The 45,549-nt window shown below is 57.5% G+C and carries 46 protein-coding genes and 4 pseudogenes; 29 read left to right on the forward strand and 21 right to left on the reverse strand.

Translation table 11 applies throughout. The features are described 5' to 3' along the window. Positions 1-114 precede the first annotated feature (114 nt). Both AC2FME_RS16825 and AC2FME_RS16830 read left to right on the forward strand, forming a co-directional pair. The gene (locus tag AC2FME_RS16825) at positions 115-444 is read left to right on the forward strand and encodes an alpha/beta hydrolase (protein WP_496801049.1); all 330 of its coding nucleotides are present in this window, start codon (positions 115-117) and stop codon (positions 442-444) included. A 99-nt stretch (positions 445-543) separates the two neighbouring features. Beyond that, positions 544-1,248, forward strand: a pseudogene (locus AC2FME_RS16830) (IS6 family transposase). A gap of 94 nt (positions 1,249-1,342) precedes the next feature. Here AC2FME_RS16830 and AC2FME_RS16835 read toward each other — a convergent pair. Further along, positions 1,343-2,563, reverse strand: a complete 1,221-nt coding sequence (locus tag AC2FME_RS16835; RefSeq protein WP_496801050.1) for an APC family permease — start codon at positions 2,561-2,563, stop codon at positions 1,343-1,345. Between the two features lie 437 nt (positions 2,564-3,000). Here AC2FME_RS16835 and AC2FME_RS16840 point away from each other — a divergent pair, with 437 nt between their 5' ends. Beyond that, positions 3,001-4,605: a Na/Pi cotransporter family protein gene (locus AC2FME_RS16840; RefSeq protein WP_496801051.1), complete on the forward strand. Its 1,605-nt coding sequence runs from the start codon at positions 3,001-3,003 to the stop codon at positions 4,603-4,605. A 160-nt stretch (positions 4,606-4,765) separates the two neighbouring features. After that, complete coding sequence (locus tag AC2FME_RS16845) at positions 4,766-5,173, forward strand: c-type cytochrome (RefSeq protein ID WP_496686986.1); 408 nt, start codon at positions 4,766-4,768, stop codon at positions 5,171-5,173. Here the strand turns inward: AC2FME_RS16845 and AC2FME_RS16850 are convergent, their stop codons facing one another. Next, positions 5,174-6,346 (reverse strand): cation:proton antiporter, encoded by a 1,173-nt coding sequence (locus AC2FME_RS16850; protein ID WP_496682584.1) that lies wholly within the window; start codon positions 6,344-6,346, stop codon positions 5,174-5,176. A 200-nt stretch (positions 6,347-6,546) separates the two neighbouring features. Between AC2FME_RS16850 and AC2FME_RS16855 the strand changes: the two genes are divergently transcribed. From AC2FME_RS16855 to AC2FME_RS16870, 4 genes are all read left to right on the forward strand, one after another. Then, positions 6,547-6,996, forward strand: coding sequence for a phasin family protein (locus tag AC2FME_RS16855; protein ID WP_496686988.1), 450 nt, complete (start codon positions 6,547-6,549; stop codon positions 6,994-6,996). Positions 6,997-7,053: 57 nt separating this feature from the next. Further along, positions 7,054-7,461: a universal stress protein gene (locus AC2FME_RS16860; protein WP_496742804.1), complete on the forward strand. Its 408-nt coding sequence runs from the start codon at positions 7,054-7,056 to the stop codon at positions 7,459-7,461. A gap of 53 nt (positions 7,462-7,514) precedes the next feature. Continuing rightward, a complete protein-coding gene (locus tag AC2FME_RS16865) occupies positions 7,515-8,228 on the forward strand; it encodes an IS6 family transposase (RefSeq protein WP_496801052.1) in 714 nt (237 codons plus the stop codon). 122 nt (positions 8,229-8,350) lie between these two features. Continuing rightward, positions 8,351-8,632 carry a LysR substrate-binding domain-containing protein gene (locus tag AC2FME_RS16870; RefSeq protein ID WP_496683526.1) on the forward strand — a complete coding sequence of 94 codons (282 nt, stop codon included), beginning with the start codon at positions 8,351-8,353 and terminating at the stop codon, positions 8,630-8,632. A 68-nt stretch (positions 8,633-8,700) separates the two neighbouring features. Here the strand turns inward: AC2FME_RS16870 and AC2FME_RS16875 are convergent, their stop codons facing one another. Next, on the reverse strand, positions 8,701-9,648 hold the full coding sequence (locus tag AC2FME_RS16875) for a LysR family transcriptional regulator (protein ID WP_496683520.1): 948 nt from the start codon (positions 9,646-9,648) through the stop codon (positions 8,701-8,703). A gap of 91 nt (positions 9,649-9,739) precedes the next feature. On the opposite strand from AC2FME_RS16875, the gene AC2FME_RS16880 reads away from it, so the two are divergent. The 14 genes and pseudogenes from AC2FME_RS16880 (at position 9,740) to AC2FME_RS16945 (ending at position 22,961) form a co-directional block, all read left to right on the forward strand. Further along, the gene (locus AC2FME_RS16880; protein WP_496683518.1) at positions 9,740-10,813 is read left to right on the forward strand and encodes a maleylacetate reductase; all 1,074 of its coding nucleotides are present in this window, start codon (positions 9,740-9,742) and stop codon (positions 10,811-10,813) included. 27 nt (positions 10,814-10,840) lie between these two features. Beyond that, entirely contained in the window at positions 10,841-12,115 is a 1,275-nt protein-coding gene (locus AC2FME_RS16885; RefSeq protein ID WP_496801053.1) for an ABC transporter substrate-binding protein, read from the forward strand. 58 nt (positions 12,116-12,173) lie between these two features. After that, positions 12,174-12,917: an ABC transporter ATP-binding protein gene (locus tag AC2FME_RS16890; protein ID WP_496683513.1), complete on the forward strand. Its 744-nt coding sequence runs from the start codon at positions 12,174-12,176 to the stop codon at positions 12,915-12,917. Further along, positions 12,917-13,711 carry an ABC transporter ATP-binding protein gene (locus AC2FME_RS16895; protein ID WP_496683511.1) on the forward strand — a complete coding sequence of 265 codons (795 nt, stop codon included), beginning with the start codon at positions 12,917-12,919 and terminating at the stop codon, positions 13,709-13,711. Before AC2FME_RS16890 ends, AC2FME_RS16895 begins: the two co-directional genes overlap by 1 nt. Further along, entirely contained in the window at positions 13,708-14,568 is an 861-nt protein-coding gene (locus tag AC2FME_RS16900; RefSeq protein WP_496683509.1) for a branched-chain amino acid ABC transporter permease, read from the forward strand. The genes AC2FME_RS16895 and AC2FME_RS16900 overlap by 4 nt, the downstream gene beginning before the upstream one ends. 2 nt (positions 14,569-14,570) lie before the next feature. After that, on the forward strand, positions 14,571-15,632 hold the full coding sequence (locus AC2FME_RS16905; RefSeq protein ID WP_496801054.1) for a branched-chain amino acid ABC transporter permease: 1,062 nt from the start codon (positions 14,571-14,573) through the stop codon (positions 15,630-15,632). Positions 15,633-15,635: 3 nt separating this feature from the next. Then, positions 15,636-17,393: an FAD-dependent oxidoreductase gene (locus AC2FME_RS16910; protein ID WP_496801055.1), complete on the forward strand. Its 1,758-nt coding sequence runs from the start codon at positions 15,636-15,638 to the stop codon at positions 17,391-17,393. Positions 17,394-17,406: 13 nt separating this feature from the next. Further along, positions 17,407-18,285 carry an intradiol ring-cleavage dioxygenase gene (locus AC2FME_RS16915; RefSeq protein WP_496801056.1) on the forward strand — a complete coding sequence of 293 codons (879 nt, stop codon included), beginning with the start codon at positions 17,407-17,409 and terminating at the stop codon, positions 18,283-18,285. Positions 18,286-18,288: 3 nt separating this feature from the next. Continuing rightward, positions 18,289-19,122, forward strand: a complete 834-nt coding sequence (locus tag AC2FME_RS16920) for a 3-oxoadipate:acetyl-CoA acetyltransferase (RefSeq protein ID WP_496683503.1) — start codon at positions 18,289-18,291, stop codon at positions 19,120-19,122. A gap of 114 nt (positions 19,123-19,236) precedes the next feature. Next, a pseudogene (locus AC2FME_RS16925) lies at positions 19,237-19,938 on the forward strand (IS6 family transposase); the annotation flags it as partial. 333 nt (positions 19,939-20,271) lie between these two features. Beyond that, complete coding sequence (locus tag AC2FME_RS16930) at positions 20,272-20,787, forward strand: DUF805 domain-containing protein (protein ID WP_496795821.1); 516 nt, start codon at positions 20,272-20,274, stop codon at positions 20,785-20,787. 72 nt (positions 20,788-20,859) lie between these two features. Then, positions 20,860-21,630, forward strand: a complete 771-nt coding sequence (locus tag AC2FME_RS16935; RefSeq protein WP_496801057.1) for a hypothetical protein — start codon at positions 20,860-20,862, stop codon at positions 21,628-21,630. Beyond that, a complete protein-coding gene (locus AC2FME_RS16940) occupies positions 21,614-22,150 on the forward strand; it encodes a hypothetical protein (RefSeq protein ID WP_496801058.1) in 537 nt (178 codons plus the stop codon). The genes AC2FME_RS16935 and AC2FME_RS16940 overlap by 17 nt, the downstream gene beginning before the upstream one ends. A 105-nt stretch (positions 22,151-22,255) precedes the next feature. Further along, positions 22,256-22,961: pseudogene (locus tag AC2FME_RS16945) on the forward strand (IS6 family transposase). A gap of 176 nt (positions 22,962-23,137) precedes the next feature. On the opposite strand, the gene AC2FME_RS16950 reads toward AC2FME_RS16945, so the two are convergent. From AC2FME_RS16950 to ectA, 4 genes are all read right to left on the reverse strand, one after another. Continuing rightward, complete coding sequence (locus AC2FME_RS16950) at positions 23,138-24,574, reverse strand: aspartate kinase (RefSeq protein WP_496801059.1); 1,437 nt, start codon at positions 24,572-24,574, stop codon at positions 23,138-23,140. 32 nt (positions 24,575-24,606) lie between these two features. Then, positions 24,607-24,999 (reverse strand): ectoine synthase, encoded by a 393-nt coding sequence (locus AC2FME_RS16955; protein ID WP_496683493.1) that lies wholly within the window; start codon positions 24,997-24,999, stop codon positions 24,607-24,609. Positions 25,000-25,003: 4 nt separating this feature from the next. Continuing rightward, positions 25,004-26,293 (reverse strand): diaminobutyrate--2-oxoglutarate transaminase, encoded by a 1,290-nt coding sequence (gene ectB / locus AC2FME_RS16960; protein WP_496801060.1) that lies wholly within the window; start codon positions 26,291-26,293, stop codon positions 25,004-25,006. A 63-nt stretch (positions 26,294-26,356) separates the two neighbouring features. Next, the gene (ectA, locus tag AC2FME_RS16965) at positions 26,357-26,887 is read right to left on the reverse strand and encodes a diaminobutyrate acetyltransferase (protein ID WP_496801061.1); all 531 of its coding nucleotides are present in this window, start codon (positions 26,885-26,887) and stop codon (positions 26,357-26,359) included. Positions 26,888-27,099: 212 nt separating this feature from the next. Between ectA and AC2FME_RS16970 the strand changes: the two genes are divergently transcribed. Further along, positions 27,100-27,576 (forward strand): MarR family winged helix-turn-helix transcriptional regulator, encoded by a 477-nt coding sequence (locus AC2FME_RS16970; RefSeq protein WP_496742701.1) that lies wholly within the window; start codon positions 27,100-27,102, stop codon positions 27,574-27,576. An 80-nt stretch (positions 27,577-27,656) separates the two neighbouring features. On the opposite strand, the gene argE is transcribed toward AC2FME_RS16970, so the two are convergent. The 3 genes from argE to AC2FME_RS16985 are packed head-to-tail and all read right to left on the reverse strand — an operon-like array spanning position 27,657 to position 31,395. Further along, positions 27,657-28,823, reverse strand: a complete 1,167-nt coding sequence (gene argE, locus AC2FME_RS16975; protein WP_496801062.1) for an acetylornithine deacetylase — start codon at positions 28,821-28,823, stop codon at positions 27,657-27,659. A 3-nt stretch (positions 28,824-28,826) separates the two neighbouring features. After that, the gene (locus AC2FME_RS16980; RefSeq protein ID WP_496801063.1) at positions 28,827-30,011 is read right to left on the reverse strand and encodes a M24 family metallopeptidase; all 1,185 of its coding nucleotides are present in this window, start codon (positions 30,009-30,011) and stop codon (positions 28,827-28,829) included. A 10-nt stretch (positions 30,012-30,021) separates the two neighbouring features. Then, complete coding sequence (locus AC2FME_RS16985) at positions 30,022-31,395, reverse strand: aminotransferase class III-fold pyridoxal phosphate-dependent enzyme (protein WP_490361958.1); 1,374 nt, start codon at positions 31,393-31,395, stop codon at positions 30,022-30,024. Between the two features lie 474 nt (positions 31,396-31,869). On the opposite strand from AC2FME_RS16985, the gene AC2FME_RS16990 reads away from it, so the two are divergent. The 3 genes from AC2FME_RS16990 to AC2FME_RS17000 are packed head-to-tail and all read left to right on the forward strand — an operon-like array spanning position 31,870 to position 32,755. After that, complete coding sequence (locus AC2FME_RS16990; protein ID WP_496801064.1) at positions 31,870-32,064, forward strand: hypothetical protein; 195 nt, start codon at positions 31,870-31,872, stop codon at positions 32,062-32,064. Next, a complete protein-coding gene (locus AC2FME_RS16995; protein WP_496801067.1) occupies positions 32,064-32,468 on the forward strand; it encodes a DUF2254 family protein in 405 nt (134 codons plus the stop codon). Before AC2FME_RS16990 ends, AC2FME_RS16995 begins: the two co-directional genes overlap by 1 nt. A gap of 44 nt (positions 32,469-32,512) precedes the next feature. After that, complete coding sequence (locus AC2FME_RS17000) at positions 32,513-32,755, forward strand: hypothetical protein (protein ID WP_496801065.1); 243 nt, start codon at positions 32,513-32,515, stop codon at positions 32,753-32,755. A 23-nt stretch (positions 32,756-32,778) separates the two neighbouring features. On the opposite strand, the gene AC2FME_RS17005 is transcribed toward AC2FME_RS17000, so the two are convergent. Both AC2FME_RS17005 and AC2FME_RS17010 read right to left on the reverse strand, forming a co-directional pair. After that, on the reverse strand, positions 32,779-33,063 hold the full coding sequence (locus AC2FME_RS17005; RefSeq protein WP_496683480.1) for a sll1863 family stress response protein: 285 nt from the start codon (positions 33,061-33,063) through the stop codon (positions 32,779-32,781). 44 nt (positions 33,064-33,107) lie between these two features. Then, positions 33,108-33,608 carry a Dps family protein gene (locus tag AC2FME_RS17010; RefSeq protein ID WP_496710960.1) on the reverse strand — a complete coding sequence of 167 codons (501 nt, stop codon included), beginning with the start codon at positions 33,606-33,608 and terminating at the stop codon, positions 33,108-33,110. 227 nt (positions 33,609-33,835) lie between these two features. Here AC2FME_RS17010 and AC2FME_RS17015 point away from each other — a divergent pair, with 227 nt between their 5' ends. After that, a complete protein-coding gene (locus tag AC2FME_RS17015; RefSeq protein ID WP_496683478.1) occupies positions 33,836-34,060 on the forward strand; it encodes a hypothetical protein in 225 nt (74 codons plus the stop codon). A gap of 200 nt (positions 34,061-34,260) precedes the next feature. Beyond that, a pseudogene (locus AC2FME_RS17020) lies at positions 34,261-34,923 on the forward strand (IS6 family transposase). Positions 34,924-35,135: 212 nt separating this feature from the next. Here AC2FME_RS17020 and AC2FME_RS17025 read toward each other — a convergent pair. The 9 genes from AC2FME_RS17025 to AC2FME_RS17065 all read right to left on the reverse strand — a co-directional run bounded on the left by AC2FME_RS17025 (position 35,136) and on the right by AC2FME_RS17065 (position 44,190). After that, a complete protein-coding gene (locus AC2FME_RS17025; RefSeq protein WP_496684409.1) occupies positions 35,136-35,585 on the reverse strand; it encodes an SRPBCC family protein in 450 nt (149 codons plus the stop codon). Positions 35,586-35,694: 109 nt separating this feature from the next. After that, positions 35,695-36,303 (reverse strand): nucleotidyltransferase family protein, encoded by a 609-nt coding sequence (locus AC2FME_RS17030; protein ID WP_496795832.1) that lies wholly within the window; start codon positions 36,301-36,303, stop codon positions 35,695-35,697. Beyond that, positions 36,296-37,078, reverse strand: a complete 783-nt coding sequence (locus AC2FME_RS17035) for an XdhC family protein (RefSeq protein WP_496686992.1) — start codon at positions 37,076-37,078, stop codon at positions 36,296-36,298. Before AC2FME_RS17035 ends, AC2FME_RS17030 begins: the two co-directional genes overlap by 8 nt. Next, on the reverse strand, positions 37,075-38,262 hold the full coding sequence (locus tag AC2FME_RS17040) for a vWA domain-containing protein (protein WP_496801066.1): 1,188 nt from the start codon (positions 38,260-38,262) through the stop codon (positions 37,075-37,077). The genes AC2FME_RS17035 and AC2FME_RS17040 overlap by 4 nt, the downstream gene beginning before the upstream one ends. After that, on the reverse strand, positions 38,259-39,134 hold the full coding sequence (locus tag AC2FME_RS17045; protein ID WP_496686994.1) for an AAA family ATPase: 876 nt from the start codon (positions 39,132-39,134) through the stop codon (positions 38,259-38,261). The genes AC2FME_RS17040 and AC2FME_RS17045 overlap by 4 nt, the downstream gene beginning before the upstream one ends. Positions 39,135-39,179: 45 nt before the next feature. Further along, positions 39,180-41,597 carry an aerobic carbon-monoxide dehydrogenase large subunit gene (locus tag AC2FME_RS17050; RefSeq protein ID WP_496684424.1) on the reverse strand — a complete coding sequence of 806 codons (2,418 nt, stop codon included), beginning with the start codon at positions 41,595-41,597 and terminating at the stop codon, positions 39,180-39,182. After that, positions 41,594-42,088, reverse strand: a complete 495-nt coding sequence (locus AC2FME_RS17055) for a 2Fe-2S iron-sulfur cluster-binding protein (protein WP_490361285.1) — start codon at positions 42,086-42,088, stop codon at positions 41,594-41,596. The genes AC2FME_RS17050 and AC2FME_RS17055 overlap by 4 nt, the downstream gene beginning before the upstream one ends. A 12-nt stretch (positions 42,089-42,100) precedes the next feature. Beyond that, positions 42,101-42,955 carry an FAD binding domain-containing protein gene (locus AC2FME_RS17060; protein ID WP_496684433.1) on the reverse strand — a complete coding sequence of 285 codons (855 nt, stop codon included), beginning with the start codon at positions 42,953-42,955 and terminating at the stop codon, positions 42,101-42,103. 107 nt (positions 42,956-43,062) lie between these two features. Next, positions 43,063-44,190, reverse strand: coding sequence for an MHYT domain-containing protein (locus tag AC2FME_RS17065; protein WP_496686996.1), 1,128 nt, complete (start codon positions 44,188-44,190; stop codon positions 43,063-43,065). Positions 44,191-44,668: 478 nt separating this feature from the next. Between AC2FME_RS17065 and AC2FME_RS17070 the strand changes: the two genes are divergently transcribed. Continuing rightward, positions 44,669-45,250: a hemerythrin domain-containing protein gene (locus tag AC2FME_RS17070; RefSeq protein WP_496686997.1), complete on the forward strand. Its 582-nt coding sequence runs from the start codon at positions 44,669-44,671 to the stop codon at positions 45,248-45,250. Positions 45,251-45,549 lie beyond the last annotated feature (299 nt).

The raw sequence follows: 45,549 nt of genomic DNA on the forward strand, positions 1-45,549 counted from the left end.
CGCACAGCGCTCTGGGCTACCGCCCACCGGCACCCGAAACCCTCGTCGCAATGGACCAGAGGCCGGCAATGCACTAACAATCAAACTGGACCACTCGGGTGGGGCTGATCAACTGTGCCAAACGAAGAGCGAAGAAAGTTCGTAATTCTGATGTCTAGAGACGACAAAGCTTTGCGGGTCGCACGTATGGTTGCCGGTAATCAACCACGTCTGGGAGCCGCAGATCCACAGTCCATTAGCCGGTTCGGATTGACAGTGATTGACTTGACTGAGATTGAAGACACCACGAGCATAAATCACTCGAAATTCGCCAATTCCCCAGAGATCGTCCAACTTCTTGGTCAACGGCTTGCGACAGGTGACGCGCTATCGACGGAGGAAAACGCCGGCGGCGTTTTCATTCAGAAGGTCGGTGGTGTGATAGATGTCTTTCAGCTTCCTTAATGACTGCAGGAAACTACCAATTTGGCGGCATTGTTATTTCTTTGACCTTGTCAGATAAACCGGCTTGAGACGGGGAGGGCGGTTTTGTGGCGTCCGGCCATGACCAAACGATCGCCGCTCCGCTATTTCAAGACCTCGCCCCAGATCATCCGGTTGGCGATGATGCTGTATGTTCGGTTCCCGCTGTCGCTCCGAAACGTGGAAGATTTGCTAGACGAGCGCGGCATCGACGTGAGCCACAAGGCCGTTCGGTTTTGGTGGCACAGGTTTGGTCCGATGTTCGCCGCCGAGATCAGAAAACGACGTATCGAGGGGATGAAGTCGAGCCGCTGGTGGTGGCATTTGGACGAGATGTTTGTGAAGATCAAGGGCGAGCGGTACTACCTTTGACGGGCTGTCGATCACGAAGCAGAAGTTCTGGAGAGCTTCGTCACGCAGAAGCGTGACAGGAAAGCCACGTTGAAATTTCTAAAAAAAGCAATGCAAAAGCACGGTCGCCCCGAAGTGATCGTGACTGATCGGCTCAGGTCGTTTGGCGCTGCTCCAAGAGAGATTGGTGCGGAGCAGCGTCTGGAAACGGGGCGCTTGTTGAGCAACCGCGCTGAGAATTCGCATCTGCCGTTTCGACGAAGAGAACGGGCGATGTTGCGTTTCAGGCGGATGCGCAGTTTAGAGAAATTCGCCGCCGTTCACGCCTCAGTTCTAAACTTGTTCAACTCAGAGCGCAGCCTGTCTTCTAGAACAAATTGCAATCTTAACAGCGCTGCCGCTCTCGCAGAGTGGCGCGGTCTCTGCGCCGAATAAAGTGCAGGCATCCTGCCCTTTGTGAGACTGGTTCGCACTAGTCTGCCAGCACCGCCATGGCAGCTCGTTGAGGCCTTTGGGTTGTTTTGTCTAGTTAGAGAAATCCAGATCCAAAAAGCAATGCACTGGTGATCACCCCCAGGAGCGGTACCACAAGAGGAACGCGAAAATGCTTGGGGGCCTCGTCCGGCTGCATCTTCAGCAGGATAAGCGAAATGTTGACGAGCACAAAGACGCCCAGAACGATCTGGGATGTGCGCTCTGCCAAAGTACCAATCGGTGTAGTTTGAGTCAGCAGAACGATGATCGCTACAACCAGCAAAGTAGCAACAACCGGTGTCTGCGTTGCCTTAGGGACTATCGCCAGAACCTTCGGCAAATGGTCACGGTCTGCTAGTCCGTAGATCACCCGCGAGGCCATAATCATCTGGATCAGTACTCCATTGACTGTCGCCACAATCGCGACCGAGGAAAAGCCCTGTTTAATCACCTCGGGGGCGTTTGAAAACACAAGCGCCAGGGGTGCTGCGGATGTCGAGAGAACATCGATCGGAACAACAAGTAGAACCGTCATTGAGGTTCCCAGATACAACACCGTCGCCAGAACGAGGGTTAGTAAAATCGCTTTTGGGATGGTGCGCACGGGGTCTTTGACCTCTTCCGCAACATTGGCCATGTCTTCGAAGCCAACAAATGCAAAGAAGGCTAGAAGTGATGCCGCGAAAATGCCTCTCCACGCGTCGAGTTCAAGTGGCGGAAGCATCGAACTGATCCCGTATCCCTGCGGATCCTGAACCGACATGCCCCAGCCAATCACAAAGAGAAGGCCTGCGATCTCGATGATCGTGATGACAGCCGCAACAAAGACAGATTCAGTGATCCCCCAAAGCGCGATTAGACCCATGATCAGAACGACGCTGATGGTCAAAACAGGAATCGCAAAACCGGTCAAAGCATGAAGGTATGATGCTGCGCCAATTGCAACGGCAGAAGCGGAGATAACGCCCGAGGCTGCCACCGCAAACCCAACGAAAACCGCCATCCATCTTTTCTGAAATCCCGCCTCAACATAGGCTGCTTCACCTGCGCTGACAGGAAATCGAGTTGCGAGTTCCGCATAGGAAAGCGCGGTGAGTGATACGACGAGCGCGGCTACAACGAACGACAACGCCGCAAACGGTCCGGCAATGTCTGCTGTTGCACCGACTAAAACGTAAATGCCCGCTCCGACCGTTACCCCAAGGCCATAAAGCGTGAGCAACGGGGTAGTAAGGGCCCGTCTGAGTTTCTGTTCGTTTGGATCACCAGAGTTCATAGGTGGTTTCCGCCAACTGCCCATTCCGAACGTCGTCAGTGGCGTCCTTCTCTTTTTATCTCGATTGGCGCAGCGGCTTAATCCTATGGTCAAAGCCGCACCGAATGCCTTGTGTCTCAACGTTTGGGCGCATTGGACGCCAATCGACTAACTGGGGGCTCGCCATCACTCTTGCCGAGCCCCCGTGGGTGGAACCTCCACTTCTTCAAAATTCCGTTCACCTTTGTGTTTTCTTGGGGACAGGACGGTGAACGTAGAATATGTTGAAACATTCGAATTTCACTATGCAATTCGTGTTGGTGCTTTGATCTATGTCAATCAACTCGCGGCGTCGGGTCTGCGAGGCTGAACGCAAACCAACTGACTTTTGTCGTCGGATTTAAAGGCAAAGCAAACATGCTAGGCGGTGTGAGACTTAGGGTGGAAAGCAATTCGTGATGTTCTGGAACCTGTTACCGGCCTTAGGCGGCATCGGCCTGTTCCTTGTCGGCATGCTGTTGATGACCGACGGTTTGAAGGCTTTGGCAGGGGCGAAATTGCGAGACATTTTGGGCCGGTTCACGTCGACACCGTTTACCGGGGCCGTAACAGGCGCGGTCACGACAGCTGCAATCCAGTCTTCCAGTGCGACCACCGTTGCGGCCGTCGGGTTTGTCGCGTCTGGTCTGCTCACATTTCCCCAAGCGCTTGGGATCATCTTTGGGGCCAATATCGGAACGACCATGACAGGTTGGCTCGTCGCGCTCTTGGGGTTCAGGCTAGACCTGGGACAAGTGATGTTGCCAGTTGTTTTTATTGGGGCTTTGCTGGCGCTTTCGGGAAGAAAAGTGGTTTCCGGCCTTGGGTTGGCGTTGGCCGGGTTCAGTTTGATTTTCATTGGGATCGAGCAGCTCAAGTCCGGGCTTGAGGCGTTTCGCGGCGTAGTTACTCCTGCCGATTTTCCGCCAGATACACTGCTAGGCAGGCTGAAGCTTGTATTGATCGGCGTCCTGATAACGATGGTGACGCAGTCTTCGAGCGCTGGCGTTGCGACAGCATTGGCTGCGTTGAGCGCTGGTGCTGTGAACTTCCCTCAAGCGGCGGCGCTCGTCATTGGAATGGACGTGGGGACAACTTTCACCGCTGTTCTAGCCACCTTTGGTGGGGGCACGATGGCTCGTCGAACCGGTTTTGCTCATGTGATCTACAACGTGATGACAGGAGTAATGGCATTTTTTTTGCTGGGGCCATTTACTTCGGTCTTTGTAAGCGGGGTGGGGGCAGGAAATTCTCTGACTGCGCTTGTCGCGTTCCATAGTTTCTTCAACGCCATAGGCGTGGCGCTGATCTTGCCCTTCGCCAAACCCTTTGCCAGATTTGTCGAGGCGCTCGTACCCGACCGAGGTGCTGAGTTAACGAGATCTCTGGATCCGCTTGTCCTTGGGACGCCGGAAATAGCTGTGGATGCAGCAAAAGCTGCAGTCGAACAAATTGTTAGGGCCGAAGTAGCGCACCTTCGGTTATGTATGGGGGCATCTGAGCCAAACGGAATCAACTTTGGGCGGGACAGCATTGAGACTGCTATTTCCGAAGCGCGCTCGTATCTAGATAAGATAGAACTGTCCAGCAGGTCCGACGTAGAGTTATCCAGCATCAAGGGTATGTACCATATCCTCGATCATCTCGATCGGTTGCTTTACCGGTGTAGCCAAGATGATCGGATAAGCGAGTTGCCGAAAGACCCGCGCTTGAAACGGCTTGCTTCAGTGGTGATTGCGGCGACTGATGGCTATTTGGAAATCGACAATCCAGCGCAGTGTGAAGTCACGCTGAATCGCGTTCGCCGTTTTCTGCGACGACAGAGGAAACTTCGCAGAGAGTTGCTCATCTCCGATGCTGCGACTGACACGCTGCCGGACGACGTGGTCTGGGCTCGTTTGGATGCCCTCAGATGGTTACATCGCGTGTCTTATCACCTTTGGCGAATTCGTTGGCATTTGAACGCATTGGAAGGAGTGCCGTCTGGGCGCGAGGGTGGTAAGGTCAATGACGAAGTGGCGTAGTTGGAGGTCTGCCTGGATTAGATTGGGCGTGTGCTCAAACGCTATTCGACTGAAACGCCAATGTTCGTGCTGGTGCGGACAACATGAGCAAGGTCAAAGACGTTCCTTAGCTATACTGTTTAATGAGATCTTCATTAGTGGCAGCGATTTGGAGGAGAATATGCAGGTTTATCGAGGGATTTTACTGGCACTGTTAGTCACCGGGCCTGCACTAGCACAGGAGGTCAGCGTCAGTGCGGGAAGTGATTTGTACCGGACGTATTGCTGGCAATGTCACGGTTTCGAAGCGACCGGAGACGGGCCAATGGCCGAAATGTTGGCTATTCGAACACCCGACCTTACCAAATTGGCGGGCGAAAACGACGGTGTGTTTCCGATAGTTCGCATAGCTGAACAGATTGATGGTCGTTCACAATTGCTCGCCCATGGGGGCGAAATGCCAATCTTTGGCGCGGTGTTTGAGACAGACCAAAAAATCGCGGTGGCTCTACCTAATGGGCAATCTATGATGGTAGGCCTGCCGTTGGCGAATTTGCTCGCCTTTCTTGAATCGATCCAGTCTGAATAGTCACTGACCAATCTGCTCATCCGCGTCAGCCGTTCGTCTGATTGACATGAGAGTCAACGGCGGCCCCAACACCTCGAAGGCCACAGTACTGGCTAGAGTAAAGGCCATGATCAACGCGGCCCAATGCGGAAATTGCTCTCCGGCTACAAGGGCCATTCCTACCGCGACACCGGCCTGTGGTAACAAGGCGGTACCGTACCAGCGGGTTTGACGGCGAGGCAGGCCGCCCAGTATTGCTCCGCAGTAACCTCCGACAAGTCGGGCCACGGCACGCAAGAATAGGAAAAGAGCACCAGCCCAGCCCATCAAGCCGAAGGCTTCAATTTCCAACGTGGCGCCAGCCAACAGGAAGAACAGAATCATGAACGGCCACTGAATGTGCTCGATCTCATGAAAAGCATGGTCGTGATGGCGGGCAAGATTCCCGATAACTGCGCCCGCAACCATGCCTGCTACCAAGAAGGAAACCTCCAGCCAAAGCGCGAGGCCCGCTGTAAGAAAGACTATGCCCACTGCTTCTGCCTGCGTTGGCTCCCCCGGTTTCAAGCGGCCGGTCAGGTAAGCGGATGGCACGCCTAGTGCGCAACCCAGCAAAATAGCCCCTCCGAAATCCCACATCGCTGTGGTCGTGACAGTGGCCCAACCGTCCGAATGACCGGCCAGAACCAAGGCGATGCTGAAAACAATCAGACCCCAAGCGTCATCAATTGCGACAACGCCCTTTAATGTCTCGGTGAAGCTGTTGGACACCCCAGATTGTTTGATCACGTCTGTCATGGCGGCCGGAGCTGTAGCCGTAGCAATCGCCGCCAACACTAACGCCAACCCGAAGGGTACGCCGATTGCGGTCAGTCCAGCAGGCACAATAACAAGGGTTGCAACCACGATTGAAATCGAAATCGTCAGAATGGCTCGGCCATGCCGTACCAGGTTCTCGTATGTCAAAGATCCTCCCAGAAGGAACGCGACCATCGTCAAGGCCACAATCGATATCTCGTCGAACCACATTGCGACGTCGAGTGGGATCAACCCCATTCCGGCGTTCCCGGCGATCAGACCGAGGAAAAGTAAGGTTGTAACACGAGGAAAATGCGTGGCCCGGCCAAGTTGGTCGGCCGCCAATCCGGCAAGGAAGAGGATACCAAGGGTAATCAGAAAGCCGGCAATGTGCATAGAAAACCAAGCGTTAAGTTCTTGTCTAGACTACTCTAACTCCAACACTGCCCTCTAGGAACCGATGTCGGAGAGAATGTGAGTGCCCTGTCGCGGTCTAAGCCGAGAGTTCTAAAGAAAAGCGTAATTGATCTGTATTAAGGCGAAAGCATGCCGCAGGTGGCACAATAGTTTATTCAGGAAATGAGGAGGAATTTTCGATGCCGAGAAAGAAATCTAGCACAAATAGCCCGACCTCGCTTGTGGATGTTTTCAAGCAAATGCAGCCGCCCATGTCTGGCAATCCGGCCTTCGGTGCCCAGATCGAACAGTTTTGGGACGCACAAGAAAAATTGCTCGAAGAAACAGAGGCCTTTGCACAGCATTGGTTCGAACGGCGTCATGAGGCGGTCCGGACGGCTCTAAAAGCTGCACGAAATGTGTCTTCCGCGAACCCGTCCGATCCCTCCAAAGCCCTTCAGAGCATGGCGGAGTGGCAGCGCCATTCGGCGGAGCGGTTGGTTGCTGACATTCAGGAATGGTTCGAAACCGTGTCGCGTTGTGCATCTTATGTCGCTGAAACCGAAGCTGAAGCCGTTGAGAAAACAGTTGATGAGGTTGTAGCCGCTACAAAGAGCGCGGGGAAATCGTCAAAGTCTGAGCCTGTTTAGGTTTCCTGCTGCCGAGGAACCAAACTGGAATCACCGGAGCAGTAGATAGGCGGTCAAATGTACAAGAATATCCTGATCCCGGTTGCTCTGGACCAAGAACACGACACACAAGCGTCGTTTGAAGCCGCGCGCCAATTGGCTGATGCGGACGCTGTATTCACCGTGATACACGTCCAAGAACCAATTCCGGCGTATGTAGCGTCTCAGATTCCCAGCGAAGTACTTGCCAATACGCGGCATGAAATCTTGGAAAACCTGCATCAAACTGCTTCTGAAATTCCAGGCGCGAAGGTTCGGCTCATCTCTGGTCACGCGGGTAGGGCTATTGTCGACTGCGCAAATGAGAGCGACGCGGATTGCATCGTCTTGGCTTCGCACAAGCCTGGTTTTGAGGACGTTTTCTTAGGTTCCACTGCGAACAGAGTCGTGCATCACGCCAGGTGCTCGGTTCATGTAATTCGTTGAGCGGTCTTGTCAGAAGAACTTTGCTTGAGTGGGGCGGGGGTGCTGCGTAGCTATTGCCCAGGTCCAGACCTGCCTCCTTCAAATACTTTAAAACCAGTCCCGAGATCATCTGCCTTGCAGTGATGCTGTACATTCGTTTCCCGCTCTCGCTTCGGAATGTCGAAGATTTGTTGCACGAGCGAGGCATCGACGTGAGCCACGAAACTGTCCGGTATTGGTGGAACAGGTTTGGCCCAAAGTTTGCTGCTGAGATCGGAAGAAAGCGTGTTCAGCAATTGAGAGCCTACACCAAATGGAAGTGGCACGTGGACGAGGTTTTCGTGAAGGTGAATGGCAAGAGAAACTACCTCTGGCGGGCCGTTGATCGTGAGGGCGAAGTGCTGGAAGCAATCGTTACCAAACGCCGAAACAAGGCTGCAGCACTGAAATTCCTCAAGAAATTGATGAAGCGGCACGGTTGCGCCGAGGAGGTCGTCACAGATCGATGCGCTTCCTACAAGGCTGCGTTCAGAGAAATGGGCGCACTCGAAAAACAACAGACGGGCAGGTGGATTAACAACCGCGTCGAGAATTCACACCTTCCTTTTCGACGGCGTGAACGCGCCATGCAACGTTTCAGGCGCATGCGAAGTTTACAGAAGTTCGACGCCGTCCATCTCTCCGTCTACAACCACTGCAACCAAGAAAGATCGCTCACCAGCAGAGACTCCTTCAAGCTGAACTGGGCCGCTGCTCTTAGCGAGTGGCGTGAACTTAGTTCCGGATAGGTTCGCGGTTTCCGTGGCAAACTGAGACTGGTTCGCATTCGTCTGACAGCACCACCTGATGATCTCAATCACGAAATTTGCCTGTCCTATGGTGAGGAGGAGTCTCCGGTGACCCTCCCCCACTGAAGCGCCCATTCACCGCTGGTCGATCGATTCACACGAATAACGGCGATCTACTTTATCAATTTGTGCGCTCAGGAGCAGGTATTGTGATGTTGCCGGAATTTCATGTGGCACATGAGATCGCGTCAGGAGACGTTGTCTCGGTTCTGGAAGATTGGTCCCTGCCGCCTCTGTGGTTGTCCTTGTTTTATCCACCCTACGAGGCTTTGCCGCCACTGGTTGCGACGTTCACAGACTTCTTCGAGGCTTTCCTTCAGGATCACGAAGGGTTTGTGTTCTGACCCTTGAAGATCTGCCGAGTTGTGCTTGATCTCACACTTGGCATAGCCAGAATGCCCCGAACGGTCAGTCATCGCCAAAGCTGTTCTTGCCTCTGTTGGCTGATACGCCTCGAAAGGTTCTCGAACTGAGAGATGACAAATGCTTTGAACCGATTTGCAGCGGGATTGTTATTCGTCTCCTCTTTCGACAAGACACCAAGCATGCGGTCCGGGTGGCCGATCTCGAGTTTGAGTGCCGAAATCTGATTTTGCCCTGCCATCTCAAAGACAACGGAGTAGGGCAAAACCGTCAGGCTATCGGATCCGGCAAGAATGCTGACGACGGAAGCCAAAGAACCGCCAGAGAAGTTAATCTTGAAGTCTTTTGCGCCGATCTTTGACAGCGCGCGCTGCAAGTCGCGATAAAGTGGGCTGTCGGTAGGCGGCGCGATCCAAGAGTACCGCGAGATATCGGACAGGGTCACGGACTTCTTTCGAAGCAGCGGGTGGCCATTGCGACAGGCGATCACGTTTTGGCCCGGCAAGATGGGCTGAAAACGGAGGTTTTCTGGAACTTGTTGTTTTTGCAGCGGAACGATCGCAAGGTCGAGTGTTTCATTCCGCAACCGGTCAATGAGCGCGTCGGCGTAGCCATAGCTCTGCTCAAGGAACACATCTGGCATGTGTTGTTGAAAGCGGGCAATGATGGTGGCGATCACCCCATCCATGAAGACAGGTGTCCCGGCGACGCGGACAAACCCCGCATGCCCTGTTCGAAAACGATCAATGTCTTTCCCCGCCGCGCGAGTTGCTTCCAGGACTACACGTCCATGGGACGCGAGAGAGTGTCCCAGATCTGTAGGCTGCAGCGGTCTACGACCAGGCTGAAACAGCGGCGCGCCAATACGGCTTTCCAGTTGCGAGAGCGTGCGGGACACCGATGGCTGCGACTTGCCAAGCGCCTCCGCACCTTCGGTAAGTCCACCATTGTCGACAATGGATGCAAGTATCTCAAGATGGCGCGGGTCAATTTTCATAACTTGAAGATATATAGCCTGCACGAGATTCAATCAAATTCGAAAAATACTTCTGCTAATCCGGACTCGTCAGGATGACGGGGGAGCGGACATGTCGTTTTTTCAACGTGAGTTTGTTGCAAACAGTGCGGCGGTTCGCGTCAGCTTTGGGCCGGGTGTTCGCCGTGAGGTTGGAGCTGAGATCGCACGCCTTGGTGCAAAGCGCGCCTTGGTCCTGTCGACGCCGCACCAAGCAGATACGGCGTTGGCTTTTGCCAAGGAAGTAGGTCCGCGCGCAGCAGGCGTGTTTACGGGAGCCGCGATGCACACACCGGTGACCGTGACCGAGGATGCGATCAAACACGTGCAGGAGATCGATGCAGACTGCCTTGTGGCTATTGGCGGGGGGTCTACAACCGGACTTTCCAAAGCGATCGCGTATCGAACTGATCTGCCGCAGATCATCGTTCCCACGACCTATGCGGGATCGGAGGCGACGCCGATCCTAGGGCAAACAGAGAACAGCCTGAAGACCACTCTCAAAGATCCCAAAGTGCAGCCAGAAGTGATCCTATACGATGCCGAACTTGTGGCATCTTTGCCCGTTCCCATGACGGTGACCAGTGCGCTCAACGCCATCGCTCACGCAGCTGAGGGTCTTTACGCGGAAGACCGCAACCCAGTGTCCAGCGCATTGGCTGTTGAAGGCATGCGCGCCTTTGCGGCGGCACTTCCGAAAGTTATCGCGTCACCAGACGACCTCGATGCCCGAGGTGAAACACTTTATGGCGCATGGCTTTGCGGCACCGTTTTGGGGCAGGTCGGCATGGCGCTCCACCACAAGCTTTGTCATACGCTCGGCGGGACCTTCGATTTGCCGCATGCTGAAACCCACGCGATTATTTTGCCCCACGCGATCGCTTTCAATGCCGCCGCCGTGCCCGAGTTGCTGGCTCCTGTCGCAGAGATCTTTGATGCCGACGGGCCGGGAGAAGCCCTGAATATCTTCTCTGAAAAGATGGGCGCGCCGCGGCGTTTGTCCGACTTAGGTCTGGTGGAAGCAGACTTGGACAAAGCTGCCGAACTCGCCACGAAGAACGCTTACTGGAACCCGGCAGAGATCACACGAGGCGGAATTCGCGCGCTTCTGGACGCCGCGTTCCATGGCCGTCGACCAAATAACTGAACAAGAAAACGACTGGGAGGAACTGAAATGATCACACGCAGAAAGCTGCTCAAGACGACCGCCGCATCTGGTGTGGCGCTTGCGGCGGGCGGCTTAGCCACGCCTGCCATTACACAAGGTGCACGCATCAGGATTGGCTATGTCACCCCGCAGTCAGGCCCCTTGGCGGCCTTCGCAGAGGCCGACCAGTTCATTCTTGACGGCTTTTCGGCCACGGAGGCTGGGGCCAATTTCGAAGTCATCGTCAAGGATAGCCAGTCGAATCCCAACCGAGCTGCGGAGGTGGCGCAGGAACTAATCGTTGACGATGAAATTGACCTGATGCTCGTGGCATCGACGCCCGAGACGACCAACCCCGTTACAACTACCTGCGAGAATGAGGAAATCCCGTGTATCTCGACGGTGGCACCTTGGCAGCCGTGGTTTATCGGACAGCAAGGCAACCCCGGCGATCCGGGCAGTTGGCAACCGTTCAATTACGCGTATCACTTCTTCTGGGGGCTGGAAGATGTGATTGCGGTCTTCACAAACATGTGGGCGCAACTCGACACCAACAAATCCGTTGGTGGCCTCTTCCCGAACGACGGCGACGGCAATGCCTGGGGTGACCCGAATGTCGGTTTCCCGCCGGTGCTAGATGCACAGGGCTACACGCTGACCGATCCGGGTCGGTATCAAAACCTGACAGATGATTTCTCGGCACAGATAAATGCCTTCAAATCGGCGAGTGTGGAGATCGTAACCGGCGTTGTGATCCCGCCCGACTTCACCACTTTCTGGACCCAGGCCAAACAGCAGGGCTTTACGCCCAAGGCCGCGTCGATTGGCAAAGCGATCCTGTTCCCTCAGGCCGTCGAAGCGCTCGGCAATGCTGGTCATAACCTCTCGTCCGAGGTTTGGTGGTCGCCGACGCATCCTTTTACCTCATCGCTGAACGGAATGAGCGCAGGCGACCTAGCAGAGGGCTTCACGTCGGCGACGGGGCGTCCCTGGACCCAGCCGATCGGCTTCGTGCATGCTCTCTTCGAAGTCGCAGCGGATGCAATGAGCCGTGTCAGCGACAGCAGAGATCCCGACGAGGTATCCGAGGCCATCGCCGCGACCGACTTGAACACCATTGTGGGACCCTTGGCCTGGAATGGTGCCGGTCTCCCGCCGTTTGCGGCGAAGAATGTCGCGAAAACGCCGCTGGTCGGGGGGCAGTGGCGCCTCAAGGATGGCGGTGGCTACGATCTTGTGATCGTGGACAACCAGACCGCACCCAACGTGCCGACAGGTGGCACGATGGAACCCATTACCTGAAACCGGAACAGCGCCCCGGGCGCGGCCCGGGGCGCTGTCCCCAAGAGAGGAACTTCGAGTGACGCTTGAGGTCAGGGAGGGCTTGTCCGTGTTGCGCCTTGAAAACGTGTCAAAGAGTTTCGGCTCTCTTAAAGTGACCGATGCGGTCAGCTTTGACGTGCCCGAGGGACAGGCACTCGGGATCATCGGACCGAACGGGGCGGGCAAGTCCACTTTGTTCAACCTGATAACCGGAAACCTCATATCGGACGCGGGCACCATTCATTTTGGTGGGCGAGACGTGACCCACGTGGCCCCGATGCACCGGTGCTTGAGCGGCGTTGGCCGATCGTTTCAGATCCCGCAACCGTTTGACAAAATGACAGTTTTCGAGAACCTCTTGGTGGCGGCGACACACGGGCGCAGCGCCTCCGAAGCGGCTGTTGCCAATGCCTGCGCCGATGTTTTGGACCGCACGGGCTTGATGCCCAAAGCCAATGAGCCGGCAGGGTCCCTCTCGCTCCTTGAGCGCAAACGGCTTGAATTGGCGCGGGCTATGGCCACCGGGCCAAAGCTGCTGCTGTTGGATGAAATCGCTGGCGGTTTGACCGATGCCGAGTGCAAGTCGCTGGTACAAACGATCCGCGACATTCATGCCGAAGGCGTCACCATCATCTGGATCGAGCACGTACTGCATGCGCTGACCCGTGTGGTTGAGCGGCTTCTGGTGCTCGATTTCGGACGTGTGATCGGTGTTGGCGATCCGGCTGAGATCATGGACAGCCGCGAAGTCAAAGAAATCTATCTGGGGATCGATGTCTGATGGCTCTTTTGGAAACCAAGGGATTGACGGCGCATTACGGGGACTTTCAGGCCCTCTTTGGTGTCGATATCCGGCTAGAGCGCGGCGAGACGGTCGCAATCATCGGTGCCAATGGCGCGGGGAAGACGACTTTGATGCGCTCGATCACAGGCGTGCTCAAGAACGCGCCGGAGCATGCCCTGCATAACGGAACGCAGATCGGTCATCTGCCGGCGGACACGATCATGAAGCGCGGCATTGCCATGGTGCCGGAAGGGCGCAAGCTGTTTCCGTCGCTGTCGGTCGAGGAGAATCTGATCATCGGCGCGCAGCACAAGGGCGGGCGCGATCTGGGGGACCGGATCGACAGTATCCTGTCGCGCTTCACCGGGGCACCCGATCCGATGGAGTTGGCCACGGGCCATGATGGGCAGGGCTATTGGACGCTCGAGACCATCTATGAGTTGTTCCCGATCTTGCGGGAAAGGCGCCATAACCCAGGGACGGCCTTATCAGGCGGTCAACAACAGATGGTCGCCATCGGACGCGCGTTAATGTCAAATCCCGACGTTCTGCTGTGTGACGAAATCAGCCTGGGACTTGCGCCGGTTGTCATCCGGGACATCTACGCGGCTCTTCCAAAAATCAAGGAAAGCGGTGCTAGCGTCATCGTCGTCGAACAGGACATCAGCCAAGCGCTGGCCGTTGCGGACCGGGTCTATTGCATGATGGAGGGTCGGGTGACCCTGGAGGGCAAGCCGTCCGAGATCAGCCGCGAAGACATTCAAGCCGCCTATTTCGGAGCCGTCGCATGATCTGGATTGACACAATTGTTCAGGGGATCATGCTTGGTGGGCTCTATGCGCTTTTTGCCGCCGGATTGAGCCTTGTTTTCGGGATCATGCGGCTGGTGAATCTGGCTCATGGCGATCTGATTATTCTGGGTGCTTACCTTATCCTCGTTTGCGTCACGGTCCTCGGTCTGAACCCCTTTCTGGCAATCGTCGTGGCCGCGCCGCTGATGTTCATTCTTGGCTGGATACTGCAAAAGCTGGTGCTGAACAGGACACTGGGCGATGATATTCTGCCACCGCTCTTGGTGACATTCGGCCTTTCGATCGTAATCCAGAACGGGCTGCTCGAAGGCTTTTCCGCAGACAGCCAACGCATTTCGGCCGGTGCCCTGGAGACGGCATCGGTCAGTGTCGGTCCAATCAGCATGGGCGTGCTTCCGCTAATGACTTTCGGATCGGCGATCGCGGTGATCCTTGCGCTCAACCATATCTTTTTCCGCACGGCGATCGGGCGTGCGTTCCGGGCGACCTCGGACGATGCGATCACAGCGAGCCTGATGGGGATCAAGCCGGAACGGGTTTTCGCAACTGCGACGGGGCTCGCCCTAGTCGTGGCTGCCATCGCTGCGCTCTACCTTGGCGTCCGGGCTAATTTCGATCCCTCCATTGGTCCCGCGCGTCTCATTTATGCCTTCGAGGCTGTGATCATTGGCGGTCTCGGCAGCCTTTGGGGCACTTTGGTGGGTGGCATTATCATCGGCGTCGCGCAGACCGTAGGGGCCGCGATCAATCCAGAATGGCAGATCCTGGCGGGTCATGTTGCCTTCCTCGTCGTTCTTCTCATCCGCCCGCGCGGGCTCTTTCCGAGGGCGAACTGATCATGGCTGCCACTTATTCCATTTCGACGCGGACCCCGGCGTCCGGCATTGCAGCAATCGCCGCATTTATATTGCTGATCGCCTTGATCGCAGCGCCGGCCTTTGCGTCTCGCGGCATGATACAGGACCTGTTCTTTATCCTGACCATGCTGACACTGGCCCAATACTGGAACCTGCTGGCAGGCTACGGCGGATTGGTATCGGTCGGTCAGCAAGCCTTCGTGGGCATGGGTGCCTATGCGCTTTACGGTGCGGTCATCCTGGGTGGCATGGACCCGATCTTGTCTATCCTGCTCGCCGGTGGGGCGGCTCTCTTGTTGGCCATTCCCACCGCATTCTTCGCGTTCCGTCTACAAGGGGCTTATTTCGCGATTGGCACTTGGGTGATTGCGGAGGTGGCGCGCCTTTCAGTGGCGCAATGGCAAGCGGTCGGCGGAGGGACGGGCACGTCGTTGCCGCGCGACGCCCTGCGTGACTTGGCTTTAGTGGACGGCATTCGCGCGGTCTTTGACGTGCGCGCCAGTGCGGCGCGTGACATCCTGGCGTACTGGTTGGCCCTTGCACTGGCCGTAGCGACCATTGCTGGCATCTACTGGCTTCTCAGGACGAAGCGTGGCCTCGCGCTGGCGGCGGTACGTGACAATACCGAAGCCGCCAAATCGGTGGGTGTCGATGCGGGGCGCATGAAGTGGCTGGTTTTTCTGACGTCCGCTTTTGGCACCGGGCTGGCAGGCGGATTGATCTATCTTCAGAAGGCGCGAATTTCACCTGACGCGGCTTTCAGCGTAACCGACTGGACCGCCTATGTAATTTTTATCGTCGTCATAGGCGGGATCGGGACAATCGAGGGCCCGATCCTTGGTGTGATGGTCTTCTTCCTGCTGCAAAGCCTGCTGGCGGACTATGGCAGCTGGTACCTAATGATCCTCGGCCTGATCGGGATCGGCGTGATGCTCTTTGCGCCACGCGGGCTTTGGGGACTGATCTCCGAGCGCACAGGCCTGCAACTTTTTCCAATACGTCGCCGCTTGGTTGGCGGTTCAACACCAACGATGGAGGGCTAAATCATGGCCGACTTTGAAACTGACGTTCTCATCATCGGCACGGGTCCGGCAGGGTCGGCGACAGCTGCGCTCTTGTCGAGCTACGGTGTCGAGAACATGGCCGTGAACCGCTATCGCTGGCTGGCCAACACACCCCGCGCCCACATCACCAATCAAAGATGCATGGAGGTGTTACGCGATCTGGGACACGAGGTCGAAGAAGAGGCCTACATGCACGGCGCGCACCAGGACCTGATGGGGGAGAACGTGTTTTGCGAAAGTCTCGCTGGGGAAGAGATCGGGCGGATGAAAAGCTGGGGCAAACATCCTTTGTCCCGTGCCGAGCATCAGCTCGCCTCCCCCTGTCACATGATCGACCTGCCACAGACGTTCATGGAGCCGATCCTGTTCGGGACCGCCTGTCGCCGCGGCACGCAAGCCCGGATGTCGGTGGAGTATCTGCGGCATGAGCAGGATGCCGAGGGTGTGACGGCCACCTGCCTGGATCGCCTTTCGGGCAAGGAATTCACGGTGCGCTCAAAGTACCTGGTGGGCGCGGATGGCGGCAACTCGCTTGTGGCCGAGCACGAGAGCCTGCCTTTTGAAGGGCAGATGGGCGTTGGCGGCTCGATGAACATCCTGTTCCGGGCGGACCTGTCGAAGTATGTCGCGCACCGCCCGTCCGTTCTCTACTGGGTCATGCAACCGGGCGCCGATGTCGGGGGCATCGGCATGGGTCTTGTCCGCATGGTCCGGCCATGGAACGAATGGCTCATTGTCTGGGGTTACGACATCAACCAGCCGGCGCCTGAGGTGGACGAGGCCATGGCCACCGAGGTGGCGCGCCAGCTGGTGGGCGATCCCGAGCTGGAGATCGAGTTGATCAGCGCCAACACTTGGACGGTCAACAACATGTACGCGACAAACATGCAAAAGGGCCGCGTGTTCATCATGGGCGATGCGGCGCACAGGCACCCACCATCCAATGGGCTTGGGTCGAATACATCCATTCAGGACGGCTTCAATCTGGCCTGGAAACTTGCAGCCGTGCTGAAAGGGCAGGCGGGTCCGGGCTTGCTGGACAGTTATTCCGAGGAACGCGCGCCGGTCGCCAAGCAGATCGTGACGCGCGCCAACCAGTCCATCGCCGAGTTTGGCCCGATCTTCGAGGCGCTCGGCATGGCGGAAGGCGTGAAACCTGAAATCATGCAGGAAAACCTCGAGGCCCGTTGTGACACCACGCCCGAGGCCGAAAAGCAGCGCGAGGCGATCCGGGAGGCCATCGCGTTCAAGAAATACGAATTCGACGCCCATGGCGTCGAGATGAACCAGCGTTACCGCTCATGTGCGGTCGAGACCGATGGTCAATTGGAACCGGCCTTCGAACTGGATGCCGAATTGCACTACCAGCCCACCACATGGCCGGGCGCACGGATCCCGCATGTTTGGCTGTTCGATCACAAGACAGGGGACAAGCACTCGACCCTCGATCTCAGCGGTCGTGGCAAGTTCACACTTTTCACGGGGATCGGCGGCGAAGCCTGGGCAGAGGCGGCCAAGGCAATCGGTGCCGCGTTCGGGATGGATATCCGGGTGCATCTCGTAGGTCCGCGCCGAGAGATCGAAGACCTCACCGGGGATTGGGCCCGGGCCCGGGAGATATCCGACTCCGGTTGCATTCTCGTACGCCCCGACCACCACGTTGCCTGGCGTGCCGAGAGCATGAGCGCCGAACCGGAAGGCGACCTCAAACGGGTCCTGTCGAAAATTCTGGCGCGATAAGGGGGATCTTCTGATGGAAGCACATGAAAAAGGGTTCTTCACCGAAGCCGACAGCATAGAGGTCGTCACCGGACGCAATGCCAACGCGAAGAACGAACGGCTCAAGGACGTGATGGAAGTCATCACGCGCAAGCTGCACGAAGCGGTCAAGGAGATCGAGCCGACGCAGGAGGAATGGTTCAAGGCGATCATGTTTCTCACTGAGACCGGGCATAAGTGCGACGAGTGGCGGCAGGAGTTCATCCTGCTGAGCGACACGCTGGGCGTCTCGATGCTGGTGGATGCGATCAACTCCCGCCGCCCGACCGGTGCTTCAGAGAACACGGTGCTCGGACCCTTTCACGTCCCGGATGCGCCAGAATACGAGATGGGGACAAACATCTGTCTGGACCAAAAGGGTGAGGACATGGTTGTCCATGGCCGCATCCTCGACACCGATGGCAATCCCATTGCGGGGGCCAAGATCGATGTCTGGCAGACTAATGATGATGGGTTCTACGACGTCCAGCAAAAGGGCTTGCAGCCTGACTTCAATTTGCGGGGTGTCTTCCGGACCGGTGAGGATGGAAGCTATTGGTTTAAAGGGGTCAAACCCCGCTTTTATCCGATCCCCGATGACGGTCCGGTTGGCAAACTCCTTGGCCATTTGGGTCGTCACCCCAACCGTCCAGCGCACCTTCACTTCATCATCTCGGCCGAAGGTTATGACACCCTGACAACTCACATTTTCGATCCTGACGATCCCTACATCAATTCGGATGCCGTCTTTGGCGTAAAGGAGAGCTTGCTGGCGGACATCAAGCGTGTCGACGACCAAGACCGTGCCGCCGAAGTGGGGTTCGAGGGTGCCTATTGGGACATCGACTTTGATTTTGTTCTTGCGCGGGTGTGAGCCATGACAAAACCTTGCATAATTTGCGTTGCGATCACCGGCTCCCTGCCAACCAAGGCGAATAACCCTGCGGTTCCGATCACGGTGTCGGAGCAAGTCGAGAGTACGCACGCCGCCTTCGAGGCAGGGGCCACGATCTGCCATGCCCATGTGCGCAATGATGATGAAACCCCGTCTTCTGATCCCGACAAGTTCGCGCGCCTCAAGGAAGGCCTGGAAAAGCACTGCCCGGGGATGATCATCCAATTTTCAACGGGAGGTCGGTCGGGCGCTGGAAAGACACGTGGTGGAATGTTGCCGCTCAAGCCCGACATGGCGTCTCTGTCGGTTGGGTCGAACAACTTCCCGACGCGGGTTTACGAGAATCCGCCGGATCTCGTGGCGTGGCTGGCTTCCGAAATGAAGGTTCACGGCGTTAAGCCAGAGATTGAGGCCTTCGATCTCAGCCATATCCTGAAAGCCAAGGAAATGGCTGATCGCGGAGAGCTGGCGGGTACTCCCTACGTGCAGTTCGTCATGGGCGTGAAGAATGCCATGCCCGCAGACCGGGACGTCTTTGACTACTACGTCAAAACCGTCGGGCGGTTGTTTGGCCCGGATGCCCCTTGGTGCGCGGCCGGGATTGGGCGCCATCAGTACGAGCTGAACGACTGGGCGATCAGTGCAGGTGGTCATGCGCGGACGGGCCTGGAGGACAATGTCCGGATCGACCGGGACACTCTTGCACCGTCGAACGCGGCGCTGGTCTCGCGCACCGCCGAACTCTGCGCGCGGTACGACCGACCCGTCGCCACTCCGGCGCAGGCACGCGCCATTCTCGGTCTGCAAGCAGCTTGAGATAAGGGACAGCGGAATGAACGACAAAGTGCAGAAAGCCGATGAAGCCGCGCGCTCAGTGCTGTCAGAGCAAATCAGCTTGAGGCGGGCAGGGCGGTTTCGTAGCCTCGTCGGATGACCAAATCTGATCCATTTCGCTATCTCAAAACGAGCCGTGAGATAATCCGCTTGGCGGTGATGCTGCAGGTGCGGTTTCCGCTGTCGCTCCGCAATGTTGAAGACCTGCTTCATGAACGCGGCGTCGATGTGAGGCAGGAAGCTGTGAGATTTTGGTGGCACCGGTTCGGTCCGTTGTTCGCGTCCGAGATTAGAAAACGGCGGATTACGGGCATGAAATCCAGCAAGTGGCTCTGGCATCTGGACGAGATGTTCGTGAAGATCAACGGCGAGCGGCATTATCTATGGCGGGCTATCGATCATGAAGGCGAAATCCTGGAAAGCTTCGTCACAAAGACAGGTAACAAGAAAGCCGCGTAGAAATTCTCTAAGAAAACAATGCGCAAACACGGTCGACCTGAAGTCATCGTCACGGACCTGCTACGGTCGGACGGTGCGGCCCTGAAGGAGATTGGTGCAGGTGGCAGGCAGGAAACGGGCCGTTGGCTGAACAATCGAGCAGAGAATTCACATCTGCCTTTCCGACGACGAGAACGGGCGATGCTTCGCTTCCGGCACATGCGAAGTTTGCAGAAATTCGCCGCCGTCCACGCCTCAATTGACAACCTGTTCAATTTGGAAAGAAGCCTTCACCCACGACCCAATTTTAAACTCAACCGTGCCGCTGCTCTTTCTGAGTGGCGCAGTCTCGGCACGGCAAAACGGGCAGTGTCGCTGTCGTTGTGGAGACTAATTCGAATTCGTCTGGCAGCACCTTCAGGCCGCCAGCACTCACTCAAACGGCTGGAAGGGCTCGGCAAAGCGAGCAGCAACAACAACGGAGGCAAAATGAAAGTTGTGCCGAATTCGCATGTTTGAACCTAATTTTTCGTAAATCAACACTTTTTCCGCGCGTAGATTTCTCTACGCTCTCGTATGATAGACTTCTGGTTTTAAACAAAAAGGTAGTTGGGAACACCCATAGGTGCGAGTGTGTTCTCCTGAGCGGCGAAGCGATTTGAGGCTGCTTGGAAACGAAGAAAGGAGTGAAAAATGGGATTTGGTGAAGCCGTTAAAACGTGTTTCTCGAAATACTTCCAGTTCTCCGGTCGGGCTATACGCTCAGAATACTGGTGGTTCTTCTTGTTTGTGGTTCTCGTGAGTGCTGCTTTGGCTGTGTTGGATACGATCCTATTCGGGACCGACCCCGAAACAGGGCAGGGATCTCGGGTTCTGTCCTCTGTTTTCCAACTGGCCGTTCTCATACCTATGCTGGCCGCCGGTTGGAGAAGGCTGCATGATACAGGACGACCTGGCTGGTACTTGCTGCTGCCGATGGCGCTCAGCATTGCATCGCTATTTGTTATGCTGGGTGGGGTGGCGTTCTTCTCGGTATTGGAGCAAGGGACGGAAAACCCCGATGCATTGCGGGGACCCGCGGCAGTCTTGGGTGCGACCGGTATTGTTGTTGTCTCAATTCTTCAATTGGTTCTGTCCATCCTGATGATCTGGTGGCTGTCGCGACCTTCCCAAGAAGGCGCAAACGACTACGGCGAACCTGCTTCCTGATCTGGTTGCCCAGGTAACGGGCCGGATCCCTGCTGAATGACTGCGCGAAACGTAACACCATGGAGAGAAAAAATGAGGTTCAAAACGATTTCCATTGGAGCGTTGATGATGGCAATGGCGACCACAGCATCGGCGGAGTGGTCGTTCAACTCCGGGCCTAATCCCAATGCGTTTATTCAGACCGGAAACATGACGCTGGAGCTTCAGTGTGACCGTATCCGTTTTGCTCCGGCTGGATATGAAGACAGCCAGGACATTGTGCAGAAGCAAGGGCTTTCCATTCGGTTTTTGAAGAACGGCACCACCGAAGTTGGGGCATTCCAGGTTGGCGCAGAAAACGCGGCTTTGCAGATCGTAGACAACTATCCCGTCGAGGTCAGTTTCAAGAGTCAGCAGGACTACGGTTTTGTATTGGACCAGCTTGCAGCCAATGCATCGGTTAACCTGTCTATGATTGATCAAGATATCAGCTATGGAATCTTTGACTTGAAAGGTTCCGGTGCGGCAATTCGGTCCCTTCGTTCCGTGTGCGACTCAGATACTAGCCAGGGGGGTTCCTACGAAGCACCCGAAGGCATCGTCTATTGTGGTGGCGGAGCGATAAAACGCCAGATCGAATATGTAATTCTGGACAATCCGGAGGGGGAGTGGGACGCGCGAGTAACAGTAAACGGCGAGTCGATCAGAGCCATGACGGCCTACAGTTACTTCGGAAACTCTGTGCCGCCCGCCGGATTTGTCGTCGCCCTGCTTGGGGAGGACAGGTCCGAGTTTCTGATTTTTAACGAAGGCTCGGCAAACTGGCTGGAATATGGGGACTACAGGTATGATCAGTGCAATTGATACCTCCTTCCAGCCAGCTTCCCAAATAGCGCGTCAGATGAAATGTTTGGTCGCCGGGATTGTGCTCGCTTCGGGCCTTGTTTGGGCCTCACCATCTGTCGCGGCTGATGTTTCGCAACTTCCGCCCGGTTTGCAGACGAAGGTTGATCTGGCGGCACAAGCCTGCGCGGAGTTCAATGACGGTAAGTTTGACATAGCTTGGGGCGCCGTTGAAAGGGTCGATCTCGACGGAGATCTACAACGCGACTGGGTTCTGAATGAGTCTGGTTTTGCGTGTTCGAGCGCCGCATCTCTTTATTGCGGAACTGGCGGATGCATGTCTCACTTTTGGGTTGGCGAAGCGGTGCACTCCTTGCTCAACCAAGGCTGGACGGTCGTTGACTTCGGGCGTCAACGCATTGTTCTTGCGGATGTCCACGGAACCAATTGTGACGGAATAAACCCGACGCCTTGCGCAACAGCCAGTGTTTGGGATGGCGAAGCCAAGACTTGGCGCTCGTCTGCTGGCGATTGGGAGTAAAATGCATTTTGGACACCGCAAAAAAGCCTGAGAGCCTGTTTGTTCGATGGACACTGTCAGACAAATCTGCTTGAGACGGGCAGGGCGGGTTTGTAGCTTCCGTCAATGACTAAACGCTCTCCTTTCAAGTACTTTAAGACCAGCCCCGAGATAATCCGCCTAGCGGTCAAGCTGTACGTTCGGTTTCTTCTTTCGTTGCGCAACGTCGAGGATCTGCCGCATGAACGCGGCATCGACGTGAGCCACGAAGCTGTGCGGTTCTGGTGGCATCGGTTCGGGCCATTGTTCGCTGCCGAAATCCGGAAGCGCTGGATCGAGGGCATGTGTTCAAGCAAGTGGCGCTGGCATCTTGACGGGATGTTAGTGAAGATTAACGGCGAAGGGCACTACCTTTGGCGGGCCGTAGATCATGAGGGCGAGGTTCGGGAAAGCTTCGTTTCGAAGAGGCGTGACAAAAAGGCAGCGCTGAAATTTCTCAAGAAAGCAATGCGCAAGCACGGCCGACCCGAGACCATCGTTACCGATCGGCTCAGATCCTACGGCGCTGCCTTGAAGGAAATCGGTGCTGGCCTTCTCCAAAAAAACCGGTCGTTGGTTGAACAACCGTGCCGAGCATTCACACCTGCCCTTCCGACGGCGAGAGCGGGCGATGTTGCGCTTCCGGCGGATGCGAAGTTTGCAGAAATTCGCATCTGTCTACGCTTCGGTCTACAACCTGTTCAACTTGGAGCGCAGCCTCTACTCCAGAACAAATTTCAAGCTGAACCGCGCCGGCGCAATTGCCGAGTGGCGCTGTCTCTGTGCTGAATAAGGGGCAGCGATCCTGCCCTTGTAGAAACGAGTTAGAATTTGTCTGACACCACCCAAGACCAAATTTCAGGCTGAACCGCGCTGCTGCCCTCGCCGAGCGGCGCGGTCTCTGCGTTGAACAAGGAACAGCCATCCTGCCCTCGTAGATACGAGTTCGAATTGGTCTGGCAGCACCCCTCATGCGGCTTCATCAAGTTTGGTGGTTTCAGTTGATCCGATCAAGTTGGAATGAAGCGCCTTGATCGCATCTTCGACGGTATCCCGGGGCACGACGAACTGAATGTCGACATTGCGCGTTGTCTGGTGCGCGGCGATCACGTCGATGCCTGCGTCCTCTAGCGCCCGCAACCCGGCGCTGAAACAGCCAAGCCCGGACAGATCGCGCCCGATCGCCGATACGATCGCGACCGAGCGGGCATTGATGTCGGCCGACGGGAAGGCGCGTTCCATGTCGGCGATCACCCGCCGCACCGTCTTCAGCGAAGCTTCGACGTAATGCGTGATCGTGTTGGCGTTCGAGGTTTTCGACGCAATGCGCACCTTGTGGCGTTTCAACGCCTCGAGTGCGGCGCTGTCATAGCCTTTGACGCCCACCATGTCCTGCTCGAACAGCTCCAGCGCCACAACATCTAGGCCGGTGATGATCTCGACCGCCGGTCGCTGGGCGGGCTGATCGTCGATCAGCGTGCCGGGATCGGACGGGTCGAACGCGTTGGTGACGCGCAAGGCGACATTGGATTGGCGCAGGATCTTTGCAGCGTTGGGGTGGATGGCTTCCATACCCATATTCGACAGCTGGTCGGCGACATCGTAGTTCGTGTGCCCCAGCTTGCGCACGGCGTCCGCCCCCACGAGGGCCGGGTCGGCCGAGGACAGGTGGAACTCCTTGTGGATGATCGCCTCGGTCGCCTTGGTCAGAGCCGCGATGTTTGAGAACGTAACCTCGGAATACCCCCGGTCATACTCGCGCATCAACCCTTCGCGGCATTGCGCGTAGCCGGTGACGATGGGCAGCTCGCGGCTCAGGTCCACATCGGCCAGGGCGCGCGAAATCCGTTCTTCCAGCGAATATTCGGTTTCGTCGCGCCAGCCGCTGAGATCGACGAACCGCGCATTCACTCCGGCGCGCCGCAGCATCAGCGTGGTGACGAAGGCGGAATGCGCCTCGCCCAGCCCGGCCAGCAACTCGCGCACGATCATCATCTGGCTGGACAGGCGGAAATGTCCGTACGAGCACAGGCGCCGCAGGTCGAACAGGCAGCTGCGGGCGCCCTCAATACGGTCGCGCACGAAATCTTCGGCCAAGGCGCGGTCGCCTTGATTGTCCAGAACCGCGTTGTGGGCCTGGGACATCGCGTCGGCCACGCGGGTCAGCGCGCCCAGCCAGCCGTGATCGCTGTCGTCATTGGCAAACAGGGCGTAGACGCCCGGCTCGCCCGATTTTTTGTGTTCGAGCAGCATGTTAGTGATGCCGCCAAAGGCCGAGACCACAAGGACTCGGCGGTACAAGTCCGCGCCCTTGCGGTCGCCGATGATCAGCGTATCGCGCAGTTCGCGGACACGGCTCATCGATGTTCCGCCGATCTTCTCGACGGTGTGTTCAGGAAAAGTCACGGATGTTTCACCCGGCGCACGCCGGGGCCTCTTTAGGTGGATTCCAATGCGTAAGAGCCGTCTTCGCGGTGCACTTCCTTGCCGGTGACCGGCGGGTTGAATACGCAGGCCATGACCAACTCTTCGTCGGCGCGCAGGATGTGACGGTCATGTTTGTCCAGCGCATACATGACGCCAGGCCGGATGTGGTGGGTCTCGCCGGTAGCGACGTCCGTGATCGAGCCGGATCCCTGCATGCAATAGACGCTTTCAAAATGGTTCTTGTATTCGAACGTGTGCTCGGAGCCTTCCTCGAGAAAAGTGATGTGGAAGGAAAATCCCATCCCGTCCTGGGCCAGCAGCATCCGCACCGATGACCACTGCGCATCCGAGACGACCCGATCGGGGTCATTTTGGATGATGTCGTTGAAATCGCGTATAATCATGATCTTACTCCGCCGCCATTTTCTTGGTTTCCATCGCGTCCCGCGTGGCATCCAGCAGGATCGTAAGCCCGCGCCGGAAGGTCTCGTCGGGGGTTGTCAGCGGTGCCAGCACCTTGACCACCTGATCTTCGCTGCCCGAAGTTTCAATTATCAGGCCACGGTCGAACGCGCGGCTGCAGATATCGGCCGCCAGATCGCCGGACTGGACATCGACGCCCTGCATCATGCCGCGCCCCTTGAGCCGGGCGCCCGGCACCAGCGCGGCCACTTCGGCCAGGGCCGAGGTCAGGATCCGCGCCTTGGCGTCGGTCTGTTTGCGGAACGTGTCATCCGACCAGAATTTCTCGATCGCCACGCGGGCGGTGACGAAGGCATGGGTGTTTCCACGGAACGTGCCGTTGTGTTCGGCCGGGCCGAACAGGTCGTATTCCGGTCGCACCAGCATCAGGGCCATCGGCAGGCCAAAGCCCGACACCGATTTTGCCAGCGTCACGATATCGGGGGTGATGCCCATGTCCTCGAACGAGAAGAACCCGCCGGTCCGGCCGCAGCCGGCCTGGATATCGTCGATGATCAGCAAGGCACCATGTTCCCGGGCCAGCGCCGCCACGCGTTTCACCCATTCAGGGCTGGCCGCGTTCAGGCCGCCTTCGCCCTGAACGGTTTCCAGCAGAATGGCCGCCGGGGCGTCGATCCCGCTGGAGCTGTCTTTCAGCATGGCCTCGAGGAAATCGGCGGCATCGTGATCGCCCGGAAAAAATCCGTCATAGGGCATCCGGGTCACGCCGTTCAGCGTGGTGCCTGCGCCTTCGCGGTGATACGCGTTTCCGGTGGTGGCCAAGGCGCCCATCGTCACGCCGTGAAAGCCGTTGGTGAAGGCGATGATATTGTTCCGGCCCGTCGCCTTGCGCGCCAGTTTCAACGCCGCCTCAACCGCGTTGGCGCCGGTCGGGCCGGTGAACATCACCTTGTGATCCATGCCGCGCGGCTTGAGGATATGGCGCTCGAACGCCTCCAGAAACTCGGCCTTGGCATCGGTGTGCAGGTCCAGGCCGTGGGCCAGACCGTCCGAGGTGATGTGTTCGATCAGCGCGACCTTCATATCGGTGTCGTTGTGGCCGTAGTTCAGCGACGAACAGCCCGACAGAAAATCGATATAGGTTTTGCCCTCGGCGTCGGTCAGTTCGGACCCCTGCGCCCGGGTAAAGATGGTGTCAAAGCTGCGGCAATAGCTGCGCGCCTTGGATTCACGACGTTTGAATACAGTTGCTTCGGCTGACGTATCAGTCGGCATATCAAGTCCTTTTGGGATTGGAAGGGGATAAAGGGGCAGGCGCCACATCTGGTCGCGCCCCGGTCAGGCCGCCAGTTTCGCGGCCTGAGGCAGGTCGATCGTGACCATGAATTCGGTGCTGTGACGATCTTTGAAATGCTGGGCCTGGGTGAAATAGGGCTGGCTTTTCAGGATCGCATCGCGGGATTTCGAGAACTTGCGGAACAGCGCCCACGAGGCCGCGTTGTCACGAGTGATGGTGGTCTGCAGGCTGGTCACATCGCGGCAGGCATCGCGCTGCAGCAGGGCGCTCAGCATCACCGTGCCCAAACCGAGTCCGCGCGCCTTTTCGGCCACGGCGACCTGCCAGACGAACACCGTTTCGGGGTCGTAGGGCAGGATATAAGCGGACACCCAGCCGACGATCTCACCGTCCAGCTCGGCCACCACGCATGTGTCCTTGAAGTGATCGCATTGAAGCAGGTTGCAGTACATCGAGTTCTCATCGAGCGGCTTGCACGCCCGCACCAGTTCCCAGATGGCCACGCCGTCTTCGGCGGCGGGCTGACGGATCTGAGGGGTTGGCTTCTTGAACAACTCTCTTGTGTGCTTCATGGATCTCACTGCCCTTCTCTTACTTTGAAAAGCTAAGTAACAGCGCGCATCGCCAAATTCAACCCAGTCTCCAAAATTTACAAATATGGCGAAGAAAAACAGAAATTCTCTAGCTAATATCAAGTCGAGTGGCGGAATGTGTTTCGATTTTCGAATAAAAATTGCTCGGGCCGGATATTGAAAATTCATGCCGGCTCTGCCAGTAATCAGTGATGGACCGTATCGATGCCAGCCTTGTTGCCTTGCGCCGCATTCTGCGCGCCACCGACCTGTTCGGGCGGGAACTGGCCCAATCCGTGGGGCTGACCGCCGCCCAGTTCCGGGTTCTGCAGATCGTGGCCGAGACCGGCCAATGCACGGCCACCGCCATCTCGCAGCGCATGCGCATTTCACAGGCGACCGTGACCTCGCTGGTCGACAAGCTGGTCCGTCATGACATGGTGCAGCGAGTAAAGTCGCAGACCGACCGGCGGCAGACCAACATCGTGATTACCGAGAAGGGCAAGCAGGCAATCGCCCAAGCACCGGACCCGCTGCAGCAACGGTTCGTGAGAAAGTTCGACGCCCTGGAGGATTGGGAACAGGCCGCATTGATCGCCGCGCTTGAACGTGTCGCTGCGATGCTGGACGCCGAGGATATAGACGCGGCGCCCGTTCTGGACACCGGTGAATCGCTGACTTTGTCATAGCGCCAGACTGCCAATGCACCCGACGCGTGGAGTCAGAACCCTAGTTCGGCGCACGGCTTTGGGTGCCGACGGCAACGTCGTCAATCGGCCCCACCTGTCGCGAAGGCCTGATTTACCTTTTCCAAAAGCTCCAGACATTTCGACAACTGATCGACGGAAAGAAACTCATCCGCCTTGTGGGCCTGCTCGATGCTGCCGGGGCCGCAGACCACCACGTCCATTCCAAGCTGTTGAAAGATTCCGGCTTCGGTACCGAAGGGCACAAGATCTGCCGAATTGGCTCCGGTCAGCCTTGACAAGAGGCGCCTCGCCTCGTTGCCCTCAACCGGGACCAACCCGGCAACCTCGCCGATGATGTCGGTTTCGATGCGGGCTTCCGGGTACACCGCCCGCATGGCAGGCAGCAGCGTATCGTTGCAGTACTCGGCCATCGCCTGTTTGACGAAATCCGCATCCGAGGGCTGAACCGGCCGCACTTCCCACGCGACCTGCGCCTTTGGCGGGATGACATTGTGCGTGCTGCCACCATGCAGCGCGCCGACATTCAATGTCGTCCAGGGCGGATCAAAGCGACTGTCTTCAGGCGCCATGGATTTCAGTTGCTCGCGCAACTCCAGAAGTCGCGCCACATAGCGCACGACATATTCCACGGCATTCACGCCAAGATCCGGGGCCGATCCGTGCCCTTCGAGCCCCTGAAACCGGGTCGTGTATTCGAAGCAGCCCTTGTGGCCTTCGATCACTCGCATCATCGTCGGCTCACCGATGATGGCCATCGCTGGTCGCCGTCCACGCCTGGCCAGAAGGCGCGCCAGGTGCTGCGCGCCGACGCAGCCGGTTTCCTCGTCGTAGGTAAAGGCAAAGTGGATCGGCGCCTTGCGGGGCGTCTGGGCGAATTGCGGCGCCATGGCAAGGGTTGCAGCGACGAGTCCCTTCATGTCACAGGTTCCGCGCCCGTACAGACGCCCATCGCGTTCAACCAGTTGAAACGGGTCCGAAGACCACTCCTGGTCTGTGACGGGAACCACATCGCAGTGTCCGGACATGACCAGCCCGCCATCGAAATCCGGGCCAAGCGTGGCGAACAGATTGGCCTTCAGGCCGGTGGGGTCGTGAAAGATCTCAACCTGCGCACCGCACCCGTCCAGATAATCCGCGATGTATCCGATCATCGCCAGATTGCTGTCGACCGAAACCGAGGGAAAGGCGATCAGGTCGCTCAGAATGCGCTTGGTTTCTTCAAGCATGGATCAGGTCTTTACGAATAGCTTGCGGTCGATGCTGCACAGCGGTTCAGCCGCGCCGGTGTCCCGGATCAGGATGGTTTCGGTTGTCTCCAACCCCCAACTCTCCATCCAGAGCGCCGGCATGAAATGGAACACCATGCCCGGCTCCAGAACCGTTTCATCCTCGCTGCGGATCGAAGCCGTGCGTTCGCCCCAGTCGGGCGGGTAGCTGAGGCCGACGGGATAGCCCATGCGCCCCGACCGTTCGATTCCGTGTTTTTCCAGAACGCTCATGAAGGCATTGGCGATGTCACAGGTGCGGTTTCCCGCGCGCGCGGCCTCCAAGCCTGCGGCGACACCTTCAAGCTGCGCTTCTTCGGCGCGCAGCATGTCATCGGATGGCTGGCCCAGAAACACCGTTCGCGACAGCGGTGCGTGATAGCGGCGGTAGCACCCCGAGAGTTCGAAAAAGGTTGCCTCGCCCTCGCGCATGGGGGCACCGTTCCAGGTCAGATGGGCAGCGGTTGCGTCAAGGCCGGATGGTGTCAGCGGAACGATGGCCGGATAGTCGCCCCAGTCGTCGCTGATCCCGGTGATGCCGGCATACATGATGTCGGCCACAAGGTCGTTCTTGCGCACGCCGGGTGCGGCGCGGTCGATCGCGGTTCGGACCACCTTGTCGGTGATCCGCGCCGCCTTGCGGATAAAGGCGATTTCATCGTCGGACTTGACCAACCTTTGCCAGTTCACAAGCGCAGTGGCGTCCTGAAACTCGGCGTCTGGCAGTTCTGCGACCAGAACCGAATGCGCCTTGGCCGAGTAATAGTAGTTCTCCATCTCGACGCCGATCCGGGCTTTGTCCAAACCGCGCGCTCTGAAATGGACCGCGAGATCCTGCATCGGGTGGACGTCGGTCGATTGAACGAAATAGTCGGCATATCCAAGGATGTTGTCATGCTGCATCCAGCAGGTGCGGCGCCCACCCATCATGTCCATGTAGCGCCCCCACCAGATCGGTTCGCCCTCCATCGTCAGAACTACGCCCTGATGGACATAGAAGGACCAGCCGTCATAGCCCGTGAGCCAGGCCTGGTTGGACGGATCGGTGACAAAGATTGCATCCAATCCCGCCCGCGCCATGGCGGCGCGGGTTTTGGCCAAGCGGCGCTGATATTCCGCTTGGCTGAATGGTGCGTTGGCATGCGACATGGACGCCTCCTCAACCCAAAACCGCTCGGACCGCGCGCGCGGTAGCTGCGACGATCCGGTCCGCCTCGTCCCGTGTCAGGCAGAAGGGTGGCGCAAAGCCCAGAATGTCACCCTGCGGCATGGCGCGGGCAATGATGCTGTCCTGCTCCAGCAATTTGGCGGCAATCTGGGGGCCGATCTTTGCATCAGCATCAAGGAAGGTACGGCTTGCCTTGTCGGCCACGAACTCGACCGCACACAGCATGCCCTCGCCGCGCACCTCGCCGACGTTGGGATGATCCCCCAACGCGTTCTGCATGGCCGCATTCAGGTATGCCCCCACGGTCCCGGCGTTTTCGACCAGACCGAGGTCATCCAGCAGCTTCAGGTTGGCAACCCCGGCCGCCGCGCCAATCGGATGGGCAGAGTAGGTCCAGCCGTGGCCGATCGGGCCGTTTTCGTCGGTGCCCTGTTCCAGAACTTTCCACATTTTTTCGGATACGATGGAACCCGATAGCGGTGCATAGGCCGAAGTCAGCCCTTTGGCGATCGTGATCAGATCCGGGCGCAGTCCGTAATGCTCGGAGCCGAACATTGTGCCCAGCCGGCCAAATCCGGTGACGACCTCATCGGCGACCAGCAGAATGTCGTGCTTTTCAAGCACCGCCTGAATGGCTTCCCAGTACCCGTCAGGAGGTGGAACGATCCCGCCCGTGCCCAGCACCGGCTCGCCGACAAAGGCAGCGATCGTGTCGGGGCGTTCGCGATCGATCAGCGCCTCCAGCTCGGCCACGCAATGGGCAACGAACCCGGCTTCGTCCTGCGCCGGGTCCGGGCGACGGAAATAGTAGGGCGCCTCGGTATGGATCACCTGGGCCAGTGGCAGGTCGAACTTGTTGTGGAACAGCTCAAGCCCCGTAAGCGAGCCGGTCATGAGACCCGACCCATGATAGCCCCTCCAACGCGAGATGATCTTCTTTTTCTCAGGCTGTCCGAGGATGTTGTTGTAGTACCAGATCAGCTTGATGTTGGTTTCATTGGCGTCCGAACCGGACAGGCCGAAATACACTTTCGACATATGCGCGGGCGCGCGGTCGAGGATCATTTTGGACAGGGTGATCGAGGCCTCGGTCCCGTGGCCGACATAGGCATGGTAATAGGCAAGCTCCTGAGCTTGATCGGCAATGGCCTCGGCAATCTCGGGTCTGCCATAGCCCACATTCACGCAATACAACCCGGCAAAGGCATCCAGCAGACGGTTGCCGTCGCGGTCCTCGATATGGCAGCCGGTGCCGCCGGTCACCACCCGATGCGGCAGGTTACCCCGTGCGAATTCCGCCAGATGCGTCGATGGGTGGAAAAAGTTCTCGCGGTCCCACTGTTCAAGTTGGTCATTGTGAAGCATGGCTTACCCTACGTGTTCAGGCGGCGCGCCGCCGGTTGTCATGAAAGGAGCCGTTTGCACGCATTGGACCGAAACGGTTCAACCTGAGCAGACTGGCTCCGCTCACCCGGACAGCAGCGCGCAATGCCTTTATTGCCAGGGCGACGCGATGGAAGCACGAAACAGCGCAAGCCGCAATTGAAATTGGCATCCCCTTCAGCGTCTGCTCGGTCGCCTTTGAGACGCCTCTTTCACCGCTGTAGTTCGAACCGGGATCTTGTCAGAGCAAATCGTTCTGAAAGCCTGATGTCGGTTCGGTTGTGGATCTCGGCGGCGCTATAGTAATCCTTTCTACTTGCAGAAAAAATTATTGTGCCCTCCGGTTGCCCAAGAGGGTGGGCAAGGGGGGGGCGGCTGCGAGTCGTCTGACAATGCCTCAATCAGGACGATGGCACATTTCTTTTACCACGACTTGACGCGAGGGCCTTTGCAGACGTGCAAGCCGATGAAGCCCGGCGTCACATTACCTATTGCACCTATTGCGGAGGCGGAATCTTCGCCACTGTTGATGCTTTCTGGCTGTATCAATTGGGGCACGACCATGTGGCTGTCTATGAGAACTCGATGAGCGAATGGGGGCCCGACGAAAATCTGCCGATGGAGACAGGTCAACACCGTGCAATGCCGTGATGTTCCTGATGGGTGACGCCATCCCCAACTCCGCGACAGCCGTTGTCTCGGACCGGTCAGGATACATTCAGCACATCGATGTCGGAATGCTGGAAGAATGTGCCGCTGCCAAGAATGGCCGTGTCTGGGTCATGGTGCTCCCGGGCACATACGTTTCTGAAAACCAGGCACTGGCTAGCACTTCCGGCAAGCTGGATGAGGAACGGGTAAAGAATGCTTTTCTGGTCGGAGAAGAGCGCAGCTTCGATCAGGACCCGCGTTTCCGTCTCCAGGTCCTTTCGGAAATTGCCCAACGGGCGCTGTCACCAGGGATCAACGATCCGACGACCGCAATTTCCAGCATGGGACGGCTGCTGCGGTTGTTGTTGCCCTTGACCTCCGAAACATCCTCGCCAGGAAATTGAGTTGCACTCACGTTGGCGTTCCGCCGATCGCGGCAGCGAGTTTGTTGAAAGACGCATTCGACGCCATCGCACTGAATGCCGGCGACAAGTTCGAAGTTCATCTGTTCCAGCAATCGGCTTTGGGACGACTGGCGCATAGCCAAGACACCGAAGTGGCAGTGGCTGCCCGCGTGGCATCTGCTCGCGCACTGGCCTTCTCGGATCGTGACTTGGCATTTAAAGAAGACCGGGACCGCGTTCTTGCCGCGGCCCCGGATATGGCTTCGAGGATTAGCTCCAATCGTTGAACGCCTGAACCGTTCCGGCTCTATCAGAAGCGGGTTGCCGCCTTCTGGATCGCCTCTTGAATTTCTTTCCATGCCTTCTCTGATCCGAGCCGGACATCATCCCAAGCGTTGTCGCTGGATTTTTGAACCTTGTCGATTTGCTCTTTCGCCTCGCCACGCTTGCTGCGGATCTTCTTCAATTGATCCTCGTATTCCATCTTGGCGTCGGCCTCTGCCTTCTTCCAGCGCGCCTCGAGTTCCTCGATCTGCGCATCCCAACGGTCCAGTTGTGCTTTTGCTGCTTGAATGAATTCTTTGCGTGTGGTCATCGCTTTGTCCTTCACCTGTAAGAAAAACTTTACACTTACTTCTTTTAGGCAGTCGCGATGGCCTTCAGCATCCATACCGCCTCTTCGTGTTTTGCCATTCTAGTGTTCATGAGATCTTCCGTGGCCCCGTCGCCGTGACGTGATGCAAGAGCAGCAGTCTCTCTCAACCTGCGCGCCAGCGACTCATTATCGTAGATCAACTGTTCCATCATGCCATGCGCGTCCCTGATCGTTTCTTCTTCGGTCAAATGCGCTTGGCTGACCATGTCTGTGACGGACAAGGGAGCGATCTGACCCAGGGCTCGAATACGCTCGGCCAATGCGTCGATGGCCTCGAACAAGTCGCGGTACAGTCTCTCGGTCAATTCGTGGATCGGTACGAACAAGGGGCCGACCACGTTCCAATGGTACCCTTGCGTCTTTATCATCAACAGAACGCTGTCACACAGAACCTCGGTGACTGCGTTTGATATCCACTCATTCTTGTCGATACCGGTATCATGCATTTCGTTCTGGGGTTCGGTTTTCAGAACTTGCTGTGTCATTCTTTTCCCTTTCCCTATTTCGGTCATTCACGAAAACTAGGGTTGCGATAGAGAAAAATCAAATAAAAACATATATTTAATGTATGTATTTTGTGCTTCTTGTGTTTGTTGCTGATCTAGATTGACTAGCGCTGGAGGCGGAAATTTACCTAAAAGCTGATGTCAAGGAGGTTCATTGCCTTACGTATGTGGAGTGAGTGATGTGATACATAAGCGAGCGAGGAACGATGCCCAATCAAGATCGACCACCGAAGCGCACCGAAAAGCTGCAGCTGATGCTGGATGTTGAAGAGCTGAAGGTCATTGATGACTGGCGATTTGAAAACCGACTTCCATCGCGCGCAGCTGCCATTCGCGAGCTGATCCGAAGAGGACTGAACACGGATGAATTCGAAGAGCCGCCGACGGAGATTCCTTCAGGCGAATTTCGCGTTGTCGACGATTCCGATTGACCTGTCAGTGGTGGTAGAGGGGCATTTTCAGAGGACTTGTCAGAGGGATTCAGGTTGAGGCAGGCAGGGCGGTTGCGTGGCCTCGCGACATGATCAGAAGTGCTGTCAAAGGAAACCGGCTTGGGGGGGGGAAGGCGATTTTGTAGCGTCCAGCCATGACCAAACGCTCGCCATTTCGCTGTTTCAAGATCTAGCCCGAGATCATCCACCTTGCAGTGATGCTGTACATTCGTTTCCCGCTCTCGTTTCGGAATGTCGAAGATTTGTTGCACGAGCGAGGCATCGACGTGAGCCACGAAACTGTCCGGTATTGGTGGAACAGGTTTGGCCCTATGTTCGCTGCTGAGATCTGAAGAAAGCGTGTTCAGCAATTGAGAGCCTACACCAAATGGACGTGGCACGTGGACGAGGTTTTCATGAAGGTGAATGGCAAGAGAAACTACCTCTGGCGGGCCGTTGATCGTGAGGGCGAAGTGCAGGAAGCAATCGTTACCAAACGCCGAAACAAGGCTGCAGCAATGAAACTCCTCAAGAAATTGATGAAGCGGCACGGTTGCGCCGAGGAGGTCGTCACAGATCGATTCCCTTCCTACAAGGCTGCGTTCAGAGAAATGGGCGCGCTCGAAAAACAACAGACGGGCAGGTGGCTTAACAACCGAGTCGAGAATTCACACCTTCCTTTTCGACGGCGCGAACGCGCCATGCAACGTTTCAGGCGCATGCGAAGTTTACAGAAGTTCGACGCCGTCCATCTCTCCGTCTACAACCACTGCAACCAAGAAAGATCGCTCACCAGCAGAGACTCCTTCAAGCTGAACTGGGCCGCTGCTCTTAGCGACTGGCGTGAACTTAGTTCCGGATAGGTTCGCGGTTTCCGTGGCAAACTGAGACTGGTTCGCATTCGTCTGACAGCACCTTCGGGGCTAGGTTCAAGACTATTCGACGTACGAAACCTACAACCCAAAGCCCACGTTTCCCGTTGCTTGATCATAATATTTGCCAAACATACCAGCGTCGCGAGCTGGGCTCTGGAGGCTATGTGTCAGTTTCCGGCTTTGCGACGCGTGACGCTTGATCAAGTGTGCTCTTTAGCCATCACATCCGCAAAGGACTTGAAGAACTTTGCCGCCAGTTTCTTGGCAGTGCTTTGGATAAGTCGGCTGCCCAGTTGGGCGAGTTTCCCGCCAACATCTGCTTTGGCAGTGTATTTGAGAAGGGTTGCGCCGTCTTGGTCTTCCAAAGTCACGTCTGCGCCGCCCTTGGCATGACCCGCCGCTCCGCCATTGCCCTGACCGGTGAGCGAAAACGCATCCGGCGCGCCGTCGGTATTCAGCGTAACATTGCCGCTAAACCGCGCCTTGACGGGTCCGACCTTCAACACAACCTTGGCTTCAAGTTCGGTGTCTGAATGCTTTATTAATTCTTCGCAGCCTGGAATGCACTGTTTAAGGATTTCCGGATTGTTCAACGCGGCGTAGACCTCGGCCTTGGGAGCGTCAATTCTGATTTCGTCAGCAAGTTCCATGTGTCTTCTTCCTTAGCAGCAGGGAAATTTTATGCGGGCCTGTTGGTCGGCCTGCACGGGGTGAGTTCGACGGATCGAGTCATTTTTGCCCAAAGACGGCTTAGAGTGTTCATGCTGCAACCTCCTTCATGGGCAGGCAGTGGGTCTGGTAAGCTTCGGGCGTGTCGATATCGATAAAGAGCCCGGGCGTACGCAGGGGCAGTTCCTGAACCAGATCGGCATTGGCGCGCGTGAACTTTTGGCAGCCTGGGCTCTTTGGATCCTCCAACAGCCTTGCGCGCAAAGATCGCGGCACAACCAAGGGGTTGCCGCGGTTACCCTGATGAACAGGAAAAGAGATCTTGTCGGGGTCGGCACAGTAATGCGCCGTGAGCAATGCGAGGATATCGGTGCTGGACAACAGAGGTTGATCCCCCAGCCCGATCAGCAGCGTCTGAGCATCAACAGCATTCCGCAAGCCCGCCGCGACCGAGGTAAACTGGCCAGCGGCGAAGTCTGCATTGAAAACGGTGTCCACTCCGGTGCCGTCCAGCGCCTCTTTAACCAAGTTCGCATCGTGTCCGAGAACGACCAGAATGGGGCCATCAATCGCCGCCTGATATTGTTGGGTGACATGGCGGATCATCGGGACGCCATCAACTGGCAACAATAGCTTGTTTTGCGCACCCATGCGCCGCGACAGACCTGCGGCCAGCAATATTGCCGTCGTTTCAGTCATCGTCGTCCCGTTTCACGTTCGAGCGCCGAACCTTGACGAGTTCCGCCAGAATGGAGAGTGCAATTTCTTCGGGCGTGACAGCTCCGATGTCCAAACCGGCGGGAGCTTTGACCGCGCGGATGTCGGCCTGATCTATGCCTTTCGCGATTAACTTGTCTGACAGCGCGCCGTATTTTCGTTTGCTCCCGACAAAGGCGATATACGCAGGTTTGGACAGCAATGCGCGTTCCAGAGCGGCCAGATCACCCTGGCCTTGTGTGGCGATGATGATGACGTTCTGGCCGGCGACAGGGCTGTCGGGAATGTCCGAGCCCACTGACCAGTGAAACTCGGGCGCGAGCGCTGACAGGGCTTCGGCAACGGGCGAGGCACCGATGACAGTCAGCAAAGGCATGGGCAGGCAGGGTTCGATAAAGATGTCGATGCTGCCGCGTGATGGACAACCATTGCGGGCAAATCGGGTGCCATCAATGGTCTCTCCGGAACTGACGCCCTTTTCCGCCAAAAGCTCTTCGGGCGCGACCGAAACCAACTGCGGTGCGCCACTGCGCAGAGCCTCGATCGCGGCCTTTTTGACTGCACCGCGTGTGCAACCGCCGCCCAACCAGCCCTGCACGATGGTACCGTCCGCGCTCAGAAGCGCCTTTGCGCCGGGCTTGGCAGCGGTTGACCCGGCTGTGCGCACAATCGTGGCAAACGCGAACGGTTGCTGGCGGTCGCGCAGGTCCTTTGCGGTTTGTGCAAGATCTCCGTCAAGGATTTCAGCAGGTGTCATAGTCGGCTCAGTTCCCCTTCCAAAGCGGCCAGATCCCCGAGCGTGTTCGCGGGGGCAAACACGTCCAGATGCGGCAGTGCAGCCGCCATTCCGCTGGCAACGGGGGCATAGTCCGCCCATCCCTTCAGTGGGTTCAGCCAGATGACCTTGCAGCCCCGTTTCTTCAGCTTGGCCAGCGCGGCGTCGATCTGGTCCGGCGGAGCGGTGTCGTAGCCATCGGACAGGATCATCACGACGCTGCGCCCGTCGACAAAGCGCTTTGCATAGGTATCGGCAAAGCGCAAAAGCGATGGCCCGATCTTGGACCCGCCACCAAAACCGTCCGCCATCAGTGACATCCGGCCAATGGCGCGCATCGCGTCCTTGTCCCGCAAGGCCTCGGTAATGCGCACAAGCCGCGTGTGAAAGAGATACGCATCCGCAGACGTATCGGCGCGCATAAGCCCTGACAGAAAGGCCAGAAACACCTGTGAATAGACAGTCATTGACCCTGACACGTCGCACAGCGCGACGATCTTGCGGGTCCGGTCGGGGCGGCGCTTGCGCAACAGCTTCAGCGGCTCGCCCCCGGTCGATAGACTGCGGCGAATTGTCTTGCGGAAATGCAGACGATCGCCCTTGCGCGCGGCAATGCGGCGGCGGGAACGGCGATCGCGCAGCGCCGCACCCAGGCGGCGGGCCACGCCTTCGGCCTCGGCCACGTCTTCGGGGCGGACGATGTCTCGCAGGTCCTTGCGCATCAGGTTGCGCACCTCGGTGGCGATCAATTTGCCTTCGCCGTCGCTTTCCGCTTCGCCCTCGCCATCGCTGGTGTCCGGCGCGGTCGAGGATCCGGCGCTGCCGGTGTCCTCGCCCTGTGCATCTCTGGACGAATGCACGCCCTCACCGCTGGGGGCCGAGAGGGTTGGCATGACCTTTGTCCGGACGTGTCCGGCGTCCATCCAATAGCTGTCGAAAAGCGCGTCAAACGCGTCCACGTCGCCTTTGCACCCGGTACAGACCGCTTTTAGAGCCCGTCGCGCATTTTCTGGACAGGCAGCTTCGACTTCGTTCAGCGCGGCAAGCGCCGTTTCCGTTTCGGCCACGCCTAGGCGCAGTCCGTTTTCGCGCAGATGCGCCATGAACCCGGCGACGCGTGCTGCCGGCCCAGGATCGCGCCCGGCGAATTTGGTGACCCGGCTCACGCCGCGCGTCCCGCGATGCGCTGGGCCACTTCAGTAGTGATGTTGGCCTGATCGCTCTGGGTTTTCAGAAGCGTGGTCAGCGTCGATTGCAAAATCGCCGGGTCCGCCGTCAGATCGGCAAGGCCAAGCCCCATAAGTGCCGCGGCAAAATCCAGTGTTTCTGCGATGCCCGGGGTCTTTTCCAGCTCTTCCTTGCGCAGGGATTGCACAAAGCCCACGATCTGGTTGGCCAGATGCGCTTCGATGTCGGGGCAGCGGGCCTTCAAAATCGCCAGCTCCGTGGCGCGATCGGGATATTCCACATGGGTATAGAGGCACCGACGACGCAACGCATCAGACAGATCGCGCGTTCCGTTGGACGTCAGGATCACAATAGGCCGTGTCGTGGCCGTAACGGTTCCCAACTCGGGGATCGAGACCTGATAGTCTGCCAGAATTTCCAGAAGGTAGGCTTCGAATTCTTCGTCGGCCCGGTCGATCTCGTCGATCAGCAGAACCGGCGCAACATCCTGGGTCAGCGCCGCCAGCAGCGGGCGTTCCAGCAGAAAGTCGCGGGAAAAGATGCGCGCTTCGACGTCTTTGCCGGTTTGGCCATCTTCGGCAGCCGCGCGGATGCTCAGCAACTGGCGCTGGTAATTCCATTCATAGATCGCCTGCGCTGCGTCCAAGCCTTCATAGCATTGTAGCCGGATCAGGCGGGTGCTGCGAGACGCAGCCAGAGTGCGCGCAACCTCAGTTTTGCCAACGCCCGCCGCGCCTTCCAGAAGAAGCGGACGGCCCAGTGTCAGTGCTAGATGCAGCGCAACGGCCAGATCGTCGGAAGCGACATAGCCTTCACCTGCAAGGGCACCCTGTAAATCGGTCCAAGTCATAGTTGGATGTGGAGGTGCGCGTGACCAGGCACCTCCCCCCTCTTGTTAGCCGTGCAGGCCCAGATCATTGGCGGTCTTCCAGATCCGCCAGTGATCGTGGGGCATATGACTCTGACGCAGACCAAAGGCCCGGAAGGCATCATGCACCGCGTTCGAAAACGCCGGCACGCCGCCCACATTGGGGCTTTCGCCCACACCCTTGGCGCCGATCGGGTGATGCGGGCTGGGGGTGACGGTGTGGTCGGTGGTGTAGTGTGGCGTCTCCCATGCAGTGGGCAGGAAGAAGTCCATCAGCGTTCCGGTTTTCACATTGCCCATGTCATCATAGGCGATTTCCTGACCCATCGCGATGGCCAGCGCCTCGGTCAGGCCGCCATGGACCTGGCCTTCGATGATCATCGGGTTGATCCGTGTCCCGCAATCGTCCAGCGCATAGAACTGCCGGATCTCGTGCTCGCCTGTATCGACGTCGATTTCCATCACGCAGATATAGGCACCGAACGGATAGGTCATGTTGGGCGGGTCGTAATAGCTGACCGCCTCCAGACCCGGCTCGATCCCCGGGATCGCCTGATTGTAGGCGGCAAAGGCGATTTCTTTCATCGTCTTGAACCGCTCAGGCGCGCCTTTGACAACGAACCGATCCACGTCGAATTCCACGTCATCGTCGTGAACTTCCAGCAGATAGGCTGCGATCATCTGGGCCTTGGCCCGGATTTTTCGGCCCGCCATCGCGGTTGCCGCACCAGCCACAGGCGTCGACCGAGACCCATAGGTCCCCAAACCATATGGTGCGGTGTCTGTGTCGCCTTCCTCGACCGTGATGCTGTCGGCAGGAAGTCCAATCTCGCTGGCCAGGATTTGGGCGAAAGTGGTGGCATGCCCCTGACCTTGTGAGATGGTGCCCAACCGCGCGATGGCAGAGCCCGTCGGGTGGATCCGGATTTCACAACTGTCGAACATTCCAAGACCCAAAATATCGCAGTTCTTGACCGGACCGGCGCCGACGATTTCCGTGAAGTGTGTCAGGCCAATGCCCAACAGCTTGCGGGTTTTTCCGGCCTTGAAGTCCTCGACCCGCTGTGCTTGTTCGGCACGCAGATCCTCGTACCCAACTGCAGCCAGCGCCTTGTCCCAGGCGGTGTGATAATCGCCCGAGTCGTATTCCCATCCCAGCGCAGACTGATAGGGGAACTGATCGGCCTTGATAAAGTTGATCCGCCGCAACTCGGCCGCGTCCATGTTCAACTCAATCGCCAGAACTTCGATCATCCGCTCAATGAAATAAGCCGCCTCGGTCACCCGGAACGAGCAACGATAGGCCACACCACCCGGTGCCTTGTTGGTATAGACACCGTCAACCGCCAGGTAGGCTGTCGGGATGTCGTAGGACCCGGTGCAGATGTTCATGAACCCGGCGGGGAACTTGGTGGGGTCCGCGCAGGCGTCAAACCCACCGTGGTCCGCCGTGGTGTGGCACCACAGACCGGTGATCTTGCCCTCTTTGGTGGCCGAGATCTTGCCGTGCATCCAGTAATCCCGGGCAAAAGCAGTGGTCATCAGGTTGTCCATTCGGTCTTCGATCCACTTGACCGGCTTGCCGGTCACGATTGAGGCCACGACCGAGCAGACATAGCCCGGATAAGCACCCACCTTGTTGCCAAAACCGCCGCCAATGTCGGGCGAGATGACACGGATGTTGTGCTCTTCAATGCCGGAAATCAGGCTGACCACGGTCCGGATGGCGTGCGGTGCTTGGAAGGTCCCCCACAGCGTCAGCTTGCCATTGACCTTGTCCATGGAGGCCACACAGCCGCAGGTTTCAAGCGGACACGGGTGTGTCCGGTGATAGTACACCATCTCTTCGGCCACGACGTCTGCTTCGCCGATGACCTGCTCGGTCGCTTCTTTCTGCCCGGCTTCCCATGTGAAGATATGGTTGGGATGCTTACGGGGACCGTGCGCGCCATCTGCCGTCGGGTCGAGGTCTTCGCGCAGAACCACATCGGTTTTCAGCGACTCGAACGGATCGACAATAACGGGCAGCTCTTCGTATTCGACCTCAACTGCTTCGATGCCGTCGGCTGCGGCATAGCGGTCTTCGGCTACGACAAAGGCCACTTCCTGGCCCTGGTACAGAACCTTGCCGTCGGCCAGCACCATTTGTTTGTCACCAGCCAGCGTCGGCATCCAATGCAGGCCCAGCGGCTCGAGATCAGCAGCGGTCAGAACCGCCAGAACGCCCTTAACCTTGAGGGCTTCTTCAGTGTTAATCGATTTCACGCGCGCATGTGCGAACGGTGAACGTACAAAATCGCCGAACAGCATGCCGTCCAGCTTGATGTCGTCGACATAGTTGCCTTTGCCCTGCGTAAAGCGTGCATCCTCGACGCGCTTGCGCGAGCAGCCCATCCCTTTGAGATTGGCGACGCGGTCTTCGCGGGTTTCTACTTCGTCCTTCATTCTGCGGCCTCCTTGGCTGCATTCATCACGGCCGCGGCGGCTTGGATGGATTTGACAATGTTCTGATACCCTGTGCAGCGGCAGAGATTGCCGGCCATGCCGAACCGAATTTCCTCTTCGGTCGGGTTCGGGTTTTCTTCCAGAAGTTTGGTGGCGCGTGTGATCATGCCCGGGGTGCAGTATCCGCACTGCAGACCGTGATGTTCCTTGAAGGCCTCCTGCAGTGGATGCAGGCTGTCTGGTGTGCCGATGCCTTCGATGGTGGTAACATCCTTGCCGTCGGCCTGGGCCACGAACATTGTGCAGGATTTCACCGATTTGCCGTCGATGGTCACTGTGCATGCACCGCAATGCGAGGTTTCGCATCCAATATGCGGGCCTGTGATCCCCAGGCGTTCGCGCAAGGTGTAAATCAGCAGTTCACGCGGCTCGGCCAGAAACTCCTCTTCCTTGCCGTTGACCGTGAGTGTGATGTGCATTTTCTTTGACATTCTGGTTCCCCCTCAGGCCCGCGACCAGGCGCGTTCGATGGCACGGGTCAGGATGACGCCGGCCACATGTTTCTTGAAAGCCACGGGACCGCGGTTGTCTTCTGCCGGGTCGATGTCTTCCATCATGGCGGCGACGGCGGCCTTGATGGCGTCCGCGTCCACAGATGTGCCGACCAGCGCCTCTGCGGCGGCCGCGGAATAGATCGGTGTGTCGCTCAGGTTCGTCATCGCAATCGCAGCGGACGCACATGTGCCGCCCGATTTCACGATCTGCACGGCCGCAGCGGCGGTCGCGTAGTCACCGATTTTCCGTTTTTGCTTTTCGTAGGCATATCCGCCTTGCGGCACCGGGATCGAAATGCTGGTCAACACCTCTTCGTCTTCCCGAGCGGTCATGTAGGCAGCCTCATAGAATTCACGGGCCGCAACGGTGCGTTCGCCATCGGCACCGACCAAAGTGAATTGTGCATCGAGGCATTGCATTAGGCCGGGCATATCATTGCCGGGATCGCCGTTGGCAACATTTCCACCGACCGTGCCCATATAGCGGACTTGCGGGTCTGCTATTTGCAACGCCGCTTCGCGCAGGATGGGTGCTGCGCTTGCAAGATCTGTATGGTCGATGATTTCGGCTTGGGTCACCATCGCGCCGATGGTGATGGTGTCTGTTCCGACCGTGATTCCACCCAATCCAGCAACGTCTTGCAGATCGATCAGATGGGGCACGTCCGCCATCCGAAGTTTCATCATCGGGATCAGGCTGTGTCCGCCTGCCATGACGCGTGCGTCATCCCCGTGTTCTTCCAGAAGAGCAATTACCCCATCCAAATCTTTTGGGCGGTAATACTCAAACGCCGCTGGAATCATCTCGCTCCTCCCTGCTTGATATTCTGGCTGGAGCGAAGCCTGCATCCATCGGTATACGCAGGCTTTAGAAAACCACTGATTTTCGCAGTTTTTGCACGAAATGCGCCTTAAGCTGCACCAGTTGCGCCCAGTTCACCCGAGAGGATCGACTGAATATCCTTCAGCTTGGACCGGCTGACCGGGACGGGCGGGAGTTCCGGTTCGTTGAAGGTACAGCGACCCTTGTCTTTGGTGCGTTCAAACCGGGCAACCTTTTCGGGGTTTACCAGATAGCTGCGGTGCGTCTGCACAAACCCGGCATTCAGAAGGCGCTTTGTTGCCTCTGTGATCGGCCAGACGCAGAACAGGCGATCCTTGCACGTGTAGACCTGTGTGTAATGACCGTCTGCCCGGACGAATGCGACATCCTGAGGTGCGACGTAGATTTTCGCTCCCTCCCTTTCGCAGGGAATTTGCAAAGTCGCCTCGGGCGGCAGCATGGCTTCCTGCGTCGTTTCATTTGCTGCCTCGGATTGCTGCGCGGGCCCGTCTAGATAGGTCGTGCTCACCCAAAGAAAGGCACCAAAAATCACGAAGCCTGACAATACTACGCCAATGGCCAACGTTTCGTTGCTCATACCCGGGCCAAAATCTCCAGGAACGGGTACCGCAACAAAATTTGTTCCTGCCATGGCTAGGAAGTGCACGGAACTGACCGCCAGCCCAAAACAGACGGTAGCAAGAAAGATGTGCAAATTGGTGCGTCGTTGATAGGCCACCCAGACCGCGAGCATGCACAAGGCAATTGCCATGGCAGAGGACAACGCGACACCGGGAACTGTGTATACCGCTTTGCACAGTTGCAGCCCGGCCATCCCGACATAGTGCATCACCAAGACGCCCAGCCCAACAATTCCGCCAGCTGCCAATATCATTGGCGTCGTACGTTCCGTGAAATGCAGCAAAATCAGTGCACAGCCGACGATCAATATGGCAATCAGCGCCGAGGCGAGCGTTATGGCCGCATCATAGTAATAGGGGATCGGCATTTGCAGACCGAGCATGGCCACGAAATGCATCGACCAGATGCCTCCACCGAGCGCGACGGAAGCGAGAGAAATCGCGATCTTGCGTTGCGATGTCGATTTGGCCGCCATGTTTCGGGTCAGCGACAAGCCCGTGAACCCCGCGACAATTGCCATCGCGCAGGACATCACCACCAGAATTGGGTCGTGGCTGAACTCCAGCATCTGCATTCACTAAGAATGACCAAGAAATCCCGATTTGGCAAACGCCGTTCGCCACAGAGCGATCACGTTCCACGGGACTGCAAATCGGCACCCATAGGCGCCGAGGCGGTTACATTGATCTTGCTGGAGCATAAAGAGGACGCAACATGCCAGAGTTCAGGATTATAAGGTGTACCCGGCGCGAAACAACCGCCGCAACGTGCGCCCACGGATGGATACCCTGGTGCCAACGGCTGGATGTACCGATGCTCGACCGCTTTGGGCTCCGTGCCGACGGTCAGCCCGAATTGCGCGAGAGACCGCTTCCTAATGTCGAATGTCGGCGCATCAGGCTACGCCACTTAAGCCGATAGGCTGTCTCGATTTTGTCAATGTATGCTTGCGGGGCTGGGCTGCAGTTCGGACGGTCGCAGCGCCGAAAGACCGTTCTGAGCCCAAAGCAGACGCCCTTGACACAGCGTGAGCAAGGCTTTTCTTATCCATCATGACTGACCTTTCGACCCTGTTGCTGGATGAACTCAGCCTCGACGAAGCTGCCCGACCGAAAGCGCCGCCGGTGGCGGACGCGACAGAAATACACCGTCAACGAGGCCAACAACTAGCCGCGATCCACCGACATTATCTGATGGAGATGGCCCAAATCGGCGCCGTCCTGACCCGGATCGAAGCGGGGGACACGCCGCCTGAGCACCTGAAGCAGATCGTGCTTTCACTCGACATGGCTGAGAATTTTAGAGTATTCGGATCGCTTTGCGGGCGCGAATGCCAGGTGCTCAAGTTCCACCACGACATTGAAAGCGCTGATATGTTTCCACGTATCGAGGCAGCCAGCGGAGACAGGTTCCGCGAGATTGTGGCCAAATTGAAGGCAGAACATGAGGTGGTCCACGAGTTAATCATCCGCCTCGGTCGTGCGGCTGAAGCTTTGGCGGAAGACCCTTCCGATGCAAATTTCAAAAAGACCGCCGCCACATTCCGGAAATTGGAAGAGGTTGTACGCTCCCATTTCGGCTACGAAGAAACCGAATTGGCGGAGGCCATCGGGTACTATCTCGGGGCGATCTAAAGGTGCCTTTTAGACGCCGAACCATCGTCGTCATCAAGAACTCTTTAGACCGAAAAGCGGTCTCCGGCCCAAAAAAGCGTTTAAAAATCAGTGAGCTAACGTTGCGAGTGCAGAGCGGACCCTGCCCAGAAACGCTCGGCGGCATCCTGCCAAAAGCAAAAAAACGCATTTCTCGCCGCAGCAACGTTTAGGGTCAGGACCCATTGATTTCCGCGTAGGGGCGTGATTCACGGTTCGAAAACCGAGCGGAGAACATGTCTGATCTTTTCTGGCTGACGGATGCGCAGATGGCGCGCCTT

The sequence above is a fragment of the Ruegeria sp. BHSC026 genome (assembly GCF_059613065.1).

Bases quoted from the DNA above. Each gene is read 5' to 3' on its own strand.
- AC2FME_RS16920 (WP_496683503.1), top strand. From the start codon at position 18,289: ATGACAAAACCTTGCATAATTTGCGTTGCGATCACCGGCTCCCTGCCA.
- AC2FME_RS16930 (WP_496795821.1), top strand. From the start codon at position 20,272: ATGGGATTTGGTGAAGCCGTTAAAACGTGTTTCTCGAAATACTTCCAG.
- ectB (WP_496801060.1), bottom strand. From the start codon at position 26,293: ATGCCGACTGATACGTCAGCCGAAGCAACTGTATTCAAACGTCGTGAA.
- AC2FME_RS17060 (WP_496684433.1), bottom strand. From the start codon at position 42,955: ATGATTCCAGCGGCGTTTGAGTATTACCGCCCAAAAGATTTGGATGGG.
- AC2FME_RS17035 (WP_496686992.1), bottom strand. From the start codon at position 37,078: ATGACACCTGCTGAAATCCTTGACGGAGATCTTGCACAAACCGCAAAG.
- AC2FME_RS16995 (WP_496801067.1), top strand. From the start codon at position 32,064: ATGTTCCTGATGGGTGACGCCATCCCCAACTCCGCGACAGCCGTTGTC.
- AC2FME_RS16880 (WP_496683518.1), top strand. From the start codon at position 9,740: ATGTCGTTTTTTCAACGTGAGTTTGTTGCAAACAGTGCGGCGGTTCGC.
- AC2FME_RS16855 (WP_496686988.1), top strand. From the start codon at position 6,547: ATGCCGAGAAAGAAATCTAGCACAAATAGCCCGACCTCGCTTGTGGAT.
- AC2FME_RS16860 (WP_496742804.1), top strand. From the start codon at position 7,054: ATGTACAAGAATATCCTGATCCCGGTTGCTCTGGACCAAGAACACGAC.
- argE (WP_496801062.1), bottom strand. From the start codon at position 28,823: ATGCTTGAAGAAACCAAGCGCATTCTGAGCGACCTGATCGCCTTTCCC.
- AC2FME_RS16985 (WP_490361958.1), bottom strand. From the start codon at position 31,395: ATGCTTCACAATGACCAACTTGAACAGTGGGACCGCGAGAACTTTTTC.
- AC2FME_RS17030 (WP_496795832.1), bottom strand. From the start codon at position 36,303: ATGACTGAAACGACGGCAATATTGCTGGCCGCAGGTCTGTCGCGGCGC.
- AC2FME_RS17055 (WP_490361285.1), bottom strand. From the start codon at position 42,088: ATGTCAAAGAAAATGCACATCACACTCACGGTCAACGGCAAGGAAGAG.
- AC2FME_RS16940 (WP_496801058.1), top strand. From the start codon at position 21,614: ATGATCAGTGCAATTGATACCTCCTTCCAGCCAGCTTCCCAAATAGCG.
- AC2FME_RS16970 (WP_496742701.1), top strand. From the start codon at position 27,100: ATGGACCGTATCGATGCCAGCCTTGTTGCCTTGCGCCGCATTCTGCGC.
- AC2FME_RS16955 (WP_496683493.1), bottom strand. From the start codon at position 24,999: ATGATTATACGCGATTTCAACGACATCATCCAAAATGACCCCGATCGG.
- AC2FME_RS16850 (WP_496682584.1), bottom strand. From the start codon at position 6,346: ATGCACATTGCCGGCTTTCTGATTACCCTTGGTATCCTCTTCCTTGCC.
- AC2FME_RS16845 (WP_496686986.1), top strand. From the start codon at position 4,766: ATGCAGGTTTATCGAGGGATTTTACTGGCACTGTTAGTCACCGGGCCT.
- AC2FME_RS16915 (WP_496801056.1), top strand. From the start codon at position 17,407: ATGGAAGCACATGAAAAAGGGTTCTTCACCGAAGCCGACAGCATAGAG.
- ectA (WP_496801061.1), bottom strand. From the start codon at position 26,887: ATGAAGCACACAAGAGAGTTGTTCAAGAAGCCAACCCCTCAGATCCGT.
- AC2FME_RS17010 (WP_496710960.1), bottom strand. From the start codon at position 33,608: ATGACACAGCAAGTTCTGAAAACCGAACCCCAGAACGAAATGCATGAT.
- AC2FME_RS16980 (WP_496801063.1), bottom strand. From the start codon at position 30,011: ATGTCGCATGCCAACGCACCATTCAGCCAAGCGGAATATCAGCGCCGC.
- AC2FME_RS16835 (WP_496801050.1), bottom strand. From the start codon at position 2,563: ATGAACTCTGGTGATCCAAACGAACAGAAACTCAGACGGGCCCTTACT.
- AC2FME_RS16905 (WP_496801054.1), top strand. From the start codon at position 14,571: ATGGCTGCCACTTATTCCATTTCGACGCGGACCCCGGCGTCCGGCATT.
- AC2FME_RS16840 (WP_496801051.1), top strand. From the start codon at position 3,001: ATGTTCTGGAACCTGTTACCGGCCTTAGGCGGCATCGGCCTGTTCCTT.
- AC2FME_RS16895 (WP_496683511.1), top strand. From the start codon at position 12,917: ATGGCTCTTTTGGAAACCAAGGGATTGACGGCGCATTACGGGGACTTT.
- AC2FME_RS16875 (WP_496683520.1), bottom strand. From the start codon at position 9,648: ATGAAAATTGACCCGCGCCATCTTGAGATACTTGCATCCATTGTCGAC.
- AC2FME_RS16900 (WP_496683509.1), top strand. From the start codon at position 13,708: ATGATCTGGATTGACACAATTGTTCAGGGGATCATGCTTGGTGGGCTC.
- AC2FME_RS17015 (WP_496683478.1), top strand. From the start codon at position 33,836: ATGCCCAATCAAGATCGACCACCGAAGCGCACCGAAAAGCTGCAGCTG.
- AC2FME_RS16935 (WP_496801057.1), top strand. From the start codon at position 20,860: ATGAGGTTCAAAACGATTTCCATTGGAGCGTTGATGATGGCAATGGCG.
- AC2FME_RS17025 (WP_496684409.1), bottom strand. From the start codon at position 35,585: ATGGAACTTGCTGACGAAATCAGAATTGACGCTCCCAAGGCCGAGGTC.
- AC2FME_RS17050 (WP_496684424.1), bottom strand. From the start codon at position 41,597: ATGAAGGACGAAGTAGAAACCCGCGAAGACCGCGTCGCCAATCTCAAA.
- AC2FME_RS17070 (WP_496686997.1), top strand. From the start codon at position 44,669: ATGACTGACCTTTCGACCCTGTTGCTGGATGAACTCAGCCTCGACGAA.
- AC2FME_RS16910 (WP_496801055.1), top strand. From the start codon at position 15,636: ATGGCCGACTTTGAAACTGACGTTCTCATCATCGGCACGGGTCCGGCA.
- AC2FME_RS17005 (WP_496683480.1), bottom strand. From the start codon at position 33,063: ATGACCACACGCAAAGAATTCATTCAAGCAGCAAAAGCACAACTGGAC.
- AC2FME_RS17065 (WP_496686996.1), bottom strand. From the start codon at position 44,190: ATGCAGATGCTGGAGTTCAGCCACGACCCAATTCTGGTGGTGATGTCC.
- AC2FME_RS17045 (WP_496686994.1), bottom strand. From the start codon at position 39,134: ATGACTTGGACCGATTTACAGGGTGCCCTTGCAGGTGAAGGCTATGTC.
- AC2FME_RS16885 (WP_496801053.1), top strand. From the start codon at position 10,841: ATGATCACACGCAGAAAGCTGCTCAAGACGACCGCCGCATCTGGTGTG.